General features: G+C 36.8%; 47 protein-coding genes and 1 other annotated feature (1 of these 48 running past the window's edge). Of the genes, 27 read left to right on the top strand and 20 right to left on the bottom strand.

From position 1 onward, the window contains the following. From GA0061081_RS03805 to GA0061081_RS03790, 4 genes are all read right to left on the bottom strand, one after another. Positions 1 to 697: the 5' portion of a beta-glucoside-specific PTS transporter subunit IIABC gene (locus tag GA0061081_RS03805; protein WP_091347207.1), read on the bottom strand. The gene continues 1,214 nt to the left of window position 1, outside the view; the window shows 697 of its 1,911 coding nt (coding positions 1–697); its start codon is at positions 695 to 697; the stop codon falls past the left edge of the window. A gap of 184 nt (positions 698 to 881) precedes the next feature. Further along, positions 882 to 1,724 carry a BglG family transcription antiterminator LicT gene (gene licT / locus GA0061081_RS03800; RefSeq protein WP_091347206.1) on the bottom strand — a complete coding sequence of 281 codons (843 nt, stop codon included), beginning with the start codon at positions 1,722 to 1,724 and terminating at the stop codon, positions 882 to 884. A 183-nt stretch (positions 1,725 to 1,907) separates the two neighbouring features. Continuing rightward, positions 1,908 to 3,782: a molecular chaperone HtpG gene (gene htpG, locus GA0061081_RS03795; protein WP_091347204.1), complete on the bottom strand. Its 1,875-nt coding sequence runs from the start codon at positions 3,780 to 3,782 to the stop codon at positions 1,908 to 1,910. A 339-nt stretch (positions 3,783 to 4,121) separates the two neighbouring features. Next, positions 4,122 to 5,483 carry a sodium-dependent transporter gene (locus GA0061081_RS03790; RefSeq protein WP_209435353.1) on the bottom strand — a complete coding sequence of 454 codons (1,362 nt, stop codon included), beginning with the start codon at positions 5,481 to 5,483 and terminating at the stop codon, positions 4,122 to 4,124. A gap of 291 nt (positions 5,484 to 5,774) precedes the next feature. On the opposite strand from GA0061081_RS03790, the gene ubiG reads away from it, so the two are divergent. The 7 genes from ubiG to ruvB all read left to right on the top strand — a co-directional run bounded on the left by ubiG (position 5,775) and on the right by ruvB (position 15,746). Next, complete coding sequence (ubiG, locus tag GA0061081_RS03785; protein ID WP_091347203.1) at positions 5,775 to 6,476, top strand: bifunctional 2-polyprenyl-6-hydroxyphenol methylase/3-demethylubiquinol 3-O-methyltransferase UbiG; 702 nt, start codon at positions 5,775 to 5,777, stop codon at positions 6,474 to 6,476. Between the two features lie 114 nt (positions 6,477 to 6,590). Further along, entirely contained in the window at positions 6,591 to 8,057 is a 1,467-nt protein-coding gene (gene guaB / locus GA0061081_RS03780) for an IMP dehydrogenase (RefSeq protein WP_091347201.1), read from the top strand. A 504-nt stretch (positions 8,058 to 8,561) separates the two neighbouring features. Further along, a complete protein-coding gene (locus tag GA0061081_RS03775; RefSeq protein ID WP_141683326.1) occupies positions 8,562 to 10,148 on the top strand; it encodes a hypothetical protein in 1,587 nt (528 codons plus the stop codon). A gap of 1,252 nt (positions 10,149 to 11,400) precedes the next feature. Next, positions 11,401 to 13,572 carry a DNA polymerase III subunit gamma/tau gene (dnaX, locus tag GA0061081_RS03765; RefSeq protein WP_091347195.1) on the top strand — a complete coding sequence of 724 codons (2,172 nt, stop codon included), beginning with the start codon at positions 11,401 to 11,403 and terminating at the stop codon, positions 13,570 to 13,572. A gap of 31 nt (positions 13,573 to 13,603) precedes the next feature. Then, positions 13,604 to 13,942 (top strand): YbaB/EbfC family nucleoid-associated protein, encoded by a 339-nt coding sequence (locus GA0061081_RS03760; protein ID WP_091347193.1) that lies wholly within the window; start codon positions 13,604 to 13,606, stop codon positions 13,940 to 13,942. Positions 13,943 to 14,119: 177 nt separating this feature from the next. After that, complete coding sequence (gene ruvA, locus GA0061081_RS03755) at positions 14,120 to 14,728, top strand: Holliday junction branch migration protein RuvA (RefSeq protein WP_091347191.1); 609 nt, start codon at positions 14,120 to 14,122, stop codon at positions 14,726 to 14,728. Positions 14,729 to 14,741: 13 nt separating this feature from the next. After that, complete coding sequence (gene ruvB, locus GA0061081_RS03750; RefSeq protein ID WP_091347189.1) at positions 14,742 to 15,746, top strand: Holliday junction branch migration DNA helicase RuvB; 1,005 nt, start codon at positions 14,742 to 14,744, stop codon at positions 15,744 to 15,746. Positions 15,747 to 15,841: 95 nt separating this feature from the next. Here ruvB and cysK read toward each other — a convergent pair whose 3' ends face one another. From cysK to yfbV, 3 genes are all read right to left on the bottom strand, one after another. Then, on the bottom strand, positions 15,842 to 16,807 hold the full coding sequence (gene cysK, locus GA0061081_RS03745) for a cysteine synthase A (RefSeq protein ID WP_091347187.1): 966 nt from the start codon (positions 16,805 to 16,807) through the stop codon (positions 15,842 to 15,844). 280 nt (positions 16,808 to 17,087) lie between these two features. Next, positions 17,088 to 17,594 (bottom strand): primosomal replication protein PriC, encoded by a 507-nt coding sequence (gene priC / locus GA0061081_RS03740; protein WP_091347186.1) that lies wholly within the window; start codon positions 17,592 to 17,594, stop codon positions 17,088 to 17,090. A gap of 15 nt (positions 17,595 to 17,609) precedes the next feature. Beyond that, positions 17,610 to 18,062 carry a terminus macrodomain insulation protein YfbV gene (yfbV, locus tag GA0061081_RS03735; protein WP_167349291.1) on the bottom strand — a complete coding sequence of 151 codons (453 nt, stop codon included), beginning with the start codon at positions 18,060 to 18,062 and terminating at the stop codon, positions 17,610 to 17,612. 195 nt (positions 18,063 to 18,257) lie between these two features. Between yfbV and GA0061081_RS03730 the strand changes: the two genes are divergently transcribed. Next, a complete protein-coding gene (locus GA0061081_RS03730) occupies positions 18,258 to 19,463 on the top strand; it encodes an acetate kinase (RefSeq protein ID WP_091347182.1) in 1,206 nt (401 codons plus the stop codon). A gap of 66 nt (positions 19,464 to 19,529) precedes the next feature. After that, positions 19,530 to 21,680, top strand: a complete 2,151-nt coding sequence (gene pta, locus GA0061081_RS03725; RefSeq protein WP_091347180.1) for a phosphate acetyltransferase — start codon at positions 19,530 to 19,532, stop codon at positions 21,678 to 21,680. A gap of 222 nt (positions 21,681 to 21,902) precedes the next feature. Here the strand turns inward: pta and GA0061081_RS03720 are convergent, their stop codons facing one another. Together GA0061081_RS03720 and GA0061081_RS03715 are read right to left on the bottom strand one after the other, a co-directional pair. Continuing rightward, the gene (locus GA0061081_RS03720; protein ID WP_085246561.1) at positions 21,903 to 22,370 is read right to left on the bottom strand and encodes a MarR family winged helix-turn-helix transcriptional regulator; all 468 of its coding nucleotides are present in this window, start codon (positions 22,368 to 22,370) and stop codon (positions 21,903 to 21,905) included. A 3-nt stretch (positions 22,371 to 22,373) separates the two neighbouring features. After that, complete coding sequence (locus tag GA0061081_RS03715) at positions 22,374 to 22,805, bottom strand: SRPBCC family protein (protein ID WP_091347178.1); 432 nt, start codon at positions 22,803 to 22,805, stop codon at positions 22,374 to 22,376. Between the two features lie 256 nt (positions 22,806 to 23,061). Here GA0061081_RS03715 and guaA point away from each other — a divergent pair, with 256 nt between their 5' ends. Continuing rightward, the gene (gene guaA / locus GA0061081_RS03710) at positions 23,062 to 24,645 is read left to right on the top strand and encodes a glutamine-hydrolyzing GMP synthase (protein ID WP_091347176.1); all 1,584 of its coding nucleotides are present in this window, start codon (positions 23,062 to 23,064) and stop codon (positions 24,643 to 24,645) included. 38 nt (positions 24,646 to 24,683) lie between these two features. Here the strand turns inward: guaA and GA0061081_RS03705 are convergent, their stop codons facing one another. Then, positions 24,684 to 26,132, bottom strand: a complete 1,449-nt coding sequence (locus tag GA0061081_RS03705; RefSeq protein ID WP_209435352.1) for an EmmdR/YeeO family multidrug/toxin efflux MATE transporter — start codon at positions 26,130 to 26,132, stop codon at positions 24,684 to 24,686. 281 nt (positions 26,133 to 26,413) lie between these two features. Here GA0061081_RS03705 and GA0061081_RS03700 point away from each other — a divergent pair, with 281 nt between their 5' ends. From GA0061081_RS03700 to GA0061081_RS03655, 10 genes are all read left to right on the top strand, one after another. Further along, positions 26,414 to 27,391 (top strand): HlyD family secretion protein, encoded by a 978-nt coding sequence (locus tag GA0061081_RS03700; RefSeq protein WP_091347174.1) that lies wholly within the window; start codon positions 26,414 to 26,416, stop codon positions 27,389 to 27,391. Between the two features lie 45 nt (positions 27,392 to 27,436). Further along, positions 27,437 to 28,597, top strand: coding sequence for an ABC transporter permease (locus tag GA0061081_RS03695; RefSeq protein ID WP_091347173.1), 1,161 nt, complete (start codon positions 27,437 to 27,439; stop codon positions 28,595 to 28,597). After that, positions 28,594 to 29,787 carry an ABC transporter permease gene (locus GA0061081_RS03690; protein ID WP_091347171.1) on the top strand — a complete coding sequence of 398 codons (1,194 nt, stop codon included), beginning with the start codon at positions 28,594 to 28,596 and terminating at the stop codon, positions 29,785 to 29,787. Before GA0061081_RS03695 ends, GA0061081_RS03690 begins: the two co-directional genes overlap by 4 nt. 257 nt (positions 29,788 to 30,044) lie before the next feature. After that, on the top strand, positions 30,045 to 30,767 hold the full coding sequence (locus tag GA0061081_RS03685; RefSeq protein WP_091347169.1) for an epoxyqueuosine reductase QueH: 723 nt from the start codon (positions 30,045 to 30,047) through the stop codon (positions 30,765 to 30,767). A gap of 309 nt (positions 30,768 to 31,076) precedes the next feature. Then, the gene (locus GA0061081_RS03680; protein ID WP_091347167.1) at positions 31,077 to 31,685 is read left to right on the top strand and encodes a CDP-alcohol phosphatidyltransferase family protein; all 609 of its coding nucleotides are present in this window, start codon (positions 31,077 to 31,079) and stop codon (positions 31,683 to 31,685) included. A gap of 13 nt (positions 31,686 to 31,698) precedes the next feature. Beyond that, on the top strand, positions 31,699 to 33,450 hold the full coding sequence (locus tag GA0061081_RS03675) for a bifunctional alpha/beta hydrolase/class I SAM-dependent methyltransferase (RefSeq protein ID WP_091347165.1): 1,752 nt from the start codon (positions 31,699 to 31,701) through the stop codon (positions 33,448 to 33,450). Positions 33,451 to 33,456: 6 nt separating this feature from the next. Further along, positions 33,457 to 34,779 carry a phosphatase PAP2/dual specificity phosphatase family protein gene (locus tag GA0061081_RS03670; RefSeq protein ID WP_091347163.1) on the top strand — a complete coding sequence of 441 codons (1,323 nt, stop codon included), beginning with the start codon at positions 33,457 to 33,459 and terminating at the stop codon, positions 34,777 to 34,779. Between the two features lies 1 nt (position 34,780). Then, positions 34,781 to 35,263: a hypothetical protein gene (locus tag GA0061081_RS03665; RefSeq protein WP_091347161.1), complete on the top strand. Its 483-nt coding sequence runs from the start codon at positions 34,781 to 34,783 to the stop codon at positions 35,261 to 35,263. Positions 35,264 to 35,326: 63 nt separating this feature from the next. Then, positions 35,327 to 36,265 carry a phosphatidate cytidylyltransferase gene (locus GA0061081_RS03660; protein WP_091347159.1) on the top strand — a complete coding sequence of 313 codons (939 nt, stop codon included), beginning with the start codon at positions 35,327 to 35,329 and terminating at the stop codon, positions 36,263 to 36,265. 162 nt (positions 36,266 to 36,427) lie between these two features. Continuing rightward, the gene (locus GA0061081_RS03655; RefSeq protein ID WP_091347157.1) at positions 36,428 to 36,691 is read left to right on the top strand and encodes an HPr family phosphocarrier protein; all 264 of its coding nucleotides are present in this window, start codon (positions 36,428 to 36,430) and stop codon (positions 36,689 to 36,691) included. Positions 36,692 to 36,814: 123 nt separating this feature from the next. Here the strand turns inward: GA0061081_RS03655 and GA0061081_RS03650 are convergent, their stop codons facing one another. Continuing rightward, the gene (locus tag GA0061081_RS03650) at positions 36,815 to 38,176 is read right to left on the bottom strand and encodes an APC family permease (RefSeq protein WP_091347155.1); all 1,362 of its coding nucleotides are present in this window, start codon (positions 38,174 to 38,176) and stop codon (positions 36,815 to 36,817) included. A gap of 369 nt (positions 38,177 to 38,545) precedes the next feature. Here GA0061081_RS03650 and GA0061081_RS03645 point away from each other — a divergent pair, with 369 nt between their 5' ends. Both GA0061081_RS03645 and GA0061081_RS03640 read left to right on the top strand, forming a co-directional pair. Then, complete coding sequence (locus GA0061081_RS03645) at positions 38,546 to 38,980, top strand: PTS sugar transporter subunit IIA (RefSeq protein WP_091347153.1); 435 nt, start codon at positions 38,546 to 38,548, stop codon at positions 38,978 to 38,980. Next, complete coding sequence (locus tag GA0061081_RS03640; RefSeq protein ID WP_091347151.1) at positions 38,973 to 40,361, top strand: PTS fructose transporter subunit IIC; 1,389 nt, start codon at positions 38,973 to 38,975, stop codon at positions 40,359 to 40,361. Before GA0061081_RS03645 ends, GA0061081_RS03640 begins: the two co-directional genes overlap by 8 nt. Positions 40,362 to 40,435: 74 nt before the next feature. On the opposite strand, the gene GA0061081_RS03635 is transcribed toward GA0061081_RS03640, so the two are convergent. Continuing rightward, on the bottom strand, positions 40,436 to 42,118 hold the full coding sequence (locus GA0061081_RS03635) for an amidohydrolase (RefSeq protein ID WP_091347149.1): 1,683 nt from the start codon (positions 42,116 to 42,118) through the stop codon (positions 40,436 to 40,438). A gap of 149 nt (positions 42,119 to 42,267) precedes the next feature. Between GA0061081_RS03635 and matP the strand changes: the two genes are divergently transcribed. From matP to cysB, 3 genes are all read left to right on the top strand, one after another. After that, entirely contained in the window at positions 42,268 to 42,732 is a 465-nt protein-coding gene (matP, locus tag GA0061081_RS03630; protein WP_091347147.1) for a macrodomain Ter protein MatP, read from the top strand. A 29-nt stretch (positions 42,733 to 42,761) separates the two neighbouring features. Beyond that, on the top strand, positions 42,762 to 45,371 hold the full coding sequence (gene topA, locus GA0061081_RS03625) for a type I DNA topoisomerase (protein WP_091347145.1): 2,610 nt from the start codon (positions 42,762 to 42,764) through the stop codon (positions 45,369 to 45,371). A gap of 170 nt (positions 45,372 to 45,541) precedes the next feature. Beyond that, the gene (gene cysB / locus GA0061081_RS03620; protein WP_091347143.1) at positions 45,542 to 46,513 is read left to right on the top strand and encodes an HTH-type transcriptional regulator CysB; all 972 of its coding nucleotides are present in this window, start codon (positions 45,542 to 45,544) and stop codon (positions 46,511 to 46,513) included. A 74-nt stretch (positions 46,514 to 46,587) separates the two neighbouring features. On the opposite strand, the gene hisIE is transcribed toward cysB, so the two are convergent. From hisIE to hisG, 8 genes are read right to left on the bottom strand one after another with little or no spacing between them, the layout of a single operon-like run. After that, positions 46,588 to 47,214 (bottom strand): bifunctional phosphoribosyl-AMP cyclohydrolase/phosphoribosyl-ATP diphosphatase HisIE, encoded by a 627-nt coding sequence (hisIE, locus tag GA0061081_RS03615; protein WP_091347141.1) that lies wholly within the window; start codon positions 47,212 to 47,214, stop codon positions 46,588 to 46,590. Further along, entirely contained in the window at positions 47,208 to 47,984 is a 777-nt protein-coding gene (gene hisF / locus GA0061081_RS03610) for an imidazole glycerol phosphate synthase subunit HisF (RefSeq protein WP_091347139.1), read from the bottom strand. The genes hisIE and hisF overlap by 7 nt, the downstream gene beginning before the upstream one ends. Further along, a complete protein-coding gene (gene hisA, locus GA0061081_RS03605; protein ID WP_091347253.1) occupies positions 47,966 to 48,703 on the bottom strand; it encodes a 1-(5-phosphoribosyl)-5-[(5-phosphoribosylamino)methylideneamino]imidazole-4-carboxamide isomerase in 738 nt (245 codons plus the stop codon). Before hisA ends, hisF begins: the two co-directional genes overlap by 19 nt. A gap of 17 nt (positions 48,704 to 48,720) precedes the next feature. Next, positions 48,721 to 49,308: an imidazole glycerol phosphate synthase subunit HisH gene (hisH, locus tag GA0061081_RS03600; RefSeq protein WP_091347137.1), complete on the bottom strand. Its 588-nt coding sequence runs from the start codon at positions 49,306 to 49,308 to the stop codon at positions 48,721 to 48,723. Continuing rightward, the gene (gene hisB / locus GA0061081_RS03595; RefSeq protein WP_091347135.1) at positions 49,309 to 50,376 is read right to left on the bottom strand and encodes a bifunctional histidinol-phosphatase/imidazoleglycerol-phosphate dehydratase HisB; all 1,068 of its coding nucleotides are present in this window, start codon (positions 50,374 to 50,376) and stop codon (positions 49,309 to 49,311) included. Between the two features lie 8 nt (positions 50,377 to 50,384). Further along, positions 50,385 to 51,443, bottom strand: a complete 1,059-nt coding sequence (gene hisC, locus GA0061081_RS03590) for a histidinol-phosphate transaminase (protein WP_091347133.1) — start codon at positions 51,441 to 51,443, stop codon at positions 50,385 to 50,387. A 15-nt stretch (positions 51,444 to 51,458) separates the two neighbouring features. Continuing rightward, on the bottom strand, positions 51,459 to 52,754 hold the full coding sequence (gene hisD, locus GA0061081_RS03585) for a histidinol dehydrogenase (RefSeq protein WP_091347131.1): 1,296 nt from the start codon (positions 52,752 to 52,754) through the stop codon (positions 51,459 to 51,461). A gap of 4 nt (positions 52,755 to 52,758) precedes the next feature. Continuing rightward, positions 52,759 to 53,658: an ATP phosphoribosyltransferase gene (gene hisG / locus GA0061081_RS03580; RefSeq protein WP_091347130.1), complete on the bottom strand. Its 900-nt coding sequence runs from the start codon at positions 53,656 to 53,658 to the stop codon at positions 52,759 to 52,761. Between the two features lie 38 nt (positions 53,659 to 53,696). Further along, positions 53,697 to 53,821, bottom strand: a sequence feature (His leader region). A 262-nt stretch (positions 53,822 to 54,083) separates the two neighbouring features. Between hisG and GA0061081_RS03575 the strand changes: the two genes are divergently transcribed. Both GA0061081_RS03575 and GA0061081_RS03570 read left to right on the top strand, forming a co-directional pair. After that, the gene (locus GA0061081_RS03575) at positions 54,084 to 55,241 is read left to right on the top strand and encodes a hypothetical protein (protein WP_091347127.1); all 1,158 of its coding nucleotides are present in this window, start codon (positions 54,084 to 54,086) and stop codon (positions 55,239 to 55,241) included. Positions 55,242 to 55,641: 400 nt separating this feature from the next. Further along, positions 55,642 to 57,234: a hypothetical protein gene (locus tag GA0061081_RS03570; protein WP_141683325.1), complete on the top strand. Its 1,593-nt coding sequence runs from the start codon at positions 55,642 to 55,644 to the stop codon at positions 57,232 to 57,234. The last annotated feature ends 437 nt before the right edge of the window (positions 57,235 to 57,671 follow it).

Genomic DNA, 57,671 nt, shown 5'->3' with positions numbered 1-57,671 from the left:
TTCGTTCTAATAACGAATAAAACCATGCAGCTAAAATAACTGGGAATACCGATGAGCCATAAGGAATTAAGTCAATCGGAATGCCAAATAGTTCAGTTTTTAGCAAAAGTTTGCCTGCCGGTATCATGTTGCTTACACTTGGGTGAAGCAATGCACCGCCAATAGCTAACCCCATATAAGGGTTACCACCAAACTTTTTAACGGCAGAAAAGCCTAAAATCATCGGTAAATAGTAGAGTGGAGCGTCGGATATTGCATCTAGAAACTTAAAAGTTGGTGTGCCTTTTTGGACAATATCTACTGTTTGTAATAGCGCAAACACTCCTTTTAAAATACCACCTGCCACCATGACGACTAACACAGGAATAAAAATATTTGATACTAAATCGATTAGTTTCGATAATAACCCCGATTTTTTATTCGATTGAGTTTTTTTGTTGTCGGTTTCGTTGAGATGAGTTAACTGCATAATGTCACTATAAACATCAGCAACATTATTGCCAATTACTACTTGAAATTGCCCACTACTTTGTACAACGGTTATTACACCTTTTTGTTTTTTTAGCACTTCGGCATCAGCTTTTGTTTCATCCTTTAGGACGAATCGTAAACGAGTTGCGCAGTGCACTAGGCTGATGATGTTATCTTTACCACCTATATTATTAATTATTGATTCGGCAAGCTCTTTGTTTTTCATACCTTATCCTTATTTTTGACAAAAAAAAACCTAGACCCCAAGCTTTGGGTCTAGGTTTTGCTTGCAAAGTAAACGTTTTTAACTTTGCAGTAACAATCCACTCAGTGATTTTTAGACTAGCACAAATTTACAGAATAGATAAGACTTCTATAATAATGATCACAAAAATGTGATTTACCTCACATTATGAATTTTTAAGTTCCGTACGCAGTCGCTCAATATGAATGGTTAAATACAGACTTTCATCATCAGAAAGCGGGTGCTGATATTGATGTATCAAATGCAGATCAATTTGCTTAGTACATAAATAGGCTTTTTTGTATTTTTGGCGGATAATTTCATACAAAGAAGCATCTTGTTGTGGTTGGGATTGTTGATTTAGTATACGGTGTGCAAAAAATTTTAAATGAGTGACAAAGCGCTGATAAGATAGGCAGTTTTCATCATATTCAAAGTTAAAATGGTATTTTACGATATTGAGTATTTCGCGCATGATTTTTGTCATATTAACAATATTAGGCATAGTGCCATTAAGTTGTGCATTAATTATATGGAATGTGATGTAACCTGCTTCGTCTTCTGGCAGTTCTACGTTTAGGCGTTCTTTAATTACCGATAGAGCATATAAACCAATTTTAAATTCTTTAGGATAGAATTTTTTGATTTCCCACAAAAAACCATTAGGAATATCAAAACCATGCTTATGGCGTTCAATAGCCCAATGAATATGATCGGTTAACGAAATATAGATACTATCTTGTAATTCACCTTCAATAAATTGTTTCGCATGATTAATAATAATTTCAGACGTGGTTAATATCTCAAGTGGGATCTGCGACAGTAACTCGGTAAATTTGAATGCTGTGTCTTTGTTTTCTAGTGAAAACTTTTTTTCGATAAGATTTGAATCAATTAAATCGCCTTCGCGTTTTTTAAAACCGATGCCACGGCCAGTAAGAATAAGCTCTTTCCCTTTTTCATCGATTGTCACAACAACGTTATTATTTAGTATTTTATGAACTTTCATTATATTTAATCTAACTTTTTAGATAAGCTATTATCAATCGCACTCAAAAAATAGAAAGCAGAAATATAAAAAAGTGTGATAAGTATCATACTTTTGCTAGATCAGTTATTGACAAATACCCAATATTACAAAAAAAACCCGATCGACTAAGCGTATCGGGTAATATTTTGATATTTAGCTTAATTATTGCGCTAATAATTTATTCATGGTTTGAATAAATTTGCTTGGATCGCTAAGCGAGCCTTTTTCAGCAAGTAAAGCTTGATCAAGTAATAGTTCAACCCAATCGTTAAATGCGCTTTCATCTTGTGTATCGGCAATACGTTTAACCAATTTATGATCTGGATTGATTTCAAACGTGTATTTGATTTCCGGCGCTTTCTGACCTGCTGCTGCAAACAATTTAGCCATTTGTGTACTCATTTCGTCAGCAGCTGTGGTGACAATTGCTGGTGTATCAGTTAACCGATGAGTTAATTTAACGTCTTTCACCTTATCGCCTAATGCGGTTTTGACTCGTTCAATAAATGGTTCAAGTTCTTTTTCAACTTGTTTTTGCTCTTCACTATCTTGATCGGCAAGTTTTTCGATTGATTCGTCTGATTTACTAATAGATTGGAACTGTTTGCCATCAAATTCAGTTAAATTGCTCATCATCCATTCATCAATACGATCGGACAATAATAATACTTCAATGCCTTTTTTACGGAATAGCTCAAGATGAGGGCTATTTTTAGCGGCACCATAGCTGTCAGCGGTAATATAGTAGATCTTTTCTTGACCTTCTTGCATACGGCTAATGTAATCATCTAACGCAACAGTTTGCGCATCGCTATCAGTATGAGTTGACGTAAAACGAAGTAATTTAGCAATTGTTTCACGGTTGGCAAAGTCTTCACCAGTACCTTCTTTTAATACTAAACCAAACTCATTCCAGAACTGTTGATATTGTTCTTTGTCGTCTTTAGCAAGTTTTTCAAGCATTTGTAATACACGTTTAGTACATGCATTACGCAAGTTTTGGGTGATTTTGTTGTCTTGCAAAATTTCGCGCGATACGTTTAATGGTAGATCATTTGAATCAATTAAGCCTTTAACAAAACGTAAATAGTTTGGCATAAATTGTTCAGCATCATCCATAATAAACACGCGTTGTACATACAGTTTTAGACCGTGTTTATTATCGCGATTCCACATATCCCAAGGTGCTTTTGCAGGGATGTAAAGTAGACTAGTGTATTCTTGTTTTCCTTCTACACGATTATGGCTCCAGCTTAATGGGTCAGCAAAATCGTGTGACAAGTGTTTATAAAATTCTTTGTATTCTTCATCAGTGACTTCTGATTTGCTACGTGTCCAAAGTGCTTGGGCTTTGTTGACTTTTTCCCACTTAACTTCTTTGCTCTCTTCGTCAGTGGTTTGTACTTCAACAGGAAGTGAAATATGATCAGAATATTTGCTAATGATAGAACGCAAACGCCAATCATCTAAAAACTCTTTTTCGTCTTCTTTTAAGTGTAAAGTGATTTCGGTACCACGAGTTTCTTTATTATCGTCAGATATTGTATATTCACCTTCACCCGCTGACTCCCACTTAACCGCTTCGTCAGCTTTTGCTGTGGCTGCGCGTGTTCTAACAGTAACTTTATCGGCGACAATAAAAGCAGAATAAAAACCTACACCAAACTGACCAATTAATTGACTATCTTTAGCCTGATCACTACCAATCGATTCTAAAAATGCTTTAGTGCCTGATTTAGCAATTGTACCTAAGTTTTCAATCACCTCATCACGTGTCATCCCAATACCGTTATCGGCAATCGTTAAAGTGCCGGCTTCTTTATTGGCCGAAATACGCACACCAAGTTCACCATCACCAGCATATAGATCTGGATTTTCAAGTGCTTTAAAGCGGAGTTTATCGGCCGCATCAGATGCGTTAGAAATAAGCTCTCTTAAAAAAATCTCTTTATTTGAATATAAAGAGTGAATCATTAAATGTAGAATTTGTTTAACTTCGGATTGAAATCCACGCGTTTCAGTGCCTTGCTTACTCATTGACTAGTACCTCTATTATATTTAGCTATTTCAATTAATTCTAACGACAAAAATAAATTTTCTATAACAACTTTTATTATTTTACGCTGTCTACTTAGTACATTATCAGTTAGTATTAACCGAATAAAATTAACATAATGGTTTGATTTATTGATGTATTGCTATATGGGAATAAAAAAAAAGATTTCAATAGAAATGGGAAAATTAATTTATCTCTTACACATTGTTTGGTTATTTTTTGTTAATAAACTTAACTAAAACTGCCGCAAAAATAGGGTAAAAAAAGCCTTGAATGAATCAAGGCTTTAAACTAAAAAAACACGTTACACTAAATTACAATTACATTAACCCGTAAACAAGAATAAAAATTACCGCAACAGGAATTACGAATCGTGATAATAAAGTCCAAACACCAAACCAGAAAGGACTTAAATTTAACTCTGAGCGGATGCGTTTTTGATTCATCATCCAAGCACCAAATATCACAGTGCCTAATCCAGTCACTGGTAACATGATTTTACTTGTTAAATAGTCTAATAAATCAAAAATGTGTTTATCAAAGAGTTTAACATCGGACCATAAGTTAAAGGATAACAAACAAGCAATACCTAAAGCCCAAATGACGATACTACTTGTGATCGTTGCTGCTTTTCTGCCTAGTGGAGTTTTTTCTTCTAATAATTCAACGGTTGGTTCAAGTAACGAAATAGAAGACGTTAATGCCGCAAAAGTTAAGAAGATAAAGAACAATATACCTAAAATCGCACCACCAGCCATGTTACCAAATGCTATTGGTAGTGTAACGAAAATAAGGCCTTCTCCTACTGCTGGAGGTAAACCGTTAGCAAAAACTAAAGGGAAAATAGCTAAACCAGATAATACGGCAACAATAACGTCTAATATTACAACTGTACGCGCAGTTGACAATAAGTTGACGTCTTGTCCTAGGTATGAACCATATGCCATCATAATACCCATACCTAACGATAAACTAAAGAATGCATGACCTAATGCCGCTAAAATAGCCGTGCCATTTAACGCTGACCAATTAGGTGAAAATAAAAATTCACATGCAACACCAAAAGATGGACCGCTAGCATAGGCCGCATAGCCAACAAGAATTAATAATAAAATACCTAATCCTGGCATCATTAGCTTACAAGCACGCTCTAAACCTGCACCAACACCTAAGGCAACGATAAGTGCAGTGATGGCCATAAATATGGTATGCCAAGTCAATAAATGGCTTACGTTACCACGGAAATCATCAAAAATTTGTTGAGTAACTGCACCACTTGCTCCATCAAATGAGCCTTTAGCTGCTATAAAAATATAATCGGTCGCCCAACCGCCAATAACGCTATAAAATGATAGGATTAAAAAAGAACCTACTACACCAATAATACCGACCCAGCGCCAAGATTTTGAATGGCCTTCTGCAACTGCGACATCTTCCATTGTATGGATTGGGTTTTTTTGCCCACGACGGCCAATTAGCCATTCTAAAACTAAAATCGGCAAGCCGATAAGAAACATAAATAGCAAATAGGTAAGTACAAATGCAGAACCGCCCATTTGACCCGCCATATATGGAAATTTCCAAATATTACCCAACCCAACAGCAGAGCCTGCCGCAGCAAGCATAAATCCCATGCGCGAGCTCCATTGTGAGTGGCTTTTTTTCATAGTACCAGTACTCATTAATATTTTTCCTTTAGTCTTATTAATTTAATTCAGCGTTGTGAATAGTGTTTTTTGTTAATAAACCTTTGATCATGCCATGAAACAAACCTATAAACAAGATATTATTCAGGTTATTAGTTAAATCTGTATGAAAATTTAGCAGGTTAAATAGACATATATGATATTTAATTTTAAGATGATTGCAATGGTCGCTATTTTATAAACAAGAATAATTAGGGCCATTTATTGATAATCACAAGCACATAGCATATAGTTGATATTAGATTTTATTGATACTAAAGAGTCATTATGTCACAAAATATAGACCAAAACGAAATTGACAAATTTTCACAACTTGCCGCCGATTGGTGGAATCCAAATGGCAAATGCAAACCACTACATATAATCAACCCATTGCGAGTGGATTATGTACAACAGAAATGTGGATCGTTAACTAACAAAACCGTACTTGATGTAGGATGTGGTGGTGGGATCTTGTCTGAAAGCCTAGCCAAATTGGGAGCAAATGTAACCGCCATTGATCTTGCAGATGAATCGCTTAGCGTTGCCAAAATTCATGCCGAACAAAATGGCCTTATGATCAATTATCAAAAACAAACGGTTGAAGATCATGCACAACAACACCCAGGGCATTATGATGTGATTACCTGTATGGAGTTATTAGAACACGTGCCTGATCCGTTTTCGATTATTCAGGCTTGTGCAACATTACTTAAACCCGAAGGCAAACTGTTTTTATCGACCATCAATCGCAATCATAAAGCCAAATTATTATTAATTTATGGGGCAGAATATATTGCTCGCTTAGTACCCAAAGGTACGCACGACTTTAATCGTTTTATTCGCCCATCAGAATTAATGACACTTGTTGAACAAGCTGAACTTATTGTTGGTGATGTAATAGGAATGGAATACCATTTATTAAAAAACCAATTTCAATTAGGACCAAATATTGATGTTAACTACATTTTAATGGCCAATCGTAAATAGCTTGCGATAATAAATCGCATCTAACACTAAATATCGCTAGTTTTTTATAGTAAAAGTGAGTAAAATGCTTCGGCAATATTTTATCAACAATCCAACCCAATGGTGAATATTGTCATGTCTCGCATAATTAAAGAAGCCCTCACGTTTGACGACGTATTGTTAGTTCCAGCTCACTCAACGGTATTACCTAACACAGCCGATATTAGCACTCAACTAACCCGAACAATAAAGCTCAATATTCCAATGCTATCTGCTGCAATGGACACAGTTACTGAAGCTGATCTTGCTATTGCGCTAGCGCAAGAAGGCGGAATTGGTTTTATACACAAAAATATGTCCATCGAAAACCAAGCTAATCACGTAAGACGTGTTAAGAAGCATGAAAGTGGTATTGTGCAAGATCCGGTATCTGTCTTACCTACTTCAACTATACGGCAAGTAATTGAATTGGCAAAAGAATATGGTTTTGCAGGGTTTCCTGTTGTAACTGAAAGCCAAGAATTAGTCGGAATTATTACCGCACGTGATGTCCGATTTGCAACTGATTTATCTTTACCCGTTACAGCTGTTATGACGCCAAAAGAACGTTTAGTTACTGTAAAAGAAGGTGAGCAACGCGAAATCGTACTGAAAAAAATGCATGAACACCGTGTTGAAAAAGTTCTTGTGGTTGATTCACGATTCCACCTAAAAGGCATGATCACCGTCAAGGACTATAACAAAGCGGAACAAAAACCTAATGCTTGTAAGGACGAAAAAGGCCGCCTACGTGTAGGTGCTGCTGTTGGTGCTGCAGCCGGAAATGAAGAGCGCATTGCCGCATTAGTTGAAGCGGGGGTTGATGTATTATTAATTGATTCATCACACGGCCATTCAGAAGGTGTACTAGAGCGTATTCGCCAAGCAAGAAAGGCTTATCCTGATCTACAAATTATTGGTGGCAATATTGCAACAGCCGAAGGCGCCAAAGCCTTAATTGATGCAGGTGTTAGCGCGGTTAAAGTTGGAATTGGGCCTGGATCTATTTGTACAACCCGTATTGTCACGGGTGTTGGTGTACCACAAATTAGCGCTATTATGGATGCGGTCGAAGTGGCACAAAAACACAACATCCCAGTTATTGCTGATGGTGGAATTCGCTTTTCTGGTGATATTGCTAAAGCGATCGCCGCAGGCGCTTCTTGTGTAATGGTTGGTTCAATGTTTGCCGGTACCGAAGAAGCCCCAGGTGAAATCGAGTTATTCCAAGGTAGAGCCTATAAATCATACCGTGGAATGGGATCGCTAGGTGCAATGGCCAAAGGGTCTTCTGACCGCTATTTCCAAACCGACAACGCTGCCGACAAGCTTGTACCAGAAGGCATAGAAGGGCGCATTGCCTATAAAGGTCCACTAAAAGAAATTATTCACCAACAAATGGGGGGCTTAAGATCTTGCATGGGGCTAACTGGTTGCGCAACAATTAATGACTTACGTACAAAGTCGACATTCTACCGTATTACTGGCGCAGGCATGAAAGAAAGCCATGTCCATGACGTTCTTATTACCAAAGAGCCACCTAATTATCGCGCAGGCTCATAAAAAAGAGGGACGTCCCTCTTTTTTTATTATCTAAACACTGTTTAAAAATGGTAAAATCCATTGCTTACATAAAATGGACGACGCTTTCTTTATCCCCGATACCCGCCGATCCTTTACACCACACCAAAGTGACCATGTTGGAGTTATGGCATTAAAGCAATTTCCAGACAACCCACATAATGCATTTTTAGAAGCTGTTTATTTTGCAAAAAAAATCCTCTAAATAGGATGTGGTTATGGTAGCTATTTTGAACATAAAACTACAAACGTCCAAAACTCTCGCATTTAATCTATTTAATCGACCCAAACCATTTCCCAAAACATACCGATAAAATCTTATCCATCATCCTGACAAAAATTTACAGTTTTTTAACAAAAAGGCCAACACATTATTTTTCAACTAATTATAATTTAAATTTTTTAAATCAGAGTAATGCTCATTAGTTGAGCGCGCAATTATAAAAATTAAAATAAAACAATTAATTAATTAATAGGATGAATGAAGTGCGCTACCATAGTTGGATTCTAGTTTGTCAAAACTACGCCCTAAATTTTTTTCAATATCATCGTAGTCTGAAACAGACTCCATTCTCATTTTTATTATTGAAATCATCAAGCTTAGCGCCATCGTTTGGGGTGTCATCGAGGTCGAGGTGTAAGCCTTTATCCCCTTTATCAAAGTCTTCCCCGGTCTTTGCGGCATTGTTGTTACTGTCGTGTTCGTTTGGTACACAAGCGTTATCGATTTATATGTCGTCAAGTACATCAAACGTTATTGAAGGTAGTGAGCCGTATTTAACGTTTGATGGGGGGCGAACTAAAGAGTTTTCAGCGAAGACTTTATTGTCTATCACGTTGCCAGATGGTCGAATCATTAAACCAACGTTTAATACATCAAATGCGATGAATCCAATAAGGTTACCTTATGCAGGGATCACATTGGGGGATATAGGCACGTTAATACCACCATCAGCTGATTCAGTAAGTTTAAATGATTTAGTGAACACCTATCATTATTGGGGAGATGCTGATGGAGATGGTGAGGATACCAATGGTGTTACTGTGACGGGTAGTATCTCGGTGAATTTTACTGATAAGGACGGTAATACGGTAGGTCGTAATGATATATTAGATTCCTGTAAGGCCCCATATAAGATAACATTGAGTAGTACAGAAGGAAGTTTAACTACACAGTACGGAGTCCCTAATACAAGCCATTTCGATAGTTACTCAGTGTCGTATTATATCAATCCGTATGATTCTAGTATTTGTTATATAAGGCCGAATCTCAATAATGGCTTACATGATTTTAGAGGCCCTGCTAACATATGGAATCCCGGCAACGGTTTTTTAGTTCAGTCAACCAGTCCGTTATCTTACGGTAATAATTTTCCTACTACGGGTGCTGATGGTTTGTATTTTGATTTAATTGTCCGTGGCGGAGATGGAAATGAGTTGACGTGGTCACCTGTCACCTTGGGCGGGATAACTGCTACAGTCACATGGGTAAGACCAAACAAAAGTGATGATTGGATTTTTAATAGAACCCGTGTAGCTCGGGTAACATTAACGGGTCCTAGGGCAACTCCTGGTCAGGTGGCTTCTGATAATCCTAGTACGCTTGAAAAGCCATCTTTGCCGCAGACATTTGAGTTAGTGGGTAAGGATAGTAGTGGTAATGTGATACTCAAGTATGGGTTTATGTTGAAGCAGTGGTTTGTCAATCGGGGGTATGAGTTCTTTGATATAGAAACTCAAACAGCTTGGTGTAATAGTTTGGGTTATCGAATGCCGCATATAAAGGATTTAACTAACGCGAAGTGTGGTATACATTTTAATTTTCGGTGCGTAGACGGAATCGATGGCGCAACACCGTCATCATCTCATAATTTTTACCAACGACAAATAGGTGCAGGATTTTTCACTGAGTGGGGGCAGTTGATAAGTTACAGCGGTCCGGGCTTTGGTCGCTACGAAAACTGGACGAGCGACGCTTCAGGTAATCAGTGGTTTTCTGTCAGCCCGATTGACGGCAAGGTCCTTCTCGACTTTCCGGAGATCCGCAATCATGTTGTTTGCACCGTACCTTAGTTTTTAGTCTTTAATTCTTAGACTTAGGGCTCTGGGGGGGATGGTGCCAACAAGAAGGCAATATAGCAAAGAACAGCGCCTCCGCGGAGTTGGGGGGATTAGTAAAATGGGGCTTGTGCTGTTGTGGTTAATTACTACAACAACATAAGCCGCAAACAACCAAAGCAATAACTACTTTTAATTCTTAAAACACGCTTCAATTTTTCATTAAAAATCGGTTAGAAAAGGTATTGATTTTATTGAAGTTTTTATTTTGTATTTTCAAGGAAAATCAACCGCATACACAACCTAAGCAAAGCGCCGACATACAACAAATCAACAAAACCACAAATAGCACCCTAATAACAGCAAATTAACCGCTCCAAACCCTTTTTTTAACGACAATTTAAAATTAAATAAAATCAACAATTTAAAAAACACCTCAAAAAAAGGGTTTTCAAAACCAAAATTGTTGTTTATCTTTATACAGCAAGATTTATCAAATCTTAAGCTCTACCTTAATGCCGTATAGGCGGTTTAGAAAACCCCAGTTTATTACTCAGAATTATTATCTGTCCTTAACGCCGTGTAGGCGTTTAATTTAAATAAAATCAACGACATAATTATAATAACATAATATCTTCCCAAGAAGATGGTTATGTTATTTGTCTTATTCCGGCGTCAGAATGTGCCGACAACAGAGCGAGGTTAGCACGCCAAACAGGACGTTTGGCGAGGCTATTCTCCGTCTGGAACGGATAATAGCCGGTGCGTCAAGACCGAGCGACGGCGGGGAGGGTAGCCGTAGGCCACATTCTGCAGCCAAGCGCGGGATTGCTAAGGGAATTCGCTCTAATTCCCTTAGCTCGGACGTTGTCACTGTAGCTATTTTGTTCACCAACGGTCAAAACGTCCGAAACCTGCGCACCCAATTTATTCTATTCACCAACCCAAAAAAAGGCCTGATTTTCCGCCCAAAAATCGGTCAGAAAAGGTATTGATTTTATTGAAGTTTTTGTTTTCCTTTTTTAAATTAAAATCAAATACTTAAAAAATCCATCGATTTGTATTGATAACCTACTAACTACTACTTTTTACTAATAGCTTGTCTACATCCCCCTTATTTAAATTAATTCACCAATAAACAACTTTCCCTCGTTGTGAGGTAATTTATATTGTTTAATATTGCATCAATTATCGGCAGTTTAAAGACTATTTTATTGGTTTATGGTATGATTATCGTCAAATTCAACGACAATAAGTTATGGTGATTATGAGTTATCAAGTTCTGGCACGCAAATGGCGACCAAAATCATTTTCTGAAGTTGTGGGGCAGGAACATGTCCTTAAAATTTTGTCTAATGCGCTATCACTTGGTCGCGTTCATCATGCTTATTTATTTTCAGGCACGCGTGGGGTGGGTAAAACCTCAATTGCGCGTTTGTTAGCTAAAGGGCTTAATTGCGAAACTGGCATTACTGCAACGCCTTGCGGGGTTTGTGATAATTGTCGTGATATTGAGCAAGGGCGATTTGTTGATTTACTCGAAATTGATGCCGCATCGCGTACCAAGGTCGAAGATACTCGTGAAATCCTTGATAATATTCAATACTTGCCAACCAAAGGGCGCTTTAAGGTCTATTTGATTGATGAAGTCCACATGTTGTCACGCAGTAGTTTTAATGCATTACTAAAAACTCTAGAAGAGCCACCCGAGCATGTTAAGTTTTTATTGGCGACAACGGATCCACAAAAATTGCCGATTACTATTTTGTCGCGTTGTTTGCATTTGCATTTAAATGTGCTTGATACAGCGCTAATCAGCAAACAATTAGCTCATATTTTACAGTTAGAAAAAATCAGTAGCGAACCTAAAGCGATTGGAATGTTGGCAAAAGCCGCTAATGGAAGTATGCGTGATGCACTGAGTTTGACCGATCAAGCCATCGCTCTTGGTAATGGTATGATTGATGCTAATTCGGTGGCGGTTATGCTTGGTACGCTTGATAAATCGATTCCGTTTTCGTTTGTTGAGGCATTGCATCATGGTGATGGTAATGCACTAATGCAACAAATCGAAGCGGCCGCTATGCAGGGAGCGGATTGGGATAATTTATTAGCCGAAACCATTACCTTGTTGCATCAAATTGCGTTATTACAAGTAGTGCCAACAGCATTAGGTGATTATACCGATAACGAAGACCGTATCCGCTTTTTAGCACAATATATGTCGCCGAATGATGTGCAGTTGTTTTATCAAATTTTGTTGATGGGTCGTAAAGAGCTTGCTTTTGCTCCCGATAAAAAAATCGGTGTTGAAATGAGCTTTTTACGTGCTTTAGCTTTTATGCCTAAGGCGGTTGATGCTGTCATTCCCCCCGTCTCAGTTAGTCCTGTTTCTGTCCAAAGCAATACGAAGCCACAAGGGCAAATGCAGTCGCAAACTCAGTATGCTGACCCTGCACCAACAACCAGTGCACCACAAGTAGCTCAGCCTGAGAATACCTCTGCTACTTACTCAGAGCAAACTACATCACCAGCCGTCAATGCGCAACAATCAGATCTTAGTTCGCCTTTATCACAACAACTGCAAAATTCTTCGCAACCAGTAAGCGATACGTCGTCTGTTATAGCTCAAAAGGTTGAGCAAACGGCTAATATTAAATCAACCACTGGCGATGTAGCGATTCCTGAAGATGTTTCGTCTGTGACTAAGAGTATTTTAGAAATGCGTATGCAGTTGATGAAAGAGGAACAAAAGCCAAAAAAGTCTAAAGCGGTTGGCGCGACTAGTGTTGCTCAACCCAAAACTCCAGTAGTCAGTGCATCACTTGAACGAATTAAACAAAACTCGGCAACTGTTGAGTCAGTCAATACTGATAACGATGAAGGTAGTTGTGAGAACGAGGAAGAAGAGATCACAGCCGAAAATTATCAATGGCAAGCCAGTGGCTTAATTGCTATGAAAGAAGAGATTGTGGTTGATACAAAAGCTTTTCGAGAGTCACTTAATGGTGAAAAGACCCCCGAAATGACCAAAAAATTGATTGCCGAAATGGCTCAAAAGGATGCATGGTGTGCTGAAATTGAGCAGTTGGATTTGTCGCCTTTGATTAAGCAAATTGTGGTTAACTCCGCTTTTGAGCAAGTAGATAATGGAACGATAGTGTTGCATATGCGATCGGCAGTTAAACACTTAATTAATTCGGCAGGGAATGTGATTAAAGTGAAAAAAGCACTTTGTAAATATCACAATCAAGAGCTTGATGTGAAGATTGTTATTGATGATGATCAAAATCGTAAGACGCCAATCGAAATGCGTGAAGAGTTGTATCAACAAAAACTAGCACAGGCAAAAATAACTATTGCCGAAGATCCAAAAGTGGCAACAATTTGCCGATATTTTGATGCCAAGATTGATGAAGCAAGTGTTCGTCCTGTATAATCGTGGCTATATTTTTTAACGAGGAATTATTATGTTTTCAGGTGGAAAAGGCGGCTTGGGTAATTTAATGAAACAAGCCCAACAAATGCAAGCAAAAATGCAACAAGCGCAAGAAGAGATCGCTAAATTAGAAGTGACTGGCGAGTCGGGCGCGGGTATGGTTAAAGTCACTATTAACGGTACGCATAGCTGTAAACGTGTTGAAATTGATCCATCACTATTAGCAGAAGACGATAAAGAGATGTTAGAAGATCTTATTGCCGCTGCTTATAACGATGCTGCTCGCCGTTTAGATGACGCACAAAAAGAAAGAATGGCGCAAGTAACTGGTGGCATGCAATTACCACCGGGTTTTAAAATGCCGTTTTAAGTTAACGCATTCATTTAGTTAGTTATCTCTTTTATATTGCCGAGTTTGTTAATCAACTCGGCAATGTTTTAATTATGCCTGTCTATTTATACAGTTTTTCTTTATTATTTTTTTGCTATCAGGTAAACTACTTTAATCATTTGCTTAATTATTACGCTTTATTATTAAGGATATATTGTGATTGGTCGTTTACGTGGCACTATTATTGAAAAGCAACCTCCTAAAGTACTGATTGAAGTTGGTGGAGTCGGTTACAATGTGTTTATGCCGATGACCTGTTTTTATGAATTACCTGAAAACGGGAAGGAAGTTATTGTGTTAACTCATTTTGCTGTGCGTGAAGATGCTCAAGTGCTTTATGGGTTTAATCAAGAGCAGGAACGTGAGTTATTTCGTGAGCTAATTAAGGTTAATGGTGTTGGTCCCAAATTAGCATTAGCTATTTTGTCGGGTATGTCTGCATCGCAATTTATTAGTGCGGTTGAACAAGGCGAAATTAAAACCTTAGTTAAGTTGCCGGGCGTGGGTAATAAAACGGCTGAACGGCTAATCGTTGAAATGAAAGATCGTATTAAGCGTTTTGGAGAGCAATTATCAAGCGCTAGTACAATTGTTGATACAGGCAACGTTCTTAAATCAGCTAATCAAATTGAAGGCGAGGCCGTTTCTGCTTTAATTGCTTTAGGTTATAAACCACAAGAAGCTAGCCGTATTATTAATAAAGTCATCAAGCCAGATATGGATAGCGAAACGTTGATTCGTGAAGCCTTAAAATCAGCATTATAAATAGGAATTTATTATGATTGAAGCGGATCGATTAATTGCCCCACAGGCGCAAAAGGAAGAAGAATCACTTGATCGTGCTATTCGCCCTAAATGTTTGGACGAATATATTGGGCAACCGCAAGTGCGGGAGCAGATGAAGATTTTTATTCAAGCAGCTAAACAACGTAGTGATGCGCTCGATCATGTACTTATATTTGGCCCCCCAGGACTTGGTAAAACAACTTTAGCCAATATTGTGGCGAACGAAATGAATGTCAATTTACGCACCACTTCTGGTCCTGTTTTAGAAAAGGCTGGTGATTTAGCGGCTATGCTGACTAATTTAGAGCCTAACGATGTGCTGTTTATTGACGAAATCCACCGTCTTTCCCCTGTCGTTGAAGAAATTTTATACCCCGCGATGGAAGACTACCAATTAGATATTATGATTGGTGAAGGTCCTGCTGCACGTTCGATCAAAATCGATCTTCCCCCCTTTACCTTAATTGGTGCAACAACTCGCGCCGGATCGTTAACTTCGCCACTGCGGGATAGGTTTGGTATTGTGCAGCGCCTTGAGTTTTATCGGGTTGAGGATTTGGAATATATTGTTAGTCGTAGCGCTAAATTTTTGGGTATGGATTTGTCAGACGAAGGTGCACATTTAATTGCTAAACGTTCACGCGGTACACCACGAATTGCCAATCGTCTTTTGCGTCGTGTACGCGACTATGCTGATGTAAAATCAAAAGGGGTTATCGACAAAAAAATTGCCACTCAAGCACTTGATATGCTTGATGTTGATAACGAGGGCTTTGATTATATGGATCGCAAATTGTTGCTGGCTATTATCGAAAAGTTTATGGGTGGTCCAGTTGGATTAGATAACATTGCCGCTGCCATTGGTGAAGAGCGCGAAACGATAGAAGATGTGCTCGAGCCGTTTTTAATTCAACAAGGTTATATTCAACGAACACCTCGTGGCAGAATCGCAACACCACATGCGTATCGCCATTTTGGCATTATTCAGGATAATTAGGTTAAGGTTGTGAGAAACTTAAGGTTCATAAAAAAACGTGACTATTAGATGAGTCACGTTTTTTTATTTACTGATGCTATATTGCTAATTTTGACTTAACCGAGTTCTTTTTCAGTAAAAATGCCACTAAATAAATCGGTACTTAAATAACGTTCGCCAGAAGACGGCAATATAACCACAATAGTTTTATTGATATTTTCAGGTAATTTAGCTAAGCGATCCGCGGCAAAAACAGCAGCACCCGATGATATCCCAGCTAATATGCCTTCTTTTTCCATCAATTCGCGTGCTGTTTCGATAGCGTCTTCGTTCGATACTTTTTCGACTATATCAATTAAACTTAAATCAAGATTTGTCGGAATAAAACCAGCTCCAATACCCTGAATTTTGTGCGGTCCTGGTTTGATAGGCTCGCCTGCTAGTGCTTGACTAATGACGGGTGAATTGGTCGGTTCAACGGCAACTGCGGTAATATTTTTGCCTTGTGTTTTTTTGATGTAACGCGTTACGCCAGTGAATGTACCGCCTGTTCCGACACCAGCAATAAAAATATCGATTTGACCATCGGTATCTTGCCATATTTCAGGGCCAGTTGTTTTTTCGTGGATTTCTGGGTTAGCTGGATTGCTAAATTGTTGTAGCATGAGGTTTTTTTTAGGATCACTTGCCACAATTTCTTCGGCTTTTTCGATTGCGCCTTTCATCCCTTTAGCTGCTTCAGTTAAAATTAAATTTGCACCTAAGGCTTTAAGAAGCTTTCTGCGCTCTATGCTCATGCTTTCAGGCATGGTTAATGTTAATTTATAGCCACGAGCAGCAGCAACAGCCGCTAGTGCAATACCTGTATTACCGCTTGTTGGTTCGATTAATTCAACATCAGAGGTTAATAAACCGCGTTTTTCAGCATCCCAAATCATATTTGAAGCAATACGACATTTCACACTAAAACTAGGGTTGCGCGATTCGACTTTTGCTAATATGTTACCATGACCAAAATGTTTTAAACGAACCAGTGGCGTATGACCAATGGTTTGTGAATTATCATCAAATATTTTACTCATATTAGAATCCTTGTTAATTGCTATAAAGGAAATAGCATGACGTTGTTATTGCTAATAATACTTATTATTATAAATAGAACGAAAAAAGATGGTACTAATTAATAATTATAACAATATTCGTTTTGGTCATAAGCATAACTAATTATGCTTTTTATATAGTGCTTAATAGTATTTTTTACCTAATTTAAATTGTATTAAAATGTAGAAATTTAGTTATTTAGGCATAATTTAATGAGCGGATGGTTAAACCTGAAGAGCAATATCTAAATTTTCTTTAAATTCATCCAGAAACATCATTTTCCATCTCTAATTCAATCTTCTTAATAGCTTGTTCACAACGGTAAATTCGGTTATCAAGTGCGGCTATTTTGCTTTGGTTAATGACGTCTTGCGATAGTTCTAGCTCGTATTTCATCTCTTGCAATCGGCGCAAATAATCTAAATGGCGCATGTGTTTTTGGGCTAGGGTTTCTTCAATAATGGTTTTGGGCTGTTTTTGACGCAAGTTGTGGGTCGCAAGTTCGCGCGTCAGAGCCGCCATTTGGTTGACTAATGTTTCTGATAAAAAAGTAATTTGTTCGACTTTTTCTAATTCAATATTAGCAACTAATGCGTGATACGTTTGTTTGATTTTTTCAAGGTAAAACGTTTTATCCGTTACAATTTTATTGGTATGAAAAAGTTGTTCGTCAAAATAAGGCTCTTTAAATTTCTGTTCGTTTGCCAAATGAACTTGTTGTTCTAATTGGTCAATTTGCTTTTGTAGTGTAGCGAGTAAATTTGCCATTGTTGTTAGTCTTTGTTATAAGGTGGAAGTATCATTATCTTGACCAAAATAATCGCCTAAGTGCAATTTTGCTAATGTTATGATTTTCATAAATGATTCAAATGTTAATGTGTTGGCTTCGGTACCGTTTTCGGCAATGACTTTTTTAGTAATTAATTTTCCTTTTAGTTGATTATAGCAGTCAACTAAGTTAAGTGGTAAGGGGGATAGGGCACGTTTACCTAACCAAAATATTCCTTGTAGCGGCAGGCTTAAGGTAAATAGTATCGTTATTGCTGTGACCGCAATTGGTGCCGGCATGTAATATTGCCAAACCAGCAAACTAATCACGATAGGAGGTAGGTATTTAGTTGCGGTTTTTATGTGGTTAATGATTTTTACTTCAGGAAATGAATGTGCTAGTTGTTTATCTGTCGGGCAAAGCTTCATATACCTTTGTCCAGCTTTATATGTGTTTATTAGATTCATATTTTTGTGACTCCTCGACATTCACTTCTTATTATCTTAAAATAGTACTATTCAAATTGGGGACTCTTTTTATTCTATCTCAAAAAGTAAGATATCAGAAGTCACCTTAGCGTAGTCACATTGATTTTTAAATCATGTGCAGAGTTACCAATTTTGATTGGTATATATCTTTTTATTCAATCTATAGGAATTACTATGTCATCAAGTAATAACGCTCTTGTTCTTAATTGCGGAAGTTCATCATTAAAATTTGCTATTATAAACCCTGAAAACGGTGATGAGTTTCTTTCTGGATTAGCCGAATGTTTTAACCTGCCTGATGCACGTATTAAGTGGAAACTTGATGGCGTTAAAGGTGAAGCATCTTTAGGTGCAGGTGCTGCACATAGTGAAGCAATTAAATTTATTGTTAATAGTATCTTCCCAAAAAAACCAGAATTATTAGATAGTATTAAGTCTATTGGCCATCGTATTGTTCATGGTGGTGAAAAATATACTCAATCAGTAGTTATCGATGATTCAGTATTAAAAGGTATTGAAGATGCCGCTGCTTTTGCTCCATTACATAATCCGGCGCATTTAATTGGTATTCGCGAGGCGTTTGCTGCGTTTCCACACTTAAAAAATAAAAACGTGGCGGTATTTGATACAGCTTTCCATACCACAATGCCAAAAGAAGCATATTTATATGCGATTCCGAACGAATTATATACAAAACATGGTGTCCGTCGTTATGGTGCACATGGTACTAGTCACTATTATGTAAGCCAACAAGCTGCCAAATTGTTAAATAAACCAGTTGAAGAAACTAATGTGATCACTTGTCACTTAGGCAATGGTGCATCAATCACTGCAGTTAAAAACGGTAAATGTGTTGAAACTTCAATGGGCCTAACACCACTTGAAGGTTTAGTCATGGGTACACGAAGTGGTGATATCGATCCTGCTATTATGTTCTTTTTACATGACAATTTAAAAATGTCTGTTGCGGATATTAATAATCTTTTAAACAAAAAATCAGGTTTATTAGGTTTAACGGGTGTAAGTAGTGACTGTCGTTATGTTACAGATCATTACGAAACAGATGAAAATGCTAAAAATGCTTTAGATGTATTTGTTCACCGTTTAGTTAAATATATTGGTGGTTATGCAATGCTTTTAGACGGTCGTTTAGATGCTATCATCTTTACTGGTGGTATTGGTGAAAACTCTGAAGAAGTTCGTCGTATGGCACTTAACAAATTAAGTATATTAGGTTTTGAACTTGATCAAGAGCGTAACTTAGCAGCTCGTTTTGGTAAAGGTGGCACAATCACTAAAGATGGTTCTGCTATTGCGATGGTAATTCCAACCAATGAAGAACTAGTCATCGCTCAAGATGCTGCGCGTCTAACTGCGTAATAAATATTTAAAACCGCCTAAATGGCGGTTTGTTTTTATACAATAAAGAATTAAGAGGTAACAATTATGTCTCGTACTATTATGCTCATTCCAACTGGTACCAATGTCGGGTTAACTGGTGTGAGTCTTGGTGTTATTCGAGCTATGGAGCGTCAAGGTATTAACTTAAACGTGTTCAAGCCAGTAGCACAACCTAGAGCGGGTGGCGATGCGCCAGACAATACGACAACTTTAGTTAGTCATAATACTTCAATTCCAACACTAAAACCGCTTAAAATGAGCCATGTTGAAAACCTATTAGGTTTAAATCAACAAGATGTGTTAATGGAAGAGATCGTAGCCCTTTATGCTGAAAACACGAAAGGCGCTGATGTTGTTTTGGTTGAAGGCATTGTACCAACATCAGATTATCCTTTTGCCAATGAGCTTAATAATAATATCGCTAAAACTCTTGGTGCCGAAATTATTTTTGTGGTCAACATGGGTAAAGATACGCCTGAACAACTTAGAGATCGTATTGAGATTGCTCGTTCTAATTTTGGCGGCATTAAAAACGAAAAAATCGTTGGTGTGATTGTTAATAAAGTCAATGCGCCAGTTGAAGAACAAAGCCTTGCTCGTCCTGATGTTGCTGAAATTTATCACACCCCTAAGTTTGATGATAAAAAAATCACTATCGATGATTTAAATGCACATAGCCCATTGCCAGTACTTGGATGTATTCCTTGGAATATGGATTTAAGTGCTTGTCGTTCTATTGATATTGCAAAACATTTTGACGCAAAAATTATTAATGAAGGTGATATCAAAAACCGCCGCATTAAACATATCTCTTTCTGCTCACGTAGTGTGCCTAACATTATTAGTCATTTACAACCAAATGCACTGTTAGTGACCTCTGCTGATCGCGCTGATGTATTAGTGACGATTAGTTTAGCAGCTATGAATGGTGTAGCTATTGGTGGTGTGCTTTTAACCGGTGGTTACGAAATCGACGAAAAAATCGCAAAATTATGCCAACCTGCTTTTGATACAGGGTTACCTGTATTTACAGTTAAAACTAACACTTTCCAAACGTCGATTAACTTACAACAATTTAATTTAGAAATTCCTGTTGATGATAAAGAGCGTATGGAAAACACCCAAAATTATATGGCTGACCATATCGATGCTAAATGGGTTAAATCATTAAATGAAGTGGTGAATTCTGCACGTCGTCTGTCGCCACCTGCATTCCGTTATCAATTAACTGAACTTGCACGTAATGCGAAAAAAGTAGTGGTATTACCAGAAGGTGATGAACCAAGAACAGTTAAAGCAGCTGCAATTTGTGCTGAGCGTAATATCGCTAAATGCGTATTGATTGGTAATCCGGACGAAGTGCGTAAAGTTGCCGCTTCTCAAGGCGTGAGTTTAGGTCAAGGTGTTGAAATTGTTGATCCTGAATTAATTCGTGAAAAATATGTACCTCGTTTAGTTGAATTACGTAAAAATAAAGGTATGACAGAAGTGATTGCTCGTGAGCAATTAGCTGATAATGTAGTACTTGGTACAATGATGCTTGAAGCAAATGAAGTTGATGGGTTAGTGTCAGGTGCTGTGCATACAACGGCTAATACTATCCGTCCACCATTACAATTAATTAAAACTGCACCAGGTAGTTCACTTGTTTCATCAGTATTTTTTATGTTAATGCCTGATCAAGTGTATATTTATGGTGACTGTGCAATTAATCCAGATCCAAATGCGCAAGAATTGGCAGAAATTGCGATTCAATCAGCTGATACAGCAATCGCCTTTGGTATTGAACCACGCGTTGCAATGATCTCTTATTCAACAGGTAGTTCAGGTCAAGGTGCTGATGTTGAGAAAGTGAAAGAAGCAACTCGCATTGCTCAAGAAAAACGTCCAGATCTTATGATCGACGGTCCATTGCAATATGATGCTGCGGTAATGCCTGATGTAGCAAAATCGAAAGCACCAAATTCACAAGTAGCAGGTAAAGCAACAGTATTTATCTTCCCTGATCTTAATACGGGTAATACTACTTATAAAGCTGTACAACGTTCAGCTGATCTTGTTTCGATTGGTCCAATGCTACAAGGTATGCGTAAACCTGTGAATGATTTGTCTCGTGGTGCATTAGTTGATGATATTGTCTACACTATTGCATTAACCGCAATTCAATCAGCACAAGAACAAAACGCTGCAAAATAAATTTAGCAAAACGTTTTAACTATAGATAAAGGTGATGCAATATCACCTTTTTTTATTAAATTTAGCCAAGTAATGAGTTTTAAATGCTTGAGTTATAGCGATTGAGTTTTAAAGTATTTTGTGCTAGAAATTTGTGATGAGTTCTTCAAAAACTTATTTTAAGTCAAGTCCAAGCATTCAAAGTTGATAAAAACAATAAATAATAAAAATTTATAAATGATTTTATCCCTCCATGTTGGTTTTTAATAGGGTTAATAACATTTTCATAAATTGTTCTTTATCACCTTGTAATGTTGAAAAAAAATCTTTATCTATCTGTTCAACCAAAGGTACAGTTTCATTTGCTTTATTCAATCCTTTTTGGGTTAATTGAATGGATTTTGCTCGACTATCTTTAATTGAGCAAGAGCGCTTTATATAATCCTTTTTTTCTAAATTTTCTAATATTTGGGAAATTGTCATCACATCGATATTTGTTTTATTTGATAAAATAACTTGTGTTATTTCGTCTGGTTGCTGTGATAGATAAGCAAGCGTTGCAAGCACTATAAATTGAGGATGAGTGATAGACTGTTTTTTCAAGCAATTTTTGATATTCGTATGCCAGGACGAATAAGTTTTCATAAAAACAAAACCAATAGATTCAGAATCAGTTTGGAATTGAGTTAAAAACTTATTGTCCTTTGTCATAATTTACCCTTCAACTAAGCCATTTAATTTGTAAGTTTTATCAATAATATCATCTGAAATCTGTTTTATAAAATCATAGGATGCTTTAGTATCCATTTTTGAATCCGGTTTTAGAGAAATTTCTGATTTTAAAGCATATTGATTATGCGATATTTCAATAATTTGATGTGAGAAAAACAGTAAACCTATTTCAGGCATATCAAATTGTTCTGTAAATTCTTGCTCATCAATAATCTTTGATAAAGTCACTTCCATTTCCGGTATATTTTGTAATTTGAAAATACCTTTAGCCCCTGTTTTTAAGTCACCAAATATACGAAAGTCTTCAAGATCAGTTTCCCATAATTTTCTTAAATTAAGATCAGTATAGTATTGCCAAATTTGAGTTGGTTTAGCTTTGGTTGGTAATATGAAAGAAATTGAAATGGTATTCATAGCGTCTCCTTTTAATAAGTTAACTTATTGTAAGTGTACTTATTAATTAAGTAAAGACAATTCAATTTTTGATTTGTTGACTTATTACAAGGTGAATTTGATGACCTTGTTATTGAATTTTGTAATAAGATGATTTCAACATTATTAATAATATAAAATATTTATAATTGTTTTTAATTAATGCTCTCAATTTATGTGGTAAATGGTACAATATCAGCCTAATTTTGTATTAGTTCATAGTTTAGGAATAAAATTGATGAAAAAAGACATCCACCAACAGCGCATATTAATCCTCGATTTTGGTTCACAAGTTACTCAATTAATTGCTCGTAGAATTCGTGAAATTGGTGTGTACTGTGAACTTTGGCCGTGGGATGTATCAGAAGAAAAAATTAAACAATTTAATCCTAAAGGTATTATTTTATCAGGTGGTCCTGAAAGTACCACAGAAGCTAATAGCCCTCGTGCTCCCGAGTATGTCTTTAATGCCGGCGTACCTGTTTTGGGTATTTGTTATGGTATGCAAACTATGGCAATTCAAGTTGGTAAGGGCGGTCAAGTCACTGGCTCTAATCAACGTGAATTTGGTTATGCTAAAGTGGATCTTGTTGGATCGTCAAAATTAACTGATGGCATATTGGATAGTACAAGTGAACAAGGCATTAATCAACTTGATGTTTGGATGAGCCACGGTGACAAAGTAACAGCCTTGCCTGACTGTTTTACACTGATTGGTCGCACTGAAACTTGCCCATTTGCTATTATGGCTAATGACGAAAAACAATTTTATGGTGTTCAATTCCACCCAGAAGTGACTCACACTGTTAAAGGTTTCGAGTTATTGCAACGTTTTGTGATTGATATCTGTCACTGCGAAAAACTTTGGACACCATCTTCAATCATTACTGATGCTATTGCGCGCATTAAAGAACAGGTTGGTAATGACAAAGTATTACTTGGTTTATCAGGTGGAGTGGATTCTTCAGTTACAGCGTTGCTATTGCATCAAGCCATTGGCGATCAGTTAACTTGTGTATTTGTTGATCATGGCTTATTACGCTTGAACGAAGCACAACAAGTTATGGATATGTTTGGTAATAAATTTGGCTTAAATATTATTGCAGTAAATGCCGAAGAGCGCTTTTTAGCTGCACTAAAAGGTGAAGCAGATCCTGAAGCAAAACGTAAAATTATCGGGCGTGAATTTGTTGCTGTATTTGATGAAGAAGCAGCAAAATTAAAAGATGTAAAATGGCTAGCTCAAGGCACTATCTATCCCGATGTTATTGAATCGGCAGCAGCCGATACCGGCAAAGCCCATGTGATCAAATCACACCATAATGTTGGTGGTTTACCCGAAGATATGAAAATGGGCTTAGTTGAACCATTACGCGAATTATTCAAAGATGAAGTACGCAAAGTTGGCTTAGAACTTGGGCTACCTTATGACATGCTTTATCGTCACCCATTCCCAGGACCCGGCTTAGGTGTGCGTGTACTTGGTGAAGTTAAAAAAGAGTATTGCGACTTATTACGCAAAGCCGATGCCATCTTTATTGAAGAGCTATATAAGGCAGACTTATACCACAAAGTCAGCCAAGCCTTTACCGTATTTTTACCTGTACGCTCGGTTGGTGTAATGGGTGACGGTCGCAAATACGACTGGGTCGTTTCACTGCGAGCGGTTGAAACTATTGACTTTATGACCGCTCATTGGGCTCATTTACCTTATGATTTTCTTGGTCGTGTATCCAATCGCATCATCAATGAAGTTAATGGTATTTCGCGAGTAGTTTATGACATAAGTGGAAAACCGCCAGCTACCATTGAATGGGAGTGATTCAATTTTAAAATAGATATATTTTATAAAAAGCTTTGTTAATCAAGGCTTTTTATTTCTTGAGATAAAAGTTCTCTATCTTGTTTTTTATAGCGCCAGAGCCATTTCCCACTGACTAATCGATGATAAAAGAATAGGCTTCTGATTATCCAATCAATAAACATACCAAACCAAACACCTATCACACCAAATGAAAAATAAACCCCTAAAAGATATCCAACTACAATTCGGCACATCCACATGCTGCCTATTGCTATCCACATGGTATAGCTGGCATCTTTTGCACCCTTAAAGCCGTATGGCAAGACAAACGAAGATGCCCAAAATGGGGTGAATAGAGCATTAAACCATAGCAGGTGTTTGGCTATGTCAATAACTTCTTGGTCGTTGGTGTATAGTGAGCTTAATAATCCCGCAAAAGGTATTGATAAAAAAGCTAGAAGGCATAATAGAAAATTAGTTAAATGAAAGATAAATGTGAGTTGTCTAGTTGGTTGATATATTTGTCCCATACCTATGCGCTTACCGACGATGATCGTAGATGTGGCACCTAAAGTGCCTCCAGGCAAATTAAGTAAGCCTGCGATTGAAAACGCAATAAAGTTAGCGGCTATGGTTGATGTACCCATTCCTGCTACAAAGGTTTGGGTTAGTAGTTTGCCTATATTAAACATTACCGATTCAACACTTGCAGGTAAACCGATGCTTAATATATCAATAAGAATTTTTGCATTAAACGAATGAAAGTAGCTTCTAAAAGGGATAAAAAGTGCTCGGCTTGGTTTGATCGTTAATACTAGTAATATAAAAAACATACCGCAATAACGTGATATAGTTAAGCCAATACCTGCACCAATAAATCCTAACCCTTGCCAATCAAATATACCGTAGATTAATACATAACTTATCAATAAATTTAAGATATTCATGATAATGTTTAAATACATGGGTAGTTTAGTATTTCCTGCTCCACGCAATGCACCGCAACCAATCAAAATAAAGGCTAGTGCAGGGTAACCTAATACAGTTAATCTAAGAAAGGTTAATGACAATTCTTTAACATTGGCCTCGGCTTGACCTGCGATAATTTCAATTATCCAATATCCTGAAAATTCGATAAGAATAAATAATAAAATTGAGATAATAATGAGTAATGAAATGGACTGTCTGGCGGCAACAACGGCTTTTTTTCGGTTGTGACGTCCAAGGCTAAAGGCAACAACTACCGATGTTCCAAGCGCCACAGCCATAAAAAATGACATGATAATCATATTAAAGCTTTCAGCTAGACCTACGGCAGCCATCTCGGCTTTGCCTATCCAGCTAACTAAAAATGTACTAAAAATACCCATTAATATAACTGATAGGTTTTCAATGAGTATAGGAATGGCTAAAGGGTAAATTTCTCGCCATAAGAGTACATTATTTGAATGTCTTTTTTTATATATTTGAAATTCTTTTAAGCGGCTAATAATTTCAACATTCAATTTAAGGCCTAAATTTATACATTAAAATATGCTATTTATTATAACGCTATTATTTAACAGAAATAAATTTATGCTTAAAAAATACATTTGGAATTGGTTGATAAATAATTTAATGTTGGTCTTTTAAATATTAATAATTCAAAATTAACTAAAAATAAATGTTTTTTTTAAATTGCTAACACATATAACGCTATATTTTATTGCGTAATTTCATATTTGGCTTTATATTATTGCCAATAATCTTATTCTCGTTCTATTCTAATCATTTATAAATATAATTTATGCATAAAAAACGTCTTTCTTTGATTATAGCGATCATTGCTGTTATTGCTTTGGTTATCATTATATATCTTGCTAATCAACCTAGTACGATTATATTACAAGGTGAGGTTGAATCTAACCGTGTCGATGTCGCCGCCAGAGTGCAAGGTCGAGTAATTCAGTTTAATTATGATGTCGGCGATGATGTTAAACAAGGCGATACTCTTCTTACCCTTTCAAGTCCAGCATTATTAGCTCAACTAACAACCGCAGAAGCACAGTTAAAAGTAGCAATGGCGAGCCGTGATAATACTTATAGTACTAGGCCAGAAACTATTGATGTACAAAAGGCGCAGTTAGATAAAGCAAAGTCTGATTTAGTTTTAGCACAAACAAGCTATGAACGAATTGATCGCTTAGCTAAAAATGGAACGGTTTCAAAACAGAGTTATGATGAATCTTTCAATCAATATCAAGCGGCAATTAAAGCTCATGAAGCAGCTAAAGCTAATTTAGAATTAGCCGAAAATGGTAGTAGTATAGAACAGAAAAAATTAGCTGATGCACAGGTAGAACAGTCTGAAGCCGCTTTATCTCAGGTAAAAGCGGATGTAAATGAATTGACTTTAGTTTCCCCTATTAGTGGTCAAATTACGACTCGTGTTGCCGAAACAGGGCAATTGTATAGTCCAGGAACGCCACTTTATTCTATTATTGATTTAAATGATATTTGGTTTACCTTTAATATTCGTGAAGATTTACTGGGAAATCTTAAAGTCGGTGATACGTTTCAAGTAAAGGTACCAGCATTAAATAACCAAATTATTGATGTTAAAGTCACTGTATTAAATGCATTAGGTCAATATGCTAATTGGCAAGCGACTAAAGCAACAGGAGATTTTGATCTGAAAACTTTTGAAATGCGCGCTAAACCGATCAATAAAGTATCTGGTCTTCGTCCGGGAATGAGTGTCACAACAAAATGGCAATCTCATTAAAATAATCACTCAGGTGGCGATTTTACACAAAAGGAAACGGCATTGATGTCTAATTCGCTATTAAAAGTGATTAGGTGGGAACTGAGTAAATTAATAAAACAACGCTTTTTGTTTTTACTGGTTTTCATCTATCCTTTATTATTTATTTTTTTATTTCTTTACATGTACCATGCTGGCATTATTACTCAGGTACCTATCGCTGTTGTTGATCAAGATACAACTAAATCATCACGTTTATTGATCCAACAAGTTGCTGCTTCACCGCAGTTACAAGTAGCTAAACGTTATCAAGATCTTTCTTCTGCTAAACATGCTTTGATTAAGGGAGATGTTTATGCAGTACTTTTTATTCAGCCAGAGTTTGAAAAAGACCTTATAGCTGGTCATCAACCAGAAGTTGTGGCTTTTTATAATAACCAATATATGTCTGCTGGTACGATTATTTTCCGAGCTATGAGTTCTGCATTGAAAACGGCAAATAGCCAAATAGTCTTGCAAGGTTTGTTAGAAAAGGGGATTGCGGCACCTGTGGCGGAAAGCCAAATGCAAACTGTCCCAACAAGTTTACATCCACTATATAATCCAACCTTAAATTACCTATATACCTTAATTAGCGGTATCATTCCCACTATTTTGCAAATAATTATTATGATGGCAATGGTAACAAGTATTACTCGTGACCGCTTTGATGTAACAAGTTATCAAAAAACGTTTCAATTGGCTAATCATAATATTTTAATTTTTCTATCGGGACGTATTCTTCCTTATTTTTGCTATTTTTTATTTTGCCTCAGTTTATTCGATATTATTTTAATCACTTATTTTCATCTACCACTAAATGGGCATTTTGTATTGCTTCTACTTGGAGGAATGGGATTTATTTTAACTTCATGTTTATATGGTGTTTTCTTTGGTTTAACAGGTTCAACACTAGCGCAAGCTTATGGTAGTGCAAGCTTAGTTGCATCTCCATGTTTTGGATTTACAGGGCTTATTTTCCCTCGTCTTGCAATGAATACTTTTGCTTATATTTGGGGTGCTTTATTACCAGTGACGTGGTATATAGAGATTCGTTTAGATCAAACATTAAGAGCACCAAGTATAATAACTTCATTAGAACCATTTGTTTATTTATTGATCCAATTGAGCGTTGTTGTCGCGCTTATTACTCTCCATTTACGAAAAATCCGTAGGCGGTTAATATGATTAAATCTTTACTATTAATTTCCTATGATGAATTAAAACGTATTTTCCAAACTAAAGCGATAGTTAGCGTTATGTTTGTTGGGATTTTTATCTATTTTTTCTTTTATCCACAACCTTACTTAAATGAAGCGATACGAGATGTGCCCATTGCCGTTATTGACCAAGATAATTCCAACTATAGTCGAGAGCTAATAAGGCAAATGGATGCCAATAAATCGATTAAAATAGATTTGCATATTGCGGATTTACAAACTGCTAAAAAGCAGATTGAAGAACGTAAAATATATGGTGCAATACTAGTACCTTATCGTTTTCAGCAACATATTTTAGAGGGGAAAACGAGCCCCGTTTTGTATTATGGTGATGCTAGCTATATTTTGATTTATAGTAATGTTGCAACCGCTATTAATACTGTTGCTAGTAATTTTGGCGCTAATATTTCAATTTCTCGAAAGATAGCTCAAGGTGTTGATCCTGCAGTAGCGACTAATAATGTTTCGCCGTTTAATTCCCAGTTGATTAGCTTATTTAATCCTCAATCTGGTTATGCAACCTATATTATTCCTGCCGCTTTTATTTTGATCTTATATCAAACATTACTTATTGGCAGTATTTTATGTCGTCTATTTAGCAAAAACTCTAATTTTGAACAAGATTTTATTAAAAAACAGAATAACGCTTCATCTTCAGCATTATTATTGCTTTCGGGTAAATTATTGACCTATTTAATACTCTATTTAATCTATTTTATTATTTATACCGTATTTGCTAATTATTGGTATGAGTTACCACGACTAAGCCATCTTTCAGTTTCGTTATCATTTATTATTCCTTTTATTTTTTCTACGGCGTTGTTAGGTAAAGTGATATCACATGTTGTCCATACGGTCAGTGATGTGTTTTGTTTAATTATACCGACAAGTATGGTTATATTTTTTGTTACAGGACTATCTTGGCCAAAAGAATTAATGCCGCCTTTGTTCCACTTGATCGGCGATATATTTCCAGCCGTACCAGCTATAGTAGGTTCAGTAAAAATAAATCAAATGGGGGCAAGTTTTGCTGAATTTAGCGCACAATATTGGCATTTATGGATATTAACCATTGTTTATTTTTGTATCGCATTCATGTTAGAAAAACGTTGCATTCAAAAGGCAATGTCTGCATATATTAGAGAAGAAAAAAATTAAAATTACTGTGTTTAAATCAAAATAAAAACACAGCGCTGATTAAGTACTTTCTAAGTTTTGCATTGATTTGCGCGGTGCTTTTTTTAATAAATTTATCATTTCAACTTTATGACGATAAACTAATTTCTTAAATTAAGTTTTGATAATTAACTATAAATATAAAAATTTAACGCTCATCTTGAAGGGTTATGTATATCATTATATTATAGCCAGCCATAAAGGCTTTATTCACTAAAATAACAAATAAATGAGTCCTCATGTTAATTAATGCTAAAACTATTCTTGATAAATTAAATCCACATAATAAAGTTAATTACGATTCTGTTCTAAAAGAAGTCATTGCTGATTGGCAATCGGGAGAAGTTCGACCTAAGCTACTGATTCATAGCTGTTGTGCACCATGTAGTACTTATGTTTTAGAATATTTGGCGCAGTATGCCGATATTACAATCTATTTTGCTAACTCTAATATTCATCCGCGTGTTGAGTACGAATATCGTAGCGTAGTGCAACAAAAGTTTATTGCTGATTTTAATGAAAAAACGGGTAATAACGTTCAGTTTTTAGAAGCTCCTTATCAGCCTGCAGAATTTATTAAACAAGTCGAACATTTGCGTGATGCGCCCGAAGGTGGTGAGCGTTGTCATCTTTGTTATAAAATGCGCTTGGATTTAGCTGCAATTAAAGCTCAAGAGCTGGGTTTTGATTATTTTGCTAGTGCATTAACCCTTAGTCCTAAAAAAAATAGCCAAAAAATTAATGAATTGGGGTTTGAAATCCAAGAAATCTTCTCGGTCAATTACCTTCCTTCTGATTTTAAAAAAAATAATGGTTATAAACGTTCTATCGAACTTTGCAAAGAGTACGATGTTTATCGACAATGTTATTGTGGCTGTATTTTTGCAGCGAAAGCACAAGGTGTTGATTTAAAAAATGTGATTACAATTGCTAAGCAAGGTTTAGCCAAAAGTAGTCTTTAAACGATTAACATATTTAATCTGGTAATATATACTCAAAAGTATATATTACCTAAAAACCTTGTGTCATTGTGTTGATCTTGCTGATGCGATATAAAGGTCCATAAGTGTGTGATTTAATAATACTTATATATACCAAATTTCATACCAGTTGGGATCACCAGCTAGCCGTTTTCATAAGTTATTTATATTTTATGCTTCCTTATTTAAACAATACACAATCACTGTGCATTGTTTAATTCTTATAAAATGATATAGTTAGATTGTTTTTCAAATTTAATTACAGCAGTCGGTTTGACGACAGGAACGTAGATGTTATCAATTTATCAATTAAAACCCAAATTTCAATCATTACTCCGTCCATATACAGATCGTCTTTATAAATCCAATATTACAGCTAACCAAGTAACCTTATTTGCTTGTTTAGGCTCTGTTGTGATTGCTTTTATCGTTGGACTGTTGGCATCATATCAATGGATTTTTGGCTTGATTCCTTTATGGATGTTTATTCGTATGGCACTTAATGCTATTGATGGAATGTTGGCCCGAGAATACAACCAAAAATCAAACTTAGGTGCTTATTTGAATGAAATTTGTGATGTGATTTCTGACTGTGCACTGTTACTTATTTTTACGCAACTAGTTGATGTAAATATTTATTTAGTTATTTTTGTAGTTCTGCTGTCGTTTTTAACGGAATATAGTGGTATTTTAGGTGTGATGATTGGTGCATCAAGACGATATGATGGACCGATGGGGAAAAGTGATCGTGCGCTTATTTTGGGGATGATAAGTTTAGGTATTGCAACTTATCTATTACCTTTAAGTTGGATCAATGCACTGCTATGGATTATCAGTTTTTTACTTATTTATACAGTCATTAACCGAGTCCGAAAAGGTATGCAAGAAGCAAACAAATAACAAGGAGAAGAACATGCGCCAACAGCAACAAAAAACCTTTATTAGTCACGATGGGTGTCAGCTATTTTATCGCTATTGGCCTGCTGTTGATAGTAATACAGATCTTTCTAAAGCAATTGTGCTTTTTCATCGAGGACATGAACATTCAGGGCGCATGGCGCACTTAGCTGAGGAATTAGAACTACCCGATTATCAGATATTTGCTTGGGATGCCAGAGGTAATGGAAAATCGGAAGGCGAGCGTGGTGATGCCCCTAATTTTGCAACATTAATTAAAGATGCTAACTGTTTTATTGAGCATATCATCCATGAGTATGGGCTTAATCAAGAAGATATCGCCATTATTGCCCAAAGTGTTGGTGCAGTGATTGCATCAGCTTGGGTACATGATTATGTACCCAATATTCGCGCATTGATTTTAGGATCACCAGCATTTAGTGTTAAGCTATATGTTCCACTCGCCGTACCAGGGTTAAAATTATTATATAATTTAAAAGGTAATTTTTTTGTTAATAGCTATGTTAAACCTAAATTGTTAACACATGATACGGAGCGTGCGGAATCATTTACTCAAGACTCATTAATTACTCGACCAATATCGGTTCGATTACTTCTTGATTTATATGCAGTGTCCGATCGTATTGTTAAAGATGCCAATGCCATTAGGGTTCCAACACAGTTATTGGTCTCGGGTTCAGATTATGTGGTAAGGCGTAAACCACAAAAACAATTTTATGATAATTTAGGTACCGAACAAAAAGAGTTTCATATATTGCCTGATTTTTATCATGATACTTTTGGTGAAAAAGATCGAAAGTTTGCTATTGAGCGGGCAAGACGATTTATTGTTGGTTGTTTTGCCAATGAACTAAGTACCCCATCACTAGTTAATGCAGATCGTGTTGGTTATACAAGGCAAGAGGCGGATAATTTAACAATGCCACCATCGGGTTGGATTAAGCCATTATATTGGAAGTTTATTAAAGCCAATTTAAAATATGCAAGTAAACTCTCTGATGGAATTAAACTTGGTTTTGATACTGGTTTTGATTCGGGTAGTACGCTTGATTATGTTTATCGCAATGAGCCATCAGGAACATCAAAACTAGGACGTTTTTTTGATTATATTTATTTACAATCTATAGGTTGGCGTGGAATTCGGCAACGTAAAGCACATCTTGAAGAATTATTAAAACTGGCTATTAATAAACTTTATGAGCATAATCGTTCTGTTGATATTGTGGATATAGCAGCAGGGCACGGTCGATATATTTTAGAAACAGTCAATCAAATCACAAATAAGCCTAATTCGGTATTATTACGAGATTATAGCGATATGAATGTACAACAAGGCCAAGCATTAATAGCAGAAAAAGGTTTAGCTAATATAGCTCGCTTTGAAAAAGGTGATGCTTTTAGTCGAGAGCAACTAACTCAATTATCACCTAACCCCACTTTGGCTGTTGTATCTGGTTTGTATGAACTGTTTAGTGATAACCAGTTGCTATGCGATTCTCTATCAGGTCTTGCTGAGTCAATACCAGAAGGAGGATATTTAATTTATACCAATCAACCATGGCATCCACAATTAGAATTTATAGCAAGAGCATTAACATCACATCGTGATGGTCAATCTTGGATTATGCGAAGACGAACTCAACTTGAAATGGATCAGTTAGTTGCAGCTGCTGGTTTTAAAAAAATTACAATGCGTATTGATCAGTGGGGCATTTTTACAGTATCACTAGCGCAAAGAATTAAATAATTATTCATGGACAGAGTAAAACGACGATTTGATAAGCTAACTATTTATAAGTTAGTATGGTTAGTTAGCTTAACTATTTTCTTTTTTACTAGCTATAATTTTGCCAATTGGTTTACTGCTACACGAAGTGATATAGGGAATATCGTTTTTGGATGGGAGCGTTCAATTCCTTTATGGCCTTGGACTATAGTACCTTATTGGTCGATAGATCTTATGTATGGGTTGGCAATTTTATTGGCTTACTCTTATCGAACTCTTAAAATTCTCTGTTTTCGACTTTTATCCGCTCAGATTATTTGCATTATCTGTTTTTTGCTGTTTCCGCTCAAATTTTCTTTTGAACGTCCTGCATTAGATGGATTGTATGGGGGATTATTTGATATTTTGATGGGATTTGATAAACCCTTTAACCAAGCTCCGTCGCTTCATGTTACACTATTGGTTATTTTGTGGAAATTTTATGCTAGCTATTTTCGTAGTGGCTGGCGTTATATTTTGCATATTTGGTGTTTATTAATTGGAATATCGGTATTAACTACTTGGCAGCATCATTTTTTTGACATTCCAACAGGCGTTTGGGTTGGGTGTTTTTGTATTTGGCTATGGCCTGATCATGCTCTATCACCAATAAAAAATTGCCAACGGCCTAAACAATATCTTTGGAGTAGCATCTATTTTTTACTGTTTTTATTGTCGCTTTGTATTGCTATTTACTTTTATTATTGGGCATTGTGGCTATTATGGTTTTCAGGCGCGTTTTTATTGGTTTCAGTAAATTACTTATTATTTGGTGTGGCAGGTTTTCAAAAGCAGGTTAATGGTCATTTTAATCTGGCTACTACTATTTTATATCTACCTTATTTTATCATTATGTGGATTAATTCACGGTTGTGGACTTTTAAAAATAGGTCAGTAGATTTAATTTGTGATAATGTTTATTTGGGGCGAATACCAGCCAATAATGCATTGCAGTCAAATCACTTTATTTCGATTGTTGATCTTTGTGCTGAATTACCAATAACACAATTTAAAGGTTACTATCATCTGATTCCTGTATTGGATATGACTCCATTAACTATTAAACAGTGCAAAGATGTTGCTGAAATCATTGAGCAGTATCACCAGCAAGGAAAATTATTGGTCTGCTGCGCTTTGGGCTATTCACGCAGTGCTACAGCCATTATTGCTTGGTTACTGTTGACGAAAAGAGTACCAAGTTTAGATACAGCAATTGCTATGGTAAAAGCGCGCCGTAGCACCATCGTCATTTCAGCTAAACAACGTTTAATCTTATCGGATTGGTTATTACAAATAGACAAAGGAAGTTAGTATGTTAAGTTGTGACAATACAAAATCAACAAAAGCTGCCAATCAAACTACACTAGTGATATTTTGTAGTTTGCTAGCGATAAGTCAACAATTAAATGTTTTGTCATTATTACTCACTATAATTGCATTATGTTTTGGGATGATGGCAAGTTGGTGGATAGGATCTTTTTTGTTTACGATTTGTTGTCTTGTCGCTTTTTTACTTGGATTAATAAGTAAATATTATGCCTTGCGAGTCGAATTCGATAAAAAACTATTTGATTATTTAGTTATTAATGTTGATCGGTTACCTAACACACTTATTGAATTGGACGATGCATTACTACAATTTAATTTAATCAAATCACGCCAACTATCAGTACGCTCAATTCGTGAACGTCAAAAGGGGACAATAAAGCTATTTAAAAAACAAGTTATCTGGCTTGTTTTACAAATATTGCTGTTAATCGGAACATTAATCAGTGGCATTATTTATTTTAACTAGAAGATTCAACATTAAAAATTATAAATTTAAGTAAGCGATAAACATACAATAAGGAGAAAATGGATGTCTAATTATCAACGCGATACTTTATTGTTATTTGTTGGTATTGGTGTGTTATTGGTTGTTGCATCAATAATTGGCTTACTATTAAAACGACGTTTTAAAAGCCCAAATAGCGTCATTGATAATCTTAATACTCGCATTAATGCATGGTGGATAATGGTCGCCATTATTGGTATCGCTTTTTTGTTAGGTAAATTGGCTGTAATTTTTCTATTTTTTGTGGCATCTGGCATTGCGCTTCGAGAGTTTTTAAGTTTAACGCCAGTTAATCGTTATGATTTTTATGCATTGATATTTGCTTATTTTATTGCTTTACCTTTGCAATTTATTTTGGTGGCTATGTCGTGGTATGGATTGTTTAGTATTTTTATTCCTGTTTATGGTTTTTTATTATTAGCCATTTTGGCGGCAATAACTGGCTCAACCGATAATTTTTTAGAACGAACGGCTGAAGTGCAGTGGGGACTAATGATTACAGTTTATAGCATTTCTTGCGTACCGGCATTATTAACATTGCCAATCGACCATTACCAAGATCGTAACCTTCTTTTGATTGCTTTTTTAGTTTTGGTTGTTGAACTTTCAGATGTGTTGCAATATGTGTTTGGAAAATTATTCGGCAAACACAAAATTAGCCCAAATTTATCGCCATCAAAAACGGTTGAAGGTTTTCTTTGTGGCATATTCTCTGCAAGTTTTGTTGGTGCTTGCCTATTTTGGATAACACCGTTTAGTTTTTTGCAAGCTGGATTAATTTCACTTATGCTCACCTTATTAGGTTTTTTGGGGGGCTTAGTTATGTCGGCAATCAAACGTGATAGAGGAATAAAAGATTGGGGAAATCTAATCGGTGGTCATGGTGGAGTGCTTGATCGTCTAGATTCTATCTGTTTCAGTGCGCCAGTTTTCTTTCATGTTGTACGTTTTTTTTGGGTGTAAAATTTACATGATATTTAAATAGCCATAGTTTAAATAAATTATAAAAAATAAAATTATGTGAATGAATATAAAAATCTCCAGTAAAAAATGAGCAAAACAGTTTAATTTATGATATAAATACAAACATTGTATTAACATTAAGATATAGATAAGGACTTTATTATGTTAAAAGAGCAAATGGTAGTAAAAAATTCAACAGGCTTGCATGCACGTCCTGTTACAACTCTAGTTAAATTAGCTGGTCGTTATAAATCATCAATTGAGCTTGTTTATAATGATAAAGCAATTAAATTAAAAAGCATGATGGGTTTACTTGGTGCAGGCGTAAAAGGTGGCTCAACGGTTGAAATCATCTGTGATGGTGAAGATGAACAAGCAGCAATGGCCGAAATTCGTGAGTTATTTGCTACTGGTTTTGGTGAATAATTGTTAAATTAGCTTAGCTAATCATCAATTTAAACACTTGATTCCGTCGACTTAGGTCGACGGAGTTGTATAAAAAGGCGTTAATTTTATACTTTGAGTAGACGTATTTCTTTAATTAGACCGTTAGTCTTTGATTATCGAATTTAGTTCTTTATGATCAATCGAAGGTAACATTCGTGTAAACCCTCTAGTAAGATAAAGTAAATAAAGAAAACCAATCGCTAACCAGACTAAACCAACAATCATCGCTGTCGCATCAAGGCTTGTCCATAACCATAATGAAAGTAACACGCCAATTGCAGGTAATAATCCATATTTAAATAGCATTGATGCTGTTTTTGAGCTTCCTTTCCCTAAATAGCTTTTAATCACACATAAATTGACGAAAGTAAAAGCTACTAATGCACCAAAGCTTATCATTGAAACCACTAAATTAAGATCTAGTACTAATGACAGCAATGAAAAGCAAGCAACAAAGATAATCGATAAATAAGGTGTTCTAAAGCGTGGGTGAATTTTATAAAAAATCTGTTTAGGTAGCACTCCTTCACGCCCCATTGCATAAAAAATCCGTGATACACTGGTTTGTGCGGTCATAGCCGATGCAAAGACACCAGTTAAATATGCCGCTTGGAAGAAATTATACATAAAATTACTACCTAATTGGCTGAGATTACCAACTTGACGAACCACATCTAAACTTGCAGTATCTTTATTATCGATAAAATCGCTCCATTTAGGATAAGCTAAGTGAGCACAATAAGAAACCACTAAAAAAATACAACCAGCAATAAGAACAGTCCAGATAATGGCTCTTGGTAGCGATTTTTGAGCATCGTTAGACTCTTCTGCTAAGGTGGCAATAGCATCAAATCCTAAAAAAGCAAGGCATAATATTGCGGCACCAGACATTAAACCACTAAAATCACTTGTATTGACTTGTAGTGGTTTTATCATTGCTTCAGGGGTTAAATCCACATTAAATAAAGTCAAAAATATAAATAACCCAATAAAAATCATCTGAACAATAATTAAGGTGAAATTCACCGAATTAATCAACTTAATACCCAGATAATTTAAGAGACTAACACTAATCAATGATCCAAGTACAAATACATACGCAGGAACGCTAGGAAATGCTTCGTTAAGGTAAATACCTAGTACCAAATAATTTAATATTGGTAAAAATAGGTAATCAAGGATTTGTGCCCAACCCACCAAAAATCCAACTTTTCCACCAAAGGTACGTTGTACATAAGAATAAGCAGAACCAGCAATAGGTAACTTATTTGCCATACGACAATAGCTTAATGCAGTGAAAAAAATCATGGCAAGGGTGATGATATAGGCTATAGGTAAGTGTCCATTACTGGCAACAGTTACTTCCCCATAAGTGGTAAAGATCCCCAAAGGAACCATATAAGCTAAACCAAATGCAATTAATGCAGGTGTGGTTAAAACTCGTTTCATTTTTATTGCGGACATGACTTTGCTCCTCTGTCCCAAAAAACAATAAAAAACTACTAAGTATAGTTTTGCCTTTTTTACCCGCTTAAAGCGGCAGGGAATTCTGCCATATTGTGATAATTATGCAAGTTAATTTTTAGTAAAAAGGTACTTAAACAAACAAATTATAAGCTTTAAAGTGCTTTACGAGTTATTTTAGCTCAATTTAATTTAGATTATTAAGTTATAGGATTACGCTTCGATTTGCATATTTGTGATCCAAATCTATTATTTATTAGACAAAGTAAGTGTCAGTGTAAATAAATTATTGTATATTTTATCTACAATACAAGTAGAATGGAAATTAAGTTATTATGAATAATCTATTATCCTTAAAAGGAGCTATTTATGCAGTCTATTCCTGTTTTACCGGTTGATTTAACCGGTGATGTTGTTACTCAAAAATCATCAGTTATTCATTTAATGGTTGAAACTAGCCAAGCTTATTTAACTAATATTAAAACCTTTTTTGACGATGTTATGGCGCACGAACAAGAAATGGAAACCGATGTGTTACCTGATATTGCTTTGCCACATGCAAAAAGTAGTGCTGTTAAAACTCCATTTATTGTTGTTGGGAAATATAGCGATGGCATCATTTGGAATAATGATAATAAAGTGAAGTTAATCGTGATGATTGGCGCGCCAGAACACGCCAATAAAGAGCACTTATCCATTATTGCTAAATTAGCATCGAATTTAGCTAATGATGATTTTGTCGAAGATTTGCTTAAAAGCGATATTCAATCTGTAGCAAATAAAATCAGAGGATTATATGAGTAAAAAAAAGATTGTTGCGATTTGTGCATGTACAGCTGGTATGGCGCATACTTATATTGCTAAGCAAAAAATTGAAAATGAAGCAAAAAAGCGAGGATGGGATTATAAGGTTGAAACACAAGGTGCCGCAGGTATTGAAAATTCATTAACCGAACAAGATCTTAAAAGTGCCGATGTAATTTTATTAGCGACTGATATTTCAATTGAAAACGCCGATAGGCTTGAGCCTTATAAAAATGTCATAAAAGTGAGTACTGGTGAAGCGGTTAAAAATACTGTTAATATTTTTAATAATGCAGAAACTATGTCGACTAAAGTGGTTAAAGATAGTATCGGTAAAGAGATATTTAGAGCATTAAATACGGGTATTAGTAAGTTTTTGCCCGTTATTATCGCATCTGGAATACTTTTTTCAATTGTGTTAATGACAGGTGACGTAACAAACGATACTATTTTACCAAGTAATCAATTCTTTGTTGATTTAAAACAAGTTGCCTTATATGGCTTTGCCATGATGGTGCCTGTGCTCGCTGCTTATATGGCTTATTCCATTGGTGGTAATGCTGCTTTAGCACCTGCATTTATTATGGGCTATGTGGTAAATAATCCAATTGGTTCTAACCAAGTCAGTACTGGATTTATTGGTGCAATGATTTTTGGTATTTTAATTGGTTATTTTGTTAAATGGTTCAAAACAGTTAAAGTTCATCCAGTGATAGCTTCGGTTATGCCTGTGATGATTATTCCAACTGTAACTATACTTGTGATGGCACCACTTTACATTTATGGGCTATCTTATCCGCTTGATTGGTTTGTTAAAGCCATGGTTGCAACGTTAAAAGGTATGTCTGAAGTCAATGCCGCATTCTTAGGTATTGGTATTGGCATATTAGCCGCGCTAGATATGGGGGGACCATGTAGTAAAGCCGCAACTGCATTTACCTTAGCTGCAATGGCTGAGGGAGTTTATGGTCCAAATGGCGTATTTCGTATGTGCTGTGCTATTCCGCCATTAGGATTAGCAGTATCATCATTGATTGTGTCACGTTCAAAATACACCAAAGAAGAGAAAGAGTTTGGCATTACCGCTTTCTTTTTGTCATTAGCGGGTATTACCGAAGGTGCGATTCCTTTTGCGGCTAAAGATCCGAAGCGCGTTATTATTGCTATTGTAATAGGCACAGCCATCGCAGGTATGCTAGGTATGATTAATGGTATTGAATCATTGGTAGCATTTGGCGGGTTAGTTGCATTAGGTGGGGTGACTAAAGCAGCCGCGTGGTATGTAATTGATATGTTTATTGGTGCATTAATTATTGCTGCTATTTTACATTTAACTAAACCAACAGCAGTAGAAACTGAGGCAGTAGCTGAAGTTGACTAGAGGCTGAATAATGACTCATGCTACACCAATCGTGATTGGTGTAGCAATGCATTAATAAATAATTGAAGTTTAAACTATGCTTGCTGATAAACTATTTGACCGCCGACAATCGTTGTTAGTACCTTGACATTTTGCATATTCGTTACTGGGATGGTAAATGGATTGCGATCTAAAATAATCAAATCAGCAAATTTACCTTTTTCAATTGACCCAATGTATTCATCTTGTTTTAGTACATAGGCAGCATTAATAGTAGCACTACGTAATACTTCAATAGCGGTTAGATTACGATCACTGTTTAACCGAGGATGCTCGGCATCGATTTGTCTAGTCATTGCAATTTGGAAATCGTACCATTCATTTAATGGATCAATTGGCCAATCGCTACCAAAAGCGCATGTTACACCTGCATCAATATATTGCCCATGTGCTTCTAAACCGCTATAGCGTTCTGGACCAAATAGGGTTTGATATTGCTCAACCATTGCCGAACTGCATCCTGCCCATTGAAATGAAAAGACCACACAAGCATTCAATTGTTTATACCTTGCAAATTGATGTGCTGCACTTAATTCATTATGCGCAGTGCTTGGGCGAATATCGGCATCAGGTAATGCTTTACGCATTTTTTCAATGGCATCAAGTACAACTTCAATAGCCCCTTCACCAACTGTATGCATATGCGGATGAAAACCAGCTTTTGCAGATTCAAGTATTAACGCATCTAACATTTCAATGGAATAATAAAGATCACCGTAACGATCTTTTTCGTCGGCTAAATTGTACGGTTTAAGCAAGCGTGCGGTCATTAAAGGTGCCTGCATTACGCCATCTACAAATAATTTAGTATGCGATATTTTAATACCCGGCTTAGGTTGCCAGTTTTTGTCATCGTAACGTGCGGCGAACTGTTTAACTTTGCTCAGTAAAGTTGGAATTTCTTCTATTGATGATACATCATCTGGTGGTAACTCGCGCGCGCCAAATAAGCGAATAGATAGTTGGTTTTGTTGCTGTAGTTTTAAAAATGCATCGGCTTGGGTTTCAGTAATTCGAGCATCCATAACTGCCGTAACACCTTGTTTATTAAGTTCTGCTTGCGATAATTTAGCAATGTTTACGGCTTGTTCATCGGTGAGTTTAGATATACTGTCAAACGCACGCATGGCAGGGGCATCTTCTAATATACCATTTAATTCACCGTCATCAGTACGTCCAATCTTTCCATCGGTTGGTTCAGGGGTGTTTCTATCTAAACCAAATTTCTCTAAAGCAATGCTATTGGCAACTAAAGTATGGCAGTCATTTGAAAACAAAATAACAGGTCGTTTTGTATTAAGTCTATCGAGATCAAAGCGTGTAATATCTGTGCCAATGGGTAAAACCTCTTGCCTTAGCCAGCCACGAACTTGTAACCAATGAGTATTATCACTGATAGAATCTTTATCTAAATATTGTTGTATAATAGCTAACGTATCATCAATAGTTAAGCTTTGATAATTCAAATTACACGACGATAATTGCATACCTCCCCAAAAAGTATGCAAATGCGAATCAATAATACCTGGCATCATGGTTTTGCCTTGTAAGTCGTAAACAGTTGTATGATTATCGACATATTGACTATTATTTATTTGCTGTGTAGTCCCCGTTGCAATAATATAGCCGTTTGCAACAGCAATTGCCTGACAAATGGTGTCTTGTTTGTCGGCAGTGTAAATATAACCATTAATGTAAATAACATCAGCCTTAGCCATTATTTGTGATTCCTTAACATAGAGAGAAAAATGAAAACTGAACGATAGCAGATTTATAAAAAATTTGTCAAATGTAATAATTTTCTTTATTGTGTGCCAAGGTTATGCTACAAATAAGTTATTTAGTTACAGCGTCACAAGGTGAGCCGATGAAATATCAACAACTAGAAAACCTTGAATGTGGTTGGAAGTGGCACTATTTAGTAAAAAGACATAAAGAAGGCGAATTAATTACTCGCTATATTGAAAAAAGCGCTGCAGAGCATGCTGTCAATGAGTTACTATTATTAGAACATAATCCAACGAAAGTTGTTGATTGGATAAAGGCACATTTAAATCCCGACTTAGATAATCGAATGAAGCAAACTATTCGGGCAAGACGAAAACGGCATTTTAATGCAGAACAACAAAATACACGAAAAAAGTCCATTGATTTAGAATTTTTAGTTTGGCAACGATTAGCAAATTTAGCCAAACGTCGTGGATGTACATTATCGCAAACTATTACACAATTAATTGAAGATGCCGAGCAGAAAGATCAATATGCAACAAAAGTATCGACAATTAAAGATGATTTACTATCGCTTCTTGATGTGAAGCTTGATAGTAAATAATATAAACAACAGAATAAAAAGGTTTTATTATGGGAAAATCCCTTGTTATTGTGGAATCACCAGCCAAAGCAAAAACGATTAATAAATATCTTGGCAAAGATTTCGTGGTTAAATCAAGTGTCGGTCATATTCGTGATCTGCCCGTGAGTGGTAGCAGCCAACGAGCTGAAAAAAACACAAAAGATACAAAAAACAAAGTAGAGAAAAAAGTTAAACGTTCTGAAAAACAAGCCTTAGTTGATCGTATGAGTGTTGATCCATATAACGGTTGGAAAGCACATTACGAAATTTTACCGGGCAAAGAAAGGGTGGTTTCTGAACTTAAAAAATTGGCTAAAGACGCTGATATGATCTATCTCGCAACCGACTTGGATAGAGAAGGAGAGGCAATAGCTTGGCATCTTAAAGATGTTATTGGTGGCGATGAGAGTAAATACCGTCGTGTTGTTTTTAACGAAATCACCAAAACAGCAATTAAAAACGCTTTTAATGAACCATCAATGCTTGATATGGATCGAGTCAATGCTCAACAAGCACGCCGATTTATGGATCGGGTTGTGGGCTTTATGTTATCACCGCTACTTTGGAAAAAGGTTGCACGTGGATTATCAGCAGGTCGTGTTCAGTCTGTTGCGGTGCGTTTAGTGGTTGAACGTGAGCGCGAAATCCATGCTTTTATTCCTGAAGAGTATTGGGATCTTTATGCTGATTTAACGACTGCTCAAAAAGAACAATTAACATTACAGGTCACCAATTACAAAAACAAAGCGTTCGAACCAAAAGATAAAGTTGCGATTGATATAGCCTTAGCTGAGCTTAATAAAAACCAATATCATGTAACAAACATTGAGCAAAAACCAACCAAAAGTAATCCTACTGCACCGTTTATTACTTCGACTTTGCAACAAGCCGCTAGCACGCGTTTAGGCTTTGGTGTTAAAAAAACGATGACATTAGCGCAGCGATTGTACGAAGCTGGTTACATTACTTATATGCGTACTGACTCAACCAATTTAAGTCAGGATGCATTGACAATGGTACGCGATTATATTGGTAAGAATTTTGGTGATAAATATCTACCAACGTCAGCCAATGTATATAGCAGCAAAAAGAATTCTCAAGAGGCACATGAGGCTATCCGTCCATCTGATGTCACCATTCTTGCCGAAAAAATTAGTGATATTGATGCTGATGCTTGTAAATTATATCAATTAATTTGGCGACAATTTGTGGCATGTCAAATGACATCGGCTGAATATAACTCAACTACCATTACAGTCCAATCTGGCGATTTTACCTTAAAAGCAAAAGGTCGTACATTGCGCTTTGATGGTTGGACTAAAGTACAACCGCAACTAGCCAAAAGCAATGAAGATAAAATATTACCGCCGTTATCAGTTAACGACAAACTCGATTTAATCAGCTTAAATCCAAATCAACACTTTACCAAACCGCCTGCTAGGTATAACGAAGCATCACTGGTTAAAGAGCTTGAAAAACGTGAAATTGGTCGCCCATCGACTTATGCAACCATTATTTCGACAATTCAAGATCGCGGCTATGTGCGTTTGGAAAATCGTCGCTTTTATGCAGAAAAAATTGGTGAAATTGTTACTGATAGACTCAGCGAAAACTTTAATGATCTGATGAGTTATGATTTTACCGCACGTATGGAACATGCATTGGATGAAATTGCCCATAAAAAACAAGAATGGCGCGAAGTACTTGACCAGTTTTTCAATGATTTTAGTCAGCATCTTGAGGTTGCCGAACAAGCGCCTGATAAAGGTGGTATGCAACTAAATCCATTAGTGTTAACGCCTGAAATTAAATGCCCTAATTGTAGTCGTGAAATGGGCATTAAAACTGCGGGTACAGGTGTATTTTTAGCATGTTCAGGCTATGCGTTACCGCCTAAAGAACGTTGCAAACAAACCATTAACTTAATTCCGGAGCACGAAACTTTAAATATTTTGGAAGAAGCTGAAACAGCCGAAACCGAAGCATTAAGAGCACGTAAACGCTGTCCAAAATGTCATACAGCCATGGATAGTTATTTGCTTGATAACGAACGTAAATTACACATATGTGGTAATAATCCAATTTGTGATGGTTCATTAATTGAAAAAGGTAACTTTAAAGTAAAAAGTTACGAAGGACCAATTATCGAATGTGAAAAATGTGGCTCAGAAATGCATTTAAAATCAGGGCGATTTGGTTTATATATGGGCTGTACTAATCCTGATTGTAAAAATACACGTAAGATCTTAAAAAATGGTGATGTTTCACCCCCTAAAGAAGATCCGGTTGATTTACCAGAACTTCAATGTAGTAAATCTGATGCACATTTTGTATTGCGTGATGGTGCCGCAGGTATCTTTTTGGCAGCACATAATTTTCCAAAATCAAGAGAAACACGTGCACCGTTGATTGAAGAGTTACAACGTTTTAAAGATCGCCTGCCAGAAAAGTTTATTTACTTGACCGAAGCACCAAGTAAAGATCCTGACGGTAATCCATCCATTGTTCGTTTTAGTCGTAAAAGCAAACAACAATATGTTACCTCTGAAGTTAATGGTAAATCGACAGGTTGGGTGATGCAATACGTAGATGGCAAATGGATTAATAGTAAAAAATAGGTAATAGCAACTAAACTTTTGTTAAAAAGTTTCAGGAAAGTATATGTTTTAGTATAAAAATAGTTATTATTGTTTGTGCTAGACAGTGAAAAGACTTACCTTACCAATTCTCCCTTTTAAGATGTGATTAAAAGGGAGAAAGCATACAGTTAAAGGAGCTTTTGTTTGTCATGAAATTACAACAATTACGCTATATTGTCGAAGTCGTCAATAACGATCTCAATGTATCGTTAACATCCGAAAAACTGTATACATCTCAACCAGGCATCAGCAAACAAATAAAATTGTTAGAAGACGAGCTTGGCGTTCAGATATTTACCCGAGTGGGTAAGCACCTTTCAGAAGTGACGCCTGTCGGTGAAAAAATTATTGCGCTTGCTCGAGAAATCCTCAACAAATCTAACGATATTAAAATTATTGCCAAAGAATTTAGTCAGCCAAATCAAGGCTCATTAACAATTACCACAACTTATACTCAAGCACGTTATGCCTTGCCTGTTGTGATCCGGCAGTTTATGCAACAATATCCGAATATTACTTTGCATATGGAGCAAGGATCATCACCACAGTGCATATCTCAAGCACAAACAGGACAGAGCGAATTGGCTATTGTGACCGACATTTCACAGCTTAGCGATGATATGATTGCCTTACCTTGCTATCACTGGAACCAAGCCGTGATTGTGATGAAAGATCACCCGCTTGCCAAAAGCAGCTTAATTACAATTGAAGAACTTTCCAAATTTCCGTTAGTTAGTTATGATTTTTCTAACGATGGCTCAGATTTAAATCAAGCTTTCTTGCGAGCTCGTCAGTCGCCTAATATTGTTTTTAGTACAACAGATGCAGAGTTAATTAAAACCTATGTTAAGTTGGGAGTAGGCGTTGGCATTGTCGCAAAAATGGCGGTGAGTAATACTTCAGATGATGATTTTGTTGTATTGAATGCTGGCCATATATTCCCCTACAGCACAACCTATATCGTTTTTGCGCGTTCGTTATTTTTACGTAGTTATATGTATGATTTTATTCAGCAGTTTTCACCACATTTGCATCGACAAACTATCGATAAACTCATGTTATGTGAAAATAATATCGAAGTATTAGCTATGTTTAATGGGGTAAAATTGCCTGTGTACTAAGTGAATTTATTTTTCATCATAATAAAAAAGATATAAAGGAAAGTGCGATATGATTCGCACTTTGATTATTTTTATTATTTATGCCTTGCTTTTAAAATGCCAATCACATCTTGTAGTGACAGATTTTGATCTTGGAGTAATACTAATAAATGATAAACCAAATCCGCAGATTCATTTTTTAACTCTTCTCGATCATGAACTGTCGCAGCAAGGGCGGTTTCAACACCTTCTTCTCCCACTTTTTGGGCAATACGTTTAGTGCCGTCATGATACAGTTTTGCTGTATAGGATGATTTAGGATCGGCATTTTTGCGTGCTGCAATTAATTGCTCTAATTCAAACAAAAATCCCCATTCGCTTTTAGCATTAGCAAAGCAACTATTTGTACCAGTATGGCATGTTGGACCAACAGGATTTACTAAAATCAGTAACGTATCATTATCGCAATCAGCGGAAATACTCACTACATTTAAAAAGTTGCCAGACGTTTCGCCTTTAGTCCAAAGGCGTTGTTTGGTGCGTGAATAAAAAGTGACTTTACCGCTACTTTGTGTTTGAGCTAATGCATCTTGATTCATATAACCCAGCATTAGTACATCGCCAGAAACATAATGCTGAATAATGACCGGCATTAAATGATCTACTTTTTGCCAATCGAGTTGCTGTAAATCTAATTTTATATCGCTATTTTGAGTTAACATAATCGAATTTCTACTCCATTGTGAGCTAAATACTGTTTAAGTTCGCTAATATTGATAATTTGTTTATGAAACACCGAGGCCGCTAATGCACCATCAACATTGGCTTCTTTAAAGGCTTGTAAAAAATGATCCATGGTGCCAGCACCGCCTGAAGCAATAAGTGGTACATGACAAACCTCACGAATTGCTTTAAGTTGATCAAGATCATAGCCATTACGTACGCCATCTTGATTCATCATGTTTAATACAATTTCGCCGGCACCACGTTTTTGAACCTCTTTTACCCAATCAAGTGTGTTCCATTTTGTGGCAACGGTGCGTTTTTCATCACCAGTAAATTGATAAACGTGATAATTGTTTGATTCTTTGTCATACCAAGTATCAATGCCAACAACAATACACTGCACACCATAACGATCTGCAAGCCTTGTAATTAAAGAAGGGTCAGCAAGTGCAGGGGAGTTAATTGAAATTTTATCAGCGCCAAAGGTTAATATTTGCCCTGCATCATCAATCGTTTTAATGCCGCCAGCTACACAAAAGGGGATATCAATAACTTCGGCCACTTTTGCAACCCAACTTTTATCGACTACTCGTCCATCTGACGAAGCAGTAATATCATAAAAAACGAGCTCATCGGCACCTTCTTGCGCATAGCGCTTTGCTAAAGGGACAATATCACCAATAATTTCGTGATTTCGAAATTGCACACCTTTAACCACTTGACCATTACGAACATCTAAACAAGGAATTATCCTTTTTGCCAACATGAAATTGCCTCCTGAACAGTAAATTTGCCTTCGAGTAAAGCTCGCCCTACAATTACGCCTGCAACGCCGCTATTGGCAAGTGCTTTAACATCGTCTAATTGACCTATACCGCCAGATGCTTGAAAAGCAATTTGTGGGTATTTTTGACTGATTTCTTGGTACAACTTAATATTCGAACCACTGAGCGTGCCATCTTTCGAAATATCAGTACAAAGCACATGTTTCAATCCATAAGGTAGATAATCCTCAATCACTTGTTCTAATGTCTGTTTTGAGTCTTCTTGCCAACCATGAATCGCCACATATTTATTGCCCTTAGTATCAATGCGCACATCCAGTGCTAATACCAATTTTTCAGCGCCGTATTTTTTAAACCATTGTTTAACTATTTCTGGTTGCTTGATGGCGGTTGACCCAATTACCACGCGAGCAGCACCGGCTGATAATAATGATTGTATGTCTTTCTCAGAGCGAATTCCGCCTCCAACTTGGATAGGAACTTGTACGCCATTAATTAACGTTTGTATTAATGAAATTTGACGAGCATTAGGATCTTTTGCGCCGGTTAAATCTACCAAGTGCAACAGCTTAGCACCTTGCTTTTCATAGTCTTGTAAGCGCAAAAGTGGATGATTGCCATAATCACGTTTTTGCTCATAATCGCCTTGGTGCAATCGCACCACGCTACCATCAATTAAATCAAGCGCAGGGATAATCATTGGATAAACTGCCATTGTTACATCTCCAAAAAGTTTTTGAGCAATTTTGCACCGGCTGAGCCAGAACGCTCGGGATGAAACTGCACGCCGTAAAAGTTTTCTTTTTGTACGGCTGCGGTAAAGCTTTCGCCGTAATTGGTTTCTGCTATTGTTGCTGAGCATAGTGGCATCGCGTATCCATGTACAAAGTAAAAATAAGCACCATCAGGAATATCTCTAAATAGATGATGACCTGCTTTTGGGTAGACTTGATTCCAACCCATATGGGGTAGTGGTAATCCACAATCAGGAATTTCAATCACTTTTTCATTAATTATGCCAAGTGTATGCACATGTCCTTCATTACTATAATCAGCTAAAAGTTGCATGCCAAGGCAGATCCCTAATACAGGTTGAGTACAAACTCTTATCAGTTCGATTAAATTACGCTCTTCTAATTTTTGCATTGCAGATGAAGCCGAGCCGACACCCGGTAAAAATAACTTGTCTGAATTCAATACCACATCAGGATCAAGACTAATAATGGGCTGATAGCCAAGCCTTTCTATTGCATATTTCACCGATGAAAGATTGGCGCAACCAGTATCTAAAATGACAATGTTCATTTATAGCACTCCTTTTGAGCTAGGAAGTCGATCACTTTCAATTTTAATTGCTTGCTTTAATGTGCGCGCAAAGGCTTTAAACAAGCTTTCAATTTTGTGATGATCATTATTGCCTTCGGTTTCAATATGTAACGTAATAGCCATAGCATAACTCAATGAATAAAAGAAATGCTCAACCATTTGTGTACTCATATCGCCTACTTTTGGGTGAGTAAACTCCGCTTTAAATTTAAGATAAGGGCGGCCTGAAATATCCATTGCACATTTTGCTAAACACTCGTCCATCGGAATTACTGATGCATAGCGAGTAATGCCGCGTTTATCGCCGAGTGCTGTTTTTAACGCCTCGCCCAAGGCTAGTCCTGTATCTTCGATGGTATGGTGATCATCAATATGCAAATCACCATCGACTTGGATATTGAGCTTAATTCCGCCGTGAGTGGCAATTTGGTCAAGCATATGATCAAAAAAACCGATTCCTGTATTGATGTTACTCCCCCCTTGGCGATCAAGCCATACTTCTACTAAAATCTTGGTTTCTTTAGTATTACGCTCAACTTTAGCATAGCGATCTGCGGTGGTTAACCGCTGAGCGATTTCAAGCCAGTTTAACTGTTCAGGATGATATCGTAACCCTTTGATTTGCATATTTTCAGCTAACTGAATATCAGTGACCCTGTCACCAATAACGTAACTATTTTGTTTGTCCAATTTACCACTAGTAAGATAAGGTAACACTAATTGGATTTTAGGTTTACGACATTCGCAGTTATCCTCGGGAAAGTGAGGGCAAATTAGCACATCTTCAAAATTAATGCCTTGCGATTTAAAAATCTGCATCATTAGATTATGCGGCCCATCAAAATCTACTTGTGGATAGCTTTTAGTACCCAGTCCATCTTGATTGGTCACCATCACCAATTTATAGCCAGCGGCTTGCAATTTAAGAAGCGCAGGGATCACATTCGGTTCAAAAGCCAGCTTATCAAAACGATCAACTTGAAAGTCAACTGGAGGTTCGGTAATTAATGTGCCATCTCGATCAATAAATAAGTATTTTTGTAACATTTTTGCTCCTATTTTATTGCTTTAAGCGCCGAAAGAACTGCCTCGCACTCTGCTTGAGTACCAATGGTGATTCGAATCATATTGTTTTCCCCAATCGACTTGCTTTGATCGCGTAAAATAATCCCTTTATTCCATAAGATATTAAACACGTCCTTATTATCTTGAAACTTCACACATAAATAGTTGGAAGAACTCGGATAAACTTTTTCAACAACTGATAACTGTGCTAGCGAATTGGCAAATTTTTCTTTTTGTTTGTTCAAATTGATTACATGCAACTTCATGGCATTAATGCCATCTTTACTCAGAGCTTGTGCTGCAATATCGGCCACGGGCGTAGCGAGTGGATAGGGAGCAATGACTTTTTGTAATGCATCAATTACTGGTTTATTTGCGATCGTAAAACCACAACGTAACCCCGCTAAAGCAAATGCCTTTGATAGTGTACGTAACACCACTAAATTAGGGTAGTTAGCAAGCCAACTCACCACCGTTGAGTCGGGGGAAAACTCAATATAAGCCTCATCAATCACCACTAAAGCACGATTGTTGGCAATATTGAGCAACGCCTTAATATCCTCAGGATCAATTAAGTTACCCGTTGGATTATTTGGTGAACAGACATAAATCAGTTTAACGCTATCAAGATGCTGCTCAATACGCTTAAGATCAAGCTGCCAATCGGCTTTGGTTGGGACTGTTTTGGTTTTTATGCCTAACGTTTCAGCACTTACTTGATACATGCCATAAGTTGGTGGACAGTACAAAATGCTGTCTTTTTCAGGCTCGCAAAATGCACGCATTAATAATTCAATAGCTTCATCAGCGCCACGGCTAACAATTAATTGATCGGGTTGTACACCAGCATATTGAGCATAACGCTGAATCACCTTTTCTGGTTGTGGTTCAGGGTAACGGTTTAAGGTTTGTTCGGTTAATTCGAAATGTGGTGCGACGGGGTATTCGTTGGCATTGAGCCACACATCGCCATTACCACCAATCCGACGGGCGGATTGATATGGCGTTAGTTTCTGAATATTTTTTCTGACTAATTGATTGATATCCATGTTATCCACCTATTTTTAACCCATTGAATTTAATGCCGCAAGGCGCAAAGTAACCGCTTGTTTATGGGCGGTCAGTTGTTCGGCTTCGGCCATAAGTTCAACTGCATTTCCAATTGCTTTTAAGCCTTCTGGTGATAATTTTTGTACTGTCATTCTTTTTTGAAAATCGGCCAGCCCAAGACTAGAATAAGTTGCGGTATAGCCATAAGTTGGCAGAACATGGTTAGTTCCAGAGGCATAATCACCAGCCGATTCTGGCGACCAATTACCCAAAAATATGGAACCTGCGCTGGTGATCTGTTCAACTAATTCATCGGCATTGGCGGTTTGAATAATTAAATGTTCAGGTCCATAACGGTTACTAATAGCCACGCATTCATCCAAGTCTTTTGTTACAATTAGTCGGCTTTCTTGTAATGCCTTTTCAGCAATACTTTGGCGTGATAGCGTGCTTAATTGTTTATCCACTTCTTGCGAGACCGCTTGTGCAATAGTTTCATCAGGTGTTAACAACACCACTTGTGAATCAGGACCGTGTTCAGCTTGTGAAAGTAAATCAGCGGCAACAAAAGCAGGATTAGCCGAACTATCAGCAATCACTAGCACTTCAGACGGACCTGCAGGCATATCAATCGCAGCACCATCAAGTCGCTGGCTAATTTGTCGTTTAGCCTCGGTAACATAGGCATTGCCCGGACCAAAGATCTTATCCACTTTAGGAACAGACTCGGTGCCTAGTGCCATTGCGCTAATCGCTTGTGCACCGCCTAATTGATATACTTCGCTGACACCACACAAGTCTGCTGCATATAAAATTTCGTCAGCAATAGGTGGCGGTGAACATAAAATCACCTGACGACAACCAGCAATTTTAGCGGGTATTGCAAGCATTAATACCGTTGATAACAAAGGCGCTGATCCCCCCGGAATATAAAGCCCAACCGAATCAATTGGTCGAGTAACTAGCTGGCATTCTACCCCCGGCATTGTTTCAAGCTTAATGGTCTGTTTTACTTGAGCTTGGTGGAACTTTTCGATATTCGCAACTGCCAATTGCATTGCTTGTTTTAATTCAGGCTTAACGCGGTTTGCGGCGGTGTTGATTTCCTGTTTGGTGAGTTTGATCTGCTGAATTTGGACTTTATCAAATTTGCTACTTAGTGCTTTTAATGCCTTATCACCATCTTGTTTAACTTGTGCCAAAATATCTGCAACAGCTTTGCTAATCGAATCAGAGGCTGTAATTGCTGGACGCGTTAATAGTGCTGTTTGTTGTTCATTTGTACATTGTTGCCAATAAGAGAGTTTCATATTATTACTCCATCATTTTTTCAATTGGTAATACAAGAATTGAGCTTGCACCTAACGCTTTTAGGTTTTCCATCGTTTCCCAAAAAAGCGATTCACTGCTCACCATATGTAGTGCAACCCGATTTTGCTCGCCAGTTAAAGGCAAAATGGTAGGATTTTCAGCACCGGGTAATAGTGCAACAATATCATCTAACACCTCGGTAGGGGCATGGAGCATAATATATTTTGATTCACGAGCTTGAATAACCCCTTGAATACGCGTCATGATTTTATCGATTAACGCCTGTTTTATTGGTGACATGTCGCCTTGACGTTGAATTAAGCAGGCTTTTGATTTATAGATAACTTCGATCTCTTTAAGACCGTTTGCTTCAAGTGTTGCACCGCTAGATACTAAATCACAAATTACATCAGCCAGTCCCGCACGTGGTGCAACTTCGACCGAACCATTAAGTAAGCAGGTTTTAAAGGTAACATTATATTGTGCCAGATAACGGCGGAGCAGATGAGGGTAAGTGGTGGCAATACGCAGGTCATTTAAACACTCAGGACCAGAATACTCAAAATCACGCGGGGCGGCGATCGACAACCGACATCCACCAAAATCAAGCGCGCGCAGTTTTATAAATTGTGGATCTTCGCCTTCGGCTTGCCTATCTAATACTTCTTCCTCTAAAACATTTTCGCCCACAATCCCAATATCAACAACGCCATCAATCACTAGCCCGGGGATATCATCATCACGAACGCGCAAAATATCGATGGGCATATTTTCGGCAAAAGCGATCAAACGTTGTTCTTGAAGGTTTATTTTAATGCCACATTGGGCAAGTAGCTTTTTTGACTCATCACTTAAGCGACCTGACTTTTGCATTGCAATGCGTAAACGCGAATTATCCAACATATCTTTCTCCAAAGTTATCTAAAAATTTATAAACCACAAACAAAAAACCCTCGGAAGTTTGATCTTCCGAGGGTTCTCTGCTTGCTTTTGCGATATCACCGGAAGATCAATGTCTTCCAGCACCAATCGCCCGAAGACTATTCAGGAATGATGGTGATGATGATGTGTACTAATAGCATTAGTAATAAAAACGCAAAAACAATTCATAAAAATAAAAAACCTTTAACTGAGTTGATAATTAAAGCTACTGAACAAAATATAACAGAATTTGTTTATTCGCAACTAGTTTTTTATTTAAAATAGTCAGCGTGATTAGCTTAACAACTTCAAAACAGCAGTACAGCTACACAATTTTGACGTCTAATTTAATTTATGTTATTTATATTCAATAAATTATATATAGAATATTGAAAGGCTTAGTCATCATGTTACACCCTTATTACCATAATATTGAAGTATACCCTTTTTTATGGGCGCTAATGTTTCCCTTTTTCTATTTGGTTTATTTGCTTTCTACTATTATTGTTTATACTAAATTAAATAAAAAAGTAAAAATCGGCTTTATGATTATAGTGGGTGCGTGGTTGGTATACATTTTTCCCCCAACTGATATTCATTTTTTCTTGTTTTCGTTAACTGGAGCGCTCTTTCCAGTTGGTCTTCGTTATTGCCAAATGCACAAAAAACACTACCAAGGCATAAAACAAAAGTTAAATCTTGCCGTTGTTTATGCTGTATTACCCTTATTGGCAACCTTTTTTTGGCCGATTTATATTGGAATGCCGATGCTTATTGAATACTGGAACAGCCTCCCAAGTAGCGAATGCAAGCAAAATGGACGTTTGATTTCATTGGCGAATGATGCGGTTTATCGTCTTTATCCCCAACATAGTCGGGGTAATGAATTTTGGGTAAATATGACAGATGTTACAACTAAAGAGTTTTGTGACAAATTTTCAGCAACAGAACCGAAGCCCGTTGTTGAACTGTCATATTCCTTTAAAAAAATGTGCAGGCATCCTGAAACGCCGAATCAAAAAGCATACTGCGATAACATAAAACAAGGTGAGATCTTGTTATCAGATGTTACAATCAAAGCAACCAACAATATGGCCCCTAGTCATCGAATATGGCCAGATTTACAAACAAAACTAAACGAAGACTTAAACAAGCAACTAACACAAGGCAACACCGACTTAGCGCCACTTGATTATCATCATCTTAAAAACTACAAAGAGTTTGATGATGGCGTTGCTTTATATGTTTCTTATGATCGAAATAAATACAACAAAATCTATAATATAATCATAAACAATCCGAATTGGCTCCATCCACAAAAAGAACCTTTTACTCTTTATTGTAATCTTAATTATGAAGGTAACCAATATTGCCGTGCTGTCTACCTATATCAAAAAAATGCGTATATTGATTACACCTACGATTTAACCGAAACACAAAAAGATGAATTCACAATTACCCCCCAAAACTACAGTCAGTCTTACATGGACAAACAAATAGCCGCAGCCCAAAAAGCCCATCAAATTGTCACATCAATTTTTGAGGAAATGCGAATAGAACAATAAAGGTAATAGTTTCGGACGTCGCTATTTTGAACACTAAACTACAAACGTCCGAAACCGCTGCATCTAATCCACTATAACCACCACAAACAAAAAAGTCTTTATTTTCATCCAAAAATCGGTCAGAAAAGGTATTGATTTTATTAAAGTTTTTATTTGGTTGTTTTTAGCCCAAAAACACTACCAAAACCGTTTTCCAAAGCATGCCACCAAAAGCTTAACTCTATCTTCTTAATAAAACTTTACAAATTTTTAACAAAAAAAGTAGCGCATTATTAATCAACCGGTTATAATTTAAGCGCTTTTAAAGCAAGGAAATGCTCGCTAATTGAGCAGTCAATTATAAAAAACTGAAATAAAACAAAAATTTACTTGACAGGATAATCGAAATGCGCTATCATGTTTGGCATCTGGCATCTGGCATCTGGCCTGCCAAACCTACGCCCTAAATCTTTTTCAATTTCATCGTAGTCGAAATCAGACTCCATTCTTATTTTTATCACCGAAGTTATCGAGCTCATCGCGCTTGGCGAGGTCGTCGGGGTTAAGTTTTTTATTTAGCTTACTTAGCTTTTCTAATTTTTCTATCTTACTTAGATTACCTAGATTCTCGTTGTTCTTTGTGCTGTTGTTGTCATACACACAGTGTTCTGTGGCATTAACGGCATATACATCAAGGTATATTGAGGGTAGTGCGCCATACTTAACGTTCGACGGTGGTCAGACAAGGGCAACATCAACGGATAGTTTGTTGTCTATTAAGTTGCAGGATGGCCAAGTAATCACACCATCAACTAATACATCAAGTATAGCAAATCCGATAGTTTTGCCTTATGTGGGGAGTACTTTGGGTAATATAGAGACATTAGTTCCGTCATCGGTGAGTTCAGTGAGTTTAAGTGATTTGATCACTAGATATAATTATTGGCGTGATGATGATGGAGATGAACTGGATACAAATGGTGTTATGGCATCGGGGAGTCTATCGGTATCATTTACGGATAATGATGGTAATACAGTAAGTCGTAGTGATGCATTAGATAAATGTAAGGCTCCTTATAGGGTAACATTAAGTAGTGCAAGGGGATATTTACAAACACGGTACGGAGTTCCTAATAGAACCAATTTTAGTGATCAGACGGTGACATATTATGTTAATCCGTATGGTAGGGGGCCTAGCGTTTGTTACTTTGTGAGTCACGCAAGGCCGAATCTTGGTAATGGCAGAGATAATTACGCCGGTCCATCTAACATATGGAATCCTGATAAGGGGTTTTTAACTCAGTCTAATGATTCATTATTTTACGACCGAAATTTTCCTACAACGGGTGCTGATGGTTTGTATTTTGATTTGCTCATAGATGGGGTTGATGCGAGTCAGTTGACATGGTCTCCGGTCACTTGGGGGGGAATAACAGCTACAGTGACAAGTGTTACACCTGGTGATAGTTGGCTTCCTAATGTTGAAAGGAGAAAAACTGTCGCACGTGTTAAGTTAAGTGGTCCTAGTGCTGATAGTACTCAGATAGAGTCAGATAATCCTAGTTCACTAATTGTACCATTTTTGCCGCTGACATTTGAGTTGGTCGGTAAAGATAGTCGAGGTAATGAGGTGAGGTATGGATTTGTGTTACAGAAGTGGTTCGTCCATCGGGGTAATAAAGCTGATACTCAGCCTAACCAATCCACTTGGTGTAGTCGTTTGGGTTATCGTTTGTCAGATACCAAGGATTTAACTAACTCGGTGAAAACAAGTAGTCCTTCTATTTCTGGCGCCTTACCATCCTCATCTGGTAATTATTATAAGCGTCACATAGGTGCTGGTTTTTTCACGGAGTGGGGCTACATGCGTCATTACGCCGATGCGGGCTTCACCTCCTACTATTGGACAAGCGATCCTGCAGGTCGTCGCTTCTTTTATATCTACTCTAGTGGCGGTAACATCCACATTCCAAACTACAATGACAACAGAAGCTGTATTTGCACCACACCTTAGCTTTTATTTCTTAGTCCTTAATTCTTTAGGCTGTGTGGGTGATTAAGGTGCCAATAAAAGGATTAGCTAACGAAGAACAGCGCCCCAACAGTTGGGGCGCTGAATCAATAAAATTAGATGTCATTTAATGATGAATATAAAATAAATAAGAATAACCAAGCAGTTGGTGGTAAGGATAAGTGTTTGCTGTGTACTTTGACACAGTAGTGTTAATTCAACTAATGGAATCTATTAAATCCTTGGTATAATACGCCTAACAGTAAAATTAACACTGCTAGCACAATACTTATTCATCACCCAAGATTTTCAACCTAAAATTTTCACGCAAACTTGCTGATAAAAAGGAAGAAAGTAAAGGAATACGGTTAAATCAGCGACATACACATCTTAGGTTACAACCTTCCAACTAAGATGCGAATGTTTTTGATTTAATTATA

The organism is Gilliamella bombicola (genome assembly GCF_900094945.1).
In the GTDB taxonomy this organism is placed as follows: Bacteria; Pseudomonadota; Gammaproteobacteria; order Enterobacterales; family Orbaceae; genus Gilliamella; species Gilliamella bombicola.
Note: the sequence above shows the minus strand (reverse complement) of the source record. Positions and strands in the feature narration are given on the sequence as shown.

What these genes read in the sequence shown, in the direction of transcription:
- GA0061081_RS03715 (WP_091347178.1), bottom strand. Translation starts at nt 22,805, where the DNA reads ATGAATACCATTTCAATTTCTTTCATATTACCAACCAAAGCTAAACCA.
- GA0061081_RS03650 (WP_091347155.1), bottom strand. Translation starts at nt 38,176, where the DNA reads ATGTCCGCAATAAAAATGAAACGAGTTTTAACCACACCTGCATTAATT.
- GA0061081_RS03700 (WP_091347174.1), top strand. Translation starts at nt 26,414, where the DNA reads ATGCATAAAAAACGTCTTTCTTTGATTATAGCGATCATTGCTGTTATT.
- GA0061081_RS03675 (WP_091347165.1), top strand. Translation starts at nt 31,699, where the DNA reads ATGCGCCAACAGCAACAAAAAACCTTTATTAGTCACGATGGGTGTCAG.
- GA0061081_RS03730 (WP_091347182.1), top strand. Translation starts at nt 18,258, where the DNA reads ATGTCATCAAGTAATAACGCTCTTGTTCTTAATTGCGGAAGTTCATCA.
- ruvB (WP_091347189.1), top strand. Translation starts at nt 14,742, where the DNA reads ATGATTGAAGCGGATCGATTAATTGCCCCACAGGCGCAAAAGGAAGAA.
- GA0061081_RS03635 (WP_091347149.1), bottom strand. Translation starts at nt 42,118, where the DNA reads ATGGCTAAGGCTGATGTTATTTACATTAATGGTTATATTTACACTGCC.
- priC (WP_091347186.1), bottom strand. Translation starts at nt 17,594, where the DNA reads ATGGCAAATTTACTCGCTACACTACAAAAGCAAATTGACCAATTAGAA.
- GA0061081_RS03645 (WP_091347153.1), top strand. Translation starts at nt 38,546, where the DNA reads ATGCAGTCTATTCCTGTTTTACCGGTTGATTTAACCGGTGATGTTGTT.
- GA0061081_RS03690 (WP_091347171.1), top strand. Translation starts at nt 28,594, where the DNA reads ATGATTAAATCTTTACTATTAATTTCCTATGATGAATTAAAACGTATT.
- cysK (WP_091347187.1), bottom strand. Translation starts at nt 16,807, where the DNA reads ATGAGTAAAATATTTGATGATAATTCACAAACCATTGGTCATACGCCA.
- ubiG (WP_091347203.1), top strand. Translation starts at nt 5,775, where the DNA reads ATGTCACAAAATATAGACCAAAACGAAATTGACAAATTTTCACAACTT.
- yfbV (WP_167349291.1), bottom strand. Translation starts at nt 18,062, where the DNA reads ATGAATCTAATAAACACATATAAAGCTGGACAAAGGTATATGAAGCTT.
- GA0061081_RS03695 (WP_091347173.1), top strand. Translation starts at nt 27,437, where the DNA reads ATGTCTAATTCGCTATTAAAAGTGATTAGGTGGGAACTGAGTAAATTA.
- GA0061081_RS03640 (WP_091347151.1), top strand. Translation starts at nt 38,973, where the DNA reads ATGAGTAAAAAAAAGATTGTTGCGATTTGTGCATGTACAGCTGGTATG.
- hisD (WP_091347131.1), bottom strand. Translation starts at nt 52,754, where the DNA reads ATGAAACTCTCTTATTGGCAACAATGTACAAATGAACAACAAACAGCA.
- GA0061081_RS03660 (WP_091347159.1), top strand. Translation starts at nt 35,327, where the DNA reads ATGTCTAATTATCAACGCGATACTTTATTGTTATTTGTTGGTATTGGT.
- guaA (WP_091347176.1), top strand. Translation starts at nt 23,062, where the DNA reads ATGAAAAAAGACATCCACCAACAGCGCATATTAATCCTCGATTTTGGT.
- GA0061081_RS03790 (WP_209435353.1), bottom strand. Translation starts at nt 5,483, where the DNA reads ATGAGTACTGGTACTATGAAAAAAAGCCACTCACAATGGAGCTCGCGC.
- hisIE (WP_091347141.1), bottom strand. Translation starts at nt 47,214, where the DNA reads ATGTTAACTCAAAATAGCGATATAAAATTAGATTTACAGCAACTCGAT.
- matP (WP_091347147.1), top strand. Translation starts at nt 42,268, where the DNA reads ATGAAATATCAACAACTAGAAAACCTTGAATGTGGTTGGAAGTGGCAC.
- hisG (WP_091347130.1), bottom strand. Translation starts at nt 53,658, where the DNA reads ATGTTGGATAATTCGCGTTTACGCATTGCAATGCAAAAGTCAGGTCGC.
- pta (WP_091347180.1), top strand. Translation starts at nt 19,530, where the DNA reads ATGTCTCGTACTATTATGCTCATTCCAACTGGTACCAATGTCGGGTTA.
- hisB (WP_091347135.1), bottom strand. Translation starts at nt 50,376, where the DNA reads ATGTTACAAAAATACTTATTTATTGATCGAGATGGCACATTAATTACC.
- GA0061081_RS03670 (WP_091347163.1), top strand. Translation starts at nt 33,457, where the DNA reads ATGGACAGAGTAAAACGACGATTTGATAAGCTAACTATTTATAAGTTA.
- hisA (WP_091347253.1), bottom strand. Translation starts at nt 48,703, where the DNA reads ATGATTATCCCTGCGCTTGATTTAATTGATGGTAGCGTGGTGCGATTG.
- GA0061081_RS03720 (WP_085246561.1), bottom strand. Translation starts at nt 22,370, where the DNA reads ATGACAAAGGACAATAAGTTTTTAACTCAATTCCAAACTGATTCTGAA.
- hisF (WP_091347139.1), bottom strand. Translation starts at nt 47,984, where the DNA reads ATGTTGGCAAAAAGGATAATTCCTTGTTTAGATGTTCGTAATGGTCAA.
- GA0061081_RS03575 (WP_091347127.1), top strand. Translation starts at nt 54,084, where the DNA reads ATGTTACACCCTTATTACCATAATATTGAAGTATACCCTTTTTTATGG.
- GA0061081_RS03760 (WP_091347193.1), top strand. Translation starts at nt 13,604, where the DNA reads ATGTTTTCAGGTGGAAAAGGCGGCTTGGGTAATTTAATGAAACAAGCC.
- htpG (WP_091347204.1), bottom strand. Translation starts at nt 3,782, where the DNA reads ATGAGTAAGCAAGGCACTGAAACGCGTGGATTTCAATCCGAAGTTAAA.
- cysB (WP_091347143.1), top strand. Translation starts at nt 45,542, where the DNA reads ATGAAATTACAACAATTACGCTATATTGTCGAAGTCGTCAATAACGAT.
- dnaX (WP_091347195.1), top strand. Translation starts at nt 11,401, where the DNA reads ATGAGTTATCAAGTTCTGGCACGCAAATGGCGACCAAAATCATTTTCT.
- hisC (WP_091347133.1), bottom strand. Translation starts at nt 51,443, where the DNA reads ATGGATATCAATCAATTAGTCAGAAAAAATATTCAGAAACTAACGCCA.
- GA0061081_RS03680 (WP_091347167.1), top strand. Translation starts at nt 31,077, where the DNA reads ATGTTATCAATTTATCAATTAAAACCCAAATTTCAATCATTACTCCGT.
- licT (WP_091347206.1), bottom strand. Translation starts at nt 1,724, where the DNA reads ATGAAAGTTCATAAAATACTAAATAATAACGTTGTTGTGACAATCGAT.
- topA (WP_091347145.1), top strand. Translation starts at nt 42,762, where the DNA reads ATGGGAAAATCCCTTGTTATTGTGGAATCACCAGCCAAAGCAAAAACG.
- GA0061081_RS03665 (WP_091347161.1), top strand. Translation starts at nt 34,781, where the DNA reads ATGTTAAGTTGTGACAATACAAAATCAACAAAAGCTGCCAATCAAACT.
- guaB (WP_091347201.1), top strand. Translation starts at nt 6,591, where the DNA reads ATGTCTCGCATAATTAAAGAAGCCCTCACGTTTGACGACGTATTGTTA.
- GA0061081_RS03685 (WP_091347169.1), top strand. Translation starts at nt 30,045, where the DNA reads ATGTTAATTAATGCTAAAACTATTCTTGATAAATTAAATCCACATAAT.
- GA0061081_RS03655 (WP_091347157.1), top strand. Translation starts at nt 36,428, where the DNA reads ATGTTAAAAGAGCAAATGGTAGTAAAAAATTCAACAGGCTTGCATGCA.
- hisH (WP_091347137.1), bottom strand. Translation starts at nt 49,308, where the DNA reads ATGAACATTGTCATTTTAGATACTGGTTGCGCCAATCTTTCATCGGTG.